Raw genomic sequence first — 48,132 nt, 5'->3', positions numbered from 1 at the left:
ACTAATATAGTATGAAAATCTCCCTTTGTCAATACAAACATTATTCTATTAAAAAATATTTCTTATATTTCACAGAATCAACTTAGTTAGATACATAGGGACAGTTCGAAACCACTGAAAAAGGCCTGTTTTTAGCTGGCACCATATAAACAATTTTGATTTTTTAACGAAACTCCAAACCGATTTACCATATAATAACATATTGTGTCAAAATAAGAGGTTAGCAGTCTTGCTATCCTCTTTAAATTTACTGCTAATGCCGTTAATTTTGCTTGCGTTAGCATACTTTTAAGACCATAGCCTCTGGCACGGTCCATTCCATGAAACCTTTTCATTTCTCCATTTTTCCATTCTTGGCTAGCCCTCTTTTTGTACTTTTCTAAAAACTCAGGAGCCTTTACCTTTTGGCTATATTCGTAAAACTCTGGAGTATTCAAGCCAAGTACCAATTTCCTTGCTATACTATTCCCATTGATGCATTCCTTACGTTTTGGACAATTTAGGCATGTCTCTTTTTCAAATTTGTATTCTAAAAACTGCCGCCCATCTTTTCGTGTAGCTTTCTTCTTATCTACTGTATAGTTTCCGCATTCGCAAAACCATTGGTCTGAATCTTTGTTATAGTTATATCTGCTTTCATCCACACGATACACTGTCTCACTTACAGGAATAATTGCTTCCACGTTATCACTTTCTAATATATCAAGTATCGGTTTTCTGAAATACGCTTTGTCTCCATATGCTTCTTTTATTTCTATACCGCATTCTTTAGTATTAATGTATAATCTTTCATAATCATTACCATCCACGTAAGCTCCATCGTGAACACCTACTGCTGTAATTATCCTTTCTTCCGGTATCATTGCAAATTCTACTTTATATCCGAAAAAGCTTTCTGTTTTTGACTTGTAGCCTACTCTGGCATCTTCATCCACCAACGAACGTATTCCTTTTTGTTGAATGAATTTATTATCTTGCAATATTTCTTCAGCTTTTTCTATTGCGCTTTTTGTTTTTGTTAATGTTGATATATCGGCCTCACTTTTTACTTCTGCTATAAGCTTTTCCAGGTAATTTTTCATGGTTTCTTTTGCTTGCGTATGATCTTCTATTTCCTTGTAGTTTGGAATATTTTCGTCTACCTGTTCTGGAATAATCCCATTTTCTTCGTTAAGGTTTTTGAGAATTTTCTTAGCAAGATGCTTCATAATCCTCTCAGGAACTTTCTTTATGGTATTTGCTTCTGTATGAGTACAATCAACACTTATCCCAGTTCCTTTTATTGTTCCTTTTTCAACACACTGTTTTACAACTTCCTTGATTATCTCGTCCAGTGTTGTTTCTTTTAGTCTTTGGGTTCTGAACTTTGCTAACAGGCTTGGGTCTGGAAGCTCTTCTTCAGGGTTTATACCAATAAACCACATGTATGCCAGATTTACCATTGTTTCTTCTATGACTTGGACATCTGAGAGAGTATACAAATACTGTAGAATCAGCAATTTAGCCATCATTTCAGGTTCTTTTGCAGGTCTCCCATAGTATTTGCAGTATGAGTTTTCTAAAAGTTCATTTATGAAATTGAAGTCAACTGCATTATTTATTGATTTGAGTATATGATTTTTTGGAATTTTATCGTATAATATTGAATACAAGCTTAATTGCTTTTGCTCTTTTTTGAGCACGTAAAATCCCCTCCTTTGGTGTGTTTTGTCGCAACTTAATTATACCATTTGGGAGGGGATTTTTATATAACTTTATGCATATTATTGTATAATTTGTTATATTTTATAATGACTTTTTCAGTGGTTTCGAACCGTCCCTGAGTTTCAGAAGGATTTTCCGGGCTATAGTGAATCCCGTAGATTTTAATTGTTTTATCGTCGGTATGTGGTAAAATGGAGATGCACTACTTTGTTAAAAGCATATAGGAGATAGATATGAAAATAGTAATAGTTCATGGAAGTCCGCGAAAAGGTAATACATATCGAGCTACTCAATCATTTAAAGAAGAAATGCAAAAACAGGGAGAAATAGAGTTTGTAGAATATTATTTGCCAAAGGATATGCCGGAATTCTGTTGTGGTTGTATGGCATGCTTTTTAAAAGGGGAGGAGAAATGTCCACATGCAAATTATACTCTACCGATTTTAGAGCAAATGGTTTCAGCCGATGCACTGATTTTTACAACTCCAGTGTTTGCGCTTCAAACCAGTGGGTGCATGAAGTCGTTTCTTGATCACTTCGCTTTTATTTTTCTTGTCCATAGAGCAAAAACAGAAATGTTTTCAAAAAAGGCTTTTATAATTTCTTCAACAGTTGGTGCTGGAGCAAAGGATGCGATAAAAACAATAAGTACCAGTTTGAAGTACTGGGGAATAAATAGAATATATTCATTTAGCTTTGCTACATTTGGGGATGAATGGATGAATATGAAGGCAGAAAAAAAGGAGAAAATAGAATTTCAGATTAAGAAGAAAGCTATCAGATTTTATAAAGAAGTAGCGGAAGGGAAAAAACATTATCCATATTTCATTATCAGAATGATGTTTTATGTTCGAAAAATGCTTATGAAAAAGTATGATAATGATTCTTCGCTTGATAAGAAATATTGGGTGGAGAAAGGTTGGTTCTCAGGGTTAAACAGTCCGTTTAAAGGTTAAGAATTGGGGCAGTAAAGAGAATAAATATATAGTATAAACCGTTGTCAATTGGGGCAGCGGTTTTTTTGATGCCTGGAAAAGGAGGTGTACGCAATGAATAACATAGCATACCAGTAACTCCTGCAATTACCATTTATTGCACATGCAGGCACAATGACTATAAAATCTTATATACAACTACTAAGAAATATTATATTGTTTATTATTTGATTTTGATATTATTTCATCGTAAACTATAAATTAAACGGAGGGATTAAATAATGAAAGCAAAAAAATTTCTTGCATTAGGGCTTGCATTACTGTTATCCGTAAGTGCGGCCGGTTGTGGTGCTTCCACTGACGAATCAACAACATCAAGTGAAGAAACTAAATCCGAGCAGGCAGTCAAAAGTCAGAAAGTGACAATAGAATTCTTCCAGCCAAAACGGGAAGCTGTTGATACTTTTAATGCAATAATTAAGAAATTCAATGAAAAGTACCCTGATATCCAAGTAAAACAGAATACAGCTGCAAACGACGTTCAGGTCATGCAGGCAAGGGTAGCAAGCAACGATTTCCCCGATATTTACCTCAGATGGCCAACCAGTGAAGAGTATAAGAGCTATGTAAAGAATGGATTTATCATGGATGTTACAAACGAAGAGTTTGTAAAAAACTCAATTCCGGAAATACAGAAACTATTTGAATTTGACGGCAAAATGTATGGAGTTCCTATTTCAATGAATGCTGCCGGTGTAATATACAATAAAAAGATTTTTGCAGATGCCGGTGTTCAGGTACCTACAACATGGGATGAATTTATTAATGTCTGTGAAACACTTAAGTCAAAGAATATCATACCAATAGAGCTTACATTAAAAGATGCATGGACAATTACTACATTCAACCAGGAATTGATGGGACAGATGGTTTCAAAGGATTATTTTGATAAGGTAATAAAGGGCGAAGCTACTTTAGCAGATAGTAAGGAATGGAAAGAGCTTTCCGAAAAGACTTTGAAGCTTTGTGAATATGCACAGCCCGATGCAAAAGGTGCAGGCTATGATCAGGGTGTTCAGGAGTTTGCAAACGGAAAAGCTGCTATGATGCTTCAGGGCTTGTGGGTTGTACCATCTGTAAAGAAGGCAAAAGCAGATATTGACCTGGGATCATTTGCACTTCCTGCAACAAACAATCCGGATGATGTCAAGGTAGTATCAGGTATAGACGTAGGATTAAACATCGCAGCAAAGACAAAGAATCCTGAAGCATGTAAGACATTTGTAGCTTTTGTAGCTTCTCAGGAAATCGCTCAAATGTATACTGATATGGATAAGAACCTGTCGGCAATCCAGGGTGTAAAACTTAATGATCCTGCTTCCGAAGGTTTGCAGTCAATGTTCGAAAAAGGAAAAGTATTTAACTGGCCTAACCACTTCTGGCCTGCAGGAGCAAATGACGAGTATTCAAAACTAATTCAGATGTACATAGCAAAGAAAGATGTAGATTCTTTCTCAAAACAGATGGATAAAATGTTTAAGGATATCCAGAAGTAAGGCAGGTCTTCAAAACTTAAATTGTACTGTCAAAATTGATACAAAGGAGATGTGCAAAAAGCATCTCCTTTGTGTTACAGGAGGAATCAGAATGAAAGTAAAGCCGGTTAATAAAAGAGTTAAATCAAAATATACACTGAAGAAGTTAGTGGCAGAGGATGGTATACCATTACTGGTTATTGTTCCTTTTGCAGTATTATTTTTTATGTTTTTCCACGTTCCGGTTATTAAGGGCTTTATATATAGTTTAACAAATTGGAATGGTATTGATATTAACTATAAATTTATAGGTCTGGACAATTATAAAAATGCTCTTACAGATGAACGTTTCTGGAATTCAATCATTTTTACCCTGAAATATTCGGTGATTGTATCGTTACTTGTAAATATCATTGGATTCTTTATAGCTTTACTGCTAAATCAGAAAATAAAATTCAGGAATACTTTCCGCGGGATTTTCTTTTTTCCTGCCGTATTAAGTCTGTTAACAATAGGTTATATATTTAATAACCTTTATTACTATTTTTTCCCTTCTATCGGAAAGGCACTGAATATTACAGCTCTTCAAACAAATATTCTTGGAGATGAAAAACTGGCCATGTGGGGGATAATAATTGTAAACGTGTGGCAGGGAATTGCCATGACGATAGTTGTCTATCTTGCAGGCTTGCAGACTGTTCCCATATCCATCTATGAGTGTGCAAGGGTGGAGGGTGCCAATACCCGTAAGATACTGACAAATATCACATTACCGTTGATTATTCCATCTATAACAATTAACCTTATACTGAATATCAGAGGAGGCCTGTCGGTTTTCGACTATATTGTTGCACTTACAGGCGGAGGACCAGGAGTAGCGACTGAATCTATCGTACTGTTCATTTTCAGTAAAGGGTACTCATCTACAAAAATCGGCTTTGGATCTGCATCCAGTGTAATACTGTTTATTATGTTTGTTTTGATAGCAGTGACGCAGATTGTTTATCTGAGGAAAAGAGAGGTGGAATACTAATGGTATCAAGATTTAACCCAGCTAAGATAATAACATACTTCATCCTTACATGTGTAAGCTTTGTTATTCTGTTCCCAATGTATCTTACACTAGTAACACCTTTTAAGACAATGGAGGAGTCTTCGGCATCCTTTGTTGCTTTGCCTAAAACACTAAACTTTGACAATTTCAAAAAAGTAATTGAGATGGGTAATTATCTGCCGGCTATTAAAAATTCATTTATTATAACTGTAATAGCAACAGTTATTGCAATACTTTTTAATGCGATGGTAGCTTATTTCATTGTAAGGAATGAACGTAAGCGTTTTTATAAATTTATATACTTCTATTTTATTATCGCTATGTTCATTCCGTTCCAGGTATTAATGCTTCCTTTGATTAAAACAGTGTCAAACTACAATATGATGAGTATACCCGGATTGATATTTCTATATATTCTGTTTAGTTTTCCAAATAACATATTTTTATACGGTGGTTTCATTAAAAACATACCTCTGGAATTGGAAGAAGCAGCAATTATTGATGGTTGTACGCGTTTCGGAGTATTTTTCAGGGTAGTACTTCCTTTGCTGAAAACCATAACAGCAACTGTGGCAGTTCTGACTGTTTTGTGGATATGGAATGACTTTTTATTGCCACTGCTTATTTTGAGCAAGGATATAGATAATTATACACTACCTCTGTTTCAGTTCAACTTTACAACAAAGTATACTACCGATTATAACCTTGCGTTTGCTTCATATTTGACTGCACTGATTCCACCAATCATTTTGTATCTGTTCTGCCAGAAGTATATAATAAACGGAATATCTGAAGGTGCTATCAAAGGCTGATTGTTAAAAGATTCAAATTATTGTATTCTAGATATAGAAGCTGTTTTTTGAGGGAGAGTAACTATGCTGAAAAAAGGTCCTTCTCTTAAATTGCAATATGAATTGATCCTGGCATTTTGTACTATAATAATCATCCCATTGATTTTTGTTGTTTTCATCCACAGTAAACAGATATCAAAAACAACAGAGGCTCAATTCGTGCAGTTCATGCAGCAGGTAACCGATCAGATGAATAAAAATATAGAAAAATCTATTCGCGATATAGACAGGATGCAGTTCTTCTATATATATGATACAGATCTGCTAAAAATTATCAAACGCAAGAAACCTTCAAAAGAAGCATACGACAAGGAGTACTATGATAATAATTTCAAAATAACAAATTACATGAATACTGCTATGGCTATAAATGAGAACATAATGTCGGTATTTGTACATACTGCGGAAGGTTATGAATACGGTGTGCCTGATTTTGCGCCTGAAACCAATCCTTTCATTGAGCAAAAAGCCAAACTTGAAGCCCATGCTCATAATGCCCCCAGGGATTTATTCATGATGCTTATAGGACATTATAATTATGTAAGCTCGGTAAAAGATGTAATAACTATCGGAAGAGCGTGTCATGATCCTTATACGCACAAGTATCTAGGGTATATCGCTACAAATATCAGCTACAGAATTTTTGAAAAGCTCTTTGAAAATATAAATTCAGATAACCGTATGAGTGTTTTTGTCCATAACGGTAGTAAGATTCTTTACCATTCAGAAAAAAATAATGTTAAGGAAGAAGATCTTAAGGAAGTTATTAATCTGACCTTTGAAAAGAATTCTGTTTTCAAATCTGAAATAACAGGCAGTAAGTATCTGCTGGTATCAAGTTATTCTGATTATGCGGGGCTTACTGTTGTAGAATATGTTCCGATGACACTTATCAATCAAAGTGCTGCAAAAAATTCAGGGGATTATTGGAAAGTTACACTACTGATAGTTGCTTTAGCAATAGTTTTGAGCGCAAATATTGCCTACCGTATATCAAAACCGGTATCCAAGCTGGAAAAAGCAATGGCAGCTTTTAAAAAGAGCAAGGAATTCAATACCATAATCAATAAAGCCAATACAAGAGAATTATGGTCTCTCACGGAATCATACAATGCAACGGTCAAAGCTGCAAAGGAATGGCTTGAGAAAGAACAGCAGTACCTGAAAAACAAAAGGAAGCTTGAGCTATTGACGCTGGAACTTCAGATAAATCCTCATTTTCTTTATAATACCCTTGGACTTATAAGCTCAAAAGCATATACAAATGAACAGCCGGAAATAGTAGAAGTTACAAAGAATCTTAGTGAACTGCTGAGGTTTAATCTGAAGGAAAAGCAGATGATTACTCTTGAGGAGGAGTTAGAGCAGGTAAAAAGATATATACAGATACAAAAGCTGGGACTATCTCAGGAGTTTATAGTTGTTTTTGACGTAGATAGCAGGTTCAACAGTCAAAAGATTTTGAAGGCTACCATACAACCTCTGATTGAAAACATTATCGTTCATGGGTTCGGCAAAAATCATAAATACGGTTTATTGAAAATCAGTGCTGTCGAAGAAGACGGTGATTTGATTATTGCTGTTACAGATAACGGAACAGGCATGGATGAAATACAAGTAAAAGAGATAAACTCTCAGCTGCGGCAGCCTATCGACTCTTATCTGCTGTCGGAAGAAAAAAAGCATATAGGGTTAAAGAATGTTCACTATAGAATCTGGCAGCAATTTGGAGAAAAATATGGACTCAGTATTGAAAGTATAAAAAATATCGGTACAACTGCTTATATCAGGATTCCTTTAGAGGTGGAGGAGTGTGAAGCTTAAATGATAAACGTACTGATTATTGATGATATGCAATGGATAAGGGATGCTATCAAGGGTATGCTATCAGATTATCCTGGAGAAATTAATATCATCGGTTCTGTATCAGATGGAGAAGAAGCATTGGAAATAATAAATACAGATAAACCTCACCTTGTAATAACAGATATAAATATGCCCAGAATGGATGGCCTGGAATTTGCGAGGAGATTAAAGGAGATACATTCACAAATCAAGGTTATCCTAGTCAGCGGATATAACGAGTTTGAGTATGCAAAAAAAGCAATACAACTGAGAGTTGATGACTATATATTAAAGCCTATAGATAAAAGTGTACTGCATAAAGCTATATCAAAAGCTGTATCGGAAATAGAACAGGAAAAAAAACAGCAGCTCGAAACAAAAGATTTAGTCTATAAACTAAAAACAGCTGATCAATTCTTAAAAGAAAATGAGATTTATAAAGTTATCGAGAGTGATCAGGAAATATCCAATAAGTTCATAGAGAAATATTTTGAGTCAGCACGGCAGAATTATATTGTACTGGACATAAAGATTCATGGCTTTTATAGTGTTGTAGATCAAAGATACTCAGGAGATATAAATGCTGCCAAATTCTCTATAAAAAATATCGTAGAGAATCTGGAACAGCAATTCTATTACTTCTTTTTCAGTTTTCAGAAAGAAGATGAGTGCATATTAATCAGGTTTGGAAACAAGGTCATGGATATAAAACAGGAAATGGTTTACGCCAATAAACTTAAAATTATCCTGGAACAGTATACCTGTATGAAGATGAGTATAGGATTGAGCAGTATCGGTACAGATATAAAAGAACTCAAAGTTCAATACGATGAAGCTTCATATGCATTAAGACACCGTTTGCTGGGAGGAGAGAGTACATGTTATTGCTATTCAGATTTGATTAACAGAGTTAGTATGAAAGAACTCTTAAGCAAGGATGATGAGAAGCTAATATATTTCTATACAAAAAACAACGAGAATTTAAAAACTAAAGAAGTAATAGAAAAGATATTTGAAAAAATCCGAAAAAACCCCAATATGTCATTTTACAGCCTTCAAAACCTATATACAGCACTTATTCTGCTGTTTAACAGGATTGTAGCAGACAGCAGTACGGATTATGCTGACTATGGAGGCTTAAGGCTGATAAATGCGCATAGCTTGGATGAGTTTGATAATCTGTCGGATATCAAAGAAGAAGTTGGAAGAGCTTTTGAAACATTAGCTATAGGAATTACTCAAAAAAAATCGGACAGTAAAGTCAATATTGTTGAAATGATAAAGGATTATTTGAATAAGTATTATTCTGAAGATATCTTATTAGAAGAAATTTCGCGCATATATTTTATGAATCCATGTTATCTGAGCCAGCTTTTTAAAAACGAAACTGGTCAGACGTTTTCGCAGTATCTGACCAGATTGAGAATGGAAAAAGCAAGAAATATTTTAGTAAAGGGAAATGCAAAGATATGTGATGTATCCGCTCAGGTGGGATATAATTCAGTGTCGCATTTTATTCAAAGCTTCAAGAAAATATACGGAATAACTCCTGAACAATTAAGGAAATCAGAGTATAACTAAAGCTGTTTGAAATATATAGTGGGAAACAAACCTTGAAAAACAGGAAGCAAAAGTATGAAAGTATAAATAAAGTATTCAGCACCATGAGAATTAAACTATCATGGTGCTATTAATTTTTGCTATATCCCGAAAAAAACACATCTGAAAAAATACCTACAAGCGTTTAGATATCAATTTTCTGTGTCATAATAAATAATAAATAAACCCACTTATGGGAATATGATACAAAAATATTTGGAAATATTATAGACAATTGTATATTAATGTTATATAATGAAAATACTTAATCGTTTAAGTGAAAAAAATACGATTTACATCATAAATAGAAAATTCAAATATTAATTTTATTAATTAAATTCTTTATAAATGAAACAAATTTATATTTATATTTTTTTGAGATAAATAACCTTTTATATTATGGATAGTTAGTTAATAACGAAAAATATGTTATTTACTAAACAGTTAGATAAAATTAATTATTCAATAATTGAAAATATTCCAAATCTGACATTAAGCTCCTATGCATTACATAATTGAAAATCTAAAGAATAATTTCTTACTCTATATCTGTAACGGCATAAAAACCGACTTTCAAGAGAATAGAACAGATACTAAGAAATTTATTGCTTACATGTTTTTGTTTGATGAAATATAGTATTAACGGTGCTGCATAGAAAAGATAATTAGGTATTGGACAGGCCATAATCAGACAGAAGAATTCATACTGTCGGATTTTAAAAATACAAGTATCCAAATTTTATTAGAACAAATAAGGCCTGAATAGAGGAGGTGAGAGTAAATACGAAATATTACCTACATTGCTTAAACGTTTAAGCAATCAAACATCAGGAAAGCCATTAGGGGCTACAAAAAAATAATAGGAGGTAAATGTATGAACGAGACTAGTAAAAAAGCGATGAGGATTTTTACCCCGGTACTTGTGGTTCTTATACTTGTATTATCAAGTATGTATGTTCTTGCAGGATCGGACGGTGCAGTCGGAAACACTGCAAGTTGTTCAACAGATGTTATTTATCAGATAATAACAGACCGTTTTCTCGATGGTAACACCGCAAACAACCCTACAGGAGCTTTGTTTGATAGGACAAACCTGAGAAAATACCATGGTGGTGACTGGCAGGGTATAATCAATAAGATTAATGACAACTATTTTACAAATATGGGCGTAACTGCTCTGTGGATTTCACCTCCGGTGGAGAATATTACCACTATCGATCCTTCCAATAATTCAGCATCATATCATGGCTACTGGGGAAGAGATTTCTTCAAAACAAATGCTTACTTCGGTTCAAGCTCTGACTTCGCAAATCTTGTAAGTGCTGCTCATGCTAAGAACCTAAAAGTTATAATTGACTTTGTTCCAAACCATACTTCCACATGTGAATATGGATCAATGGTATTCCCTGAAGACGGAAGACTATACAGGAATGGAACTCTTATCAGCGGATTCAAGACTGATACAACTAATGTATTCAATCATGAAAGCTGGACTGACTTCAGCACTTTGGAAAACGGAATATACCACAGCATGTATGGTTTAGGCGATTTGAACCACTTAAACAGTACTGTAGACACATATATGAAGGATGCAATAAACCAATGGCTTAACTGGGGCGTTGACGGTATTCGTGTTGATGCTGTTAAGCATATGCCCAAAGGCTGGCAGAAGAGCTGGCTAAACAGCATATATACAAACAAACCAGTATTTGTTTTCGGTGAGTGGTATCATGGTGGCACAACAAATGATGCTACAATGACTGATTTTGCAAATACCAGCGGTATGAGCCTTCTTGATTTCAGATTTGCAAATACTGTACGTAATGTAATAGGTAGCGGAACAGGTACCATGTATGATCTTAATACCTTATTTACATCAACCAATACAGATTTTGACGAAGTTAATAATCAGGTAACATTTATCGATAATCACGATGTATCACGTTTCTACACACTTGCATCATCAAATCAGCGTAAAGTTGCACAGGCATATGCAATTATGCTGACTTCACGCGGAGTACCTACGATTTACTATGGTACAGAACAATATCTTACAGGTTCAACAGATCCTGACAACCGTAAAGATATGCCTTCATTCAGCACAACTACCAATGCATATCAGGTTATAGGCAAGATAGCTCCTCTCCGTAAGACAAATCCTGCTCTTGCATATGGTACTACTACTGAAAAATGGATAAATAATGATGTAATCGTATATGAACGCAAATTTGGCAACAGTGTAGTACTTACAGCAGTAAACAGAAGCCAGACTGCAAGCTATAATATTTCGGGCTTGTTAACTTCACTTCCGGCCGGAACTTATACAGACGTACTCACAGGTATTCTGAACGGAAACAGTATAACAGTTTCCAGTACAGGTTCTGTAACAGCATTTGATTTAGGTGCTGGAGAAGTTGGAGTATGGCAGTATACTAACGGATCTACTACACCGATAATTGGTAGTGCTGCTCCTACTATGGGCAAACCAACCAATGTTATAACAATCGATGGTAGAGGTTTTGGTACAACTGCGGGTCAGGTTAAGTTCGGTACTACAAACGGTACAATCGTATCATGGAATAATGAGCAGATCAAGGTTAGAGTTCCTACATTGGCAGCAGGCTTGTACAATGTTACTGTTGTAAATTCAAGCGGAACTACAAGCAATATCTTTGATAAATTTGAAGTTCTCAGCGGAACCCAGGTAACTGTACGCTTCAAGGTAAATAATGCTACTACTTCATTGGGAACAAACGTATATCTCGTAGGTAGCGTATCAGAGCTTGGTAATTGGGCTCCTGCATCTGCTATAGGACCTTTATTCAACAATACAAGTACTATAGGTGTGTACCCGACATGGTTCTATGATGTAAACGTTCCTGCAGGTACTACTATAAGCTTTAAGTTTATTAAGAAGGATTCAGCAGGGAATGCAACATGGGAAGGCGGATCAAACCATACTTATACTACTCCTTCCAGCGGAACTGGAACTGTAGTCGTAGATTGGCAGAATTAATAAATACAAAATAGTATACTTAACTGTAAAATTTATAGCTGTATGTGATATATAGTAACAAAAGGATTAGCAGCAATTGTTTGATGCAGTAACAAATATTAGCCTATAGTCTTATCCGGGTTTTCCAGATAAGACTATAGGTATATTTTTAGTTTAACATTTACTTATTGGGAAATATTTCCCGCAAACTGAAATTTTAATGCTGCATTGAAACCTTTATTAGGAGGGACTTATAGCAGAAATTAATCTTTGAAATTTGTGTAACAAATTGTAAAATATTATAATTTATGGTTGATTATCGAAAAAATGAGTCTTATAATAATTTTTATTGTATTTGAATAATTGTCAAATTGAGGTAAATGTCCATGAAAAAAGTAGAAATATGGCATTTCTGAAGAGTTATCTCAAAAACAAAGATTCTGAATGAAAACTCCGGACATAGTCCGTTTATATATTTTTTGTATATCTGTTGTATGCCCATAGATTACAAGTTATAACAAATTACGCTATTTTTTGCATACTATTTGCAGGTCCAATAAAAACAGGGGGTACAAATTTATGAAAAATTCAAATAATCTGGAGCAAATATATAACTTTCTTGACAAACGGGAAAAAAATTCGGATTTACTGTTCTGGATACCATCCATATGGAACAGTATACATTTTGAAAACATTAAAGGTAAAAATGCTGGAGAAATACTTGTAAATCCATATGAGTATATCTCATCAACTATCAGGAATATTCTTAATAATTCAGAAAATAGCCAAAAAACAAAAAACACAACTATGGATGATAGCGTAATTTATAATTCATTAGTCAGATATACAACAGCGTGGGATTACAACCATGATAATGAGATCGAATCAGGTACTTTTCTGCGCTTAATTGCCCTGCTGCCTTTTTTGAAAGAGCTTGGTGTGAATATTCTCTATTTGCTGCCTGTAACAAAATACAGTACATTAAAGCAAAAAGGAGATATTGGCTCACCATATGCAATAAAAAGCTTTTTTGAACTGGACCCCAATCTGCACGATCCATTATTGGACGGTATGGAAGATTTTTCACTTGACCAGGAATTCATCTCTCTGGTGGAAGCATGCCATCTGTCTGGGATAAAAGTAGTACATGACTTCATTCCTCGCGTAACTGCTGTAAACAGCGATTTGATCAGTGAACATCCCGACTGGGTCTATTGGATAAAACTAGACGCACTCAAGGGTTTTTGTCCGCCAAAAATTCCCGGTCTGGACTTTTTCCAGGAGTGTACTCCTGAGAATCTGGACATTGTTTATACTTCCGCCGAGACACCTTTACATCTAAAAAAATTCACTCATTCGCCTGATATTATAAATCCTGTACTATGGAATGAACTAAAAGAGCGAAGTGACAATACCGGAGAAGAATTACTGGAACTTGTTGAAAGAGAAATGAAAATCACTACTGCTCCGGCACATTCGGATTGGATAAACGATGTACAGCCTATATGGACGGATATTACGTTTCTAAGACTTTATATGGATGTAACTCCAAGTGTGAAAAAATATATACAGCCGGATCAACCTCCTTATGTCATGTTTGACACCATTAAGTGCAATATGTTTCCAGCAGAACAGCCGAATTACGGATTGTGGAATATGATGGAGCAGGCAATACGTCATGGTATGGAGGTATACGGTCTCGACGGATTCAGGGTGGATATAGGACATACTGTTCCAACTCCACTTTTAAGCCATCTATTTGAAGTGATAAGGGAAATAAAGCCGGATGCAGTACTGATAAGCGAAGATCTGATAAATGAAAATCATATTAAGGCATCAAAAAGCGGATACAATATAATGCTGGGGAATAACTGGAATCTTATGTCCAGGATAAACAAGGAAAATCTGACACAATACCTTAAAAGCCTGCCATCACTTCAAATCCATATTTTTGCTTGTGCAGAAACTGCAGATACACCTCGTATTACCAGCAGGGAGGGAGGCGTGCTTTTGGCAAAAAATATGGCTATGTTTAACTATTTTATGCCAAAAGGTGTCCCTTATATTACTACAGGCTTCGAAGTAAATGAAATCCAGCCTTTAAATTGCGGGCTTGCAGATAATACAAACGGCGCAGAAATACCAAAAGCATTTTTTAACAAAATGGTTATTGAGTGGAATAAAGAAAATGCAGAAATTATGGTTTTCTTGCTTAAGCGCTTAAGTGCTTTGAGGAAGGAATACAAGGAATATATAAAGCCAGAAAACCTTATCATTCCTGATTCACCTGAAGATATACTTATCTACGGCTATAAGCAAGGTAGAAATACTATCCTTTGCTGTCTTAACCTGGATATGGAAAATGACAGATTAATTGATTTGGGGAATTTAATGCCTGAATACTGCTTTTATGAGGTTCTGGCTGATACTCATACTGCAGGTGATACTGCTGCAATAATAAGAAGTACGGTTATGAAAGCCGGACAGGCACTCGTTCTTAAAAATTTTAGTTAATACAATTAATTGGAGGTATTATGCAAACAAATAAAAAGGTAAACGAACTGGTTCTATGGCATGAATTTGACGGTCCGGGGGACATTTCAATAAATGTTCTGGAAAAAATCTGTAAAATGTATTCAGAAAGAAACTATATAAAAATCAATCCTGTCGCTAAAAACATATATGAAATCACTGCGTATTTCAGAGGTGATAAAAGGGGCAATGAAGCTCCGGATATGGCGTTTCTTCCATCTGATTTTGTTATTTTCGCAAATACAGGCAGATTTTCTGAAATACCGGATAATATTTTTAAAGACTTGATTTCTGAAAACTCATTAAAAACAATGAATTTTAGCGGTAAACAGTATGGTCTTCCTGTGATAGGAGGGAATCATCTTGTTTTATATTATAACAAAGATATATTTCCTTCAGGCTTACTTGAGTGGAAAGAACTTAAACAAAAAGTTGATGAATTGCAAAAGAAAAAAATAATTCCCGTTTCACTTGATATATGCCAGCTTTATTGGATATTGCCAATCTTATCTGCATTTGACGCCTGGCCGGTTAAGGGGTGTGATCCGGGAAATATCAACTATTTAGCTTTGAAGGATGCTTTCCGATTTATTGATACTATGATGAAACAAGGCATAGTTGGAACCTTTGACGCATCAACAGAAATGTTGGAGAAATTCTTTGACGGTAAAATAGGAGCAATTATTGCAGGTGAGTGGTCATACGGCTATATTATGAGAAATCTGGGAGAAAAAGCAGGTGTTTGTGCAATACCGGCTATAAACGGCAGGAAATGTACTTCAACCACATCTACTCTGGGGTTGGTTTATGTGGAACAATCTCTTCAATCGGAGTACAGAGATGAACTTTTAGGCTTCGGAAAATTCCTTTTGAGTGAGGAGTGCCAGATGATGTGGCTAAATGAAGTTGACAGGATTCCTCTGAATGTGAATATCAGCCAGAAAATAAAAAATAGTGCATCCCAGAATAAAAGGATTGTACTGGAAGAAATGTATGCCAGTCATCCTCTTCTTATAACTGAAACAAGTAAAAATCTTTGGCCTGTTATGGAACTCGGCAAGGAGCTTTTCTGGCAGAGATGCCTAGGTATTGATGAAACGATAGAAAAAATGAAGGAAAAGGTTCAATTACTAAATGCCGGCTGAATAATCCGGTACTAAAATATATTTTGGAAGTCAATCATCACAACGCTTTATTTTAAGAAAGGAGAATAAATTATGAAGACAGTAATTTTCAGTCAGATTTCTATAGACGGTAAGCTTACTTTAGGGGCCGGTCACTCAAGCAAGGATCTTTTTAGCCTTTTCTCTGTTGAGGATATGGAGTATATTCACAAGTTCAGAGGAAGCATGGATGGAATTATGGTAGGAAGAAAAACAATTGAAATCGATAATCCGTTTCTAACAAACCGTTTTGAAGAGGATAAGAATCCTATAAGGATTATTCCTACTACTACCTTGAATATACCTATTGATTCAAATATTTTCAATGATGAAAAAAAGACTATTATAGTCACTACAGAAAATTGTGCAAATAATGAAAAAATGGATGCTATAAGGAAAATGGAAAAGGATTGCATTATTTGCGGGAAAGATACCGTGGATTTCAAAGAGTTGTTCAAGCAGCTGGAAAACAGGTATTCAGTAGAAAGTATCATGGTAGAAGGCGGCGGACAGCTAAATTGGAATCTGATAAAGGACGGGCTGGTCGATGAAATAATTCTGATGCAGCTGCCGTTAATAATAGGAGGAGCTTCAAATATTACACTTGTTGACGGCGAAGGTTATACAGAACTTCAGGGAACCAGAAAATTCGAACTTCAGGAAATACACCCAAGGCAGAATTATGCTTTGATGAGATATTCAAAAGTCTAGCCAGATGAAGCATCATATTATCACAATTTATACCGGAGGAATAATTAATGTTGTTTTTATCAAATATTATGTCGAATATTAAGAATTCATTGGATTCAAATAGAGAATTCATATCTAAAGTTTCAAAGATAGCTATCCCCATAGCGCTTCAAAGTGTTATTATGAGTCTGCTGAATATGGCGGACCAGGTAATGGTAGGGCAGCTTGGCGAGAAATCTATTGCTGCAGTAGGAATGAGCAACAGGATGATAACTATTTTGATGTTTGTACTAAATGCAATAGCAGCAGGAGTATCCGTCTATACCGCACAGTTCTGGGGGAAGAAGGAAACTGGAAAAATTGGACAACTGATGGGAATAGGTTTATTTTCAGGTGGTATAGTTACAGCAATATTTGTTTGCCTGTCTGTATTTGCTCCTGAATTTTGTATTGGGATCTTTTCAAATGACAAGGAAGTAATGTCCCAGGGGGCAGTTTTTCTCAAAATAGTAGGATACAGTTATATTCCTTCTATGCTAACGGTTATGTTCTCGGCAGTTCTCAGATCTACTACACACGTGAAGCTTCCCGTTATTGCTAGTATTACAGGGGTTGTGCTGGACGTTATTCTTAATTATGTACTTATATTCGGAAGATTTGGATTCCCTGAAATGGGCTTGGAGGGAGCAGCAGTATCAACTGTAATAGCACGAATTGTCGAGCTTCTGATTATTCTCGCAGTTACATATAAATTAAAGCTTCCGGCAGCGTTTTCTTTTAAGCAGATGAGAGGGGTATCAAAACCACTTTTAGTCAGCTACTTTAATATAACATACCCGTTTATTCTTAATGAATTTCTATGGGTGCTCGGAGAAACGGTATACAGCATCATTTATGGCAGAATAGGAACTTTGGAATATACTGCTGTAGCAATAACTGCTCCAATACAAGGAATTACCATAGGTGCTTTGTCAGGATTGGCAAGTGCTACTGCTGTTATCCTTGGAAATGCAATAGGAGCAAATAAGGAAGATAATGTACTCTCATATGCAAAGAAATTTGTAAAACTCAGTATTGTTTTTTCTGCCTGTCTCGGTGTATTAATTATACTTATGTCAAAGTTCTATATAGGGATTTATAATGTTTCCGAAGAGACTGGAAGGTACGCAGGGTATCTTATGCTGGCATTTGCATTTTTCCTATGGGTCAAAGTTTCAAATATGATAATAGGCTCAGGAATTTTATCAAGCGGAGGAGACAGTAAATTCATACTTGTAATGGAATCCTCTACAACATGGCTGTTTGGTGTCCCGTCAGGCTTTATTGCAGCATTTGCACTGGGTTTGCCTGTATACTGGGTATATATCATTCTCTCATGCGAAGAAATTATACGGTTTGTAATCGGTTTACGCAGAGTTTACTCACGTAAATGGATAAAAAACCTTGTCAGTAATCTATAAACTCAAAGAAAAGAGGTCGGATGTATGGATAATATAAAAATACTTTTTGCAGCTGTAGAAGTATACCCTTTCGCCAAAACAGGAGGGCTTGCGGATGTTGCATGCTTTCTTCCTAAAGCAATAAGAAATAAGGGATATGATATACGTATCATAATGCCAAAATACAAAAACATTAGAGAGCAATACTCAAACCTGCTTCAGCCGGTATGTGAGCTGGATGTGGAAATTTCAGACAAAAAATTCCGGTGTAAAGTTGAATTTACGGAGTATAACGGTAATATAGTATATTTTATCGATAACCCTTATTATTTTGACAGGGAAAGAATATATGACTACGATGATGAAATGGAAAGGTTTGTATTCTATTGCAAAGCAGTTCTGGAAGCCATTCCTCTCTTGGGGTTCAAGCCTCAGATCATTCAGTGCAATGATTGGGAGACAGGTTTTATTCCTTACTATATGAGAACTCATTATGGCTCTATCGATTATTACAAAGATATAAAGACATTGCTTACAATACATACGGTTTTATATCAGGGTGTATTTAGCAAACAGAATGCATGGGATGTGTTAAAGACAGATTGGAGTTATTTTACTGAAAATAGCCTTGATTTCTATAATCAGATAAACTTTATGAAGATAGGGATAATGCTTGCAGATGTAATAAATACCGTTAGTCCAAGCTATGCAGATCAAATCAGTACAGGTCTGCCGTTTGATGTAGAACCTATAGTACCGGTATTAAACAAGCGGAAAAAGGATTTATATGGAATTCTAAACGGCATAGATGCAGATGAAAATAATCCTGGAACCGATAAGAGGCTGTATGCTAATTTCACCTATGAAAGTTTGGAAGGAAAAGCAATAAATAAGGAAATGCTACAGCGTGAACTTGACCTACCTGTACGAAATGATGTTCCGATAGTTGCCATTATTTCTAGACTTGAAATAACCAAGGGGCTATATCTTATAGAAAAATCCTTCCATGAAATGCTAAAGGATGATTTGCAGTTTATAGTGGTGGGGGACGGTATTCCTTACTATAGATACCTTTTTTCAGAAATGATGAAGGCTTATCCGGATAAGATGCGCTACTTACCTTATAATGAAAGCATTGCATACAAGACTTATGCGGCTTCCGATATTTTTCTTATGCCTTCCTATACTGAGGCATGCGGAATAAGCCAGCTGATAGGGATGAGATATGGTGCAGTCCCTCTAGTAAGAGAGACGGGAGGACTAAAAGATACTGTTAAGTGCTACAATGAAAAAACCGGTGAAGGAAACGGATTTTCTTTCTGGTATGCAAATCAATGGGTTATGCTTGATGCTGTACGTAATGCTATCAGTTACTATCATAAAAAGGATATATGGATGGAATTGGTGCATAGATGCATGACTCAGCCTTTAGGATGGGACAAATCATCAAGTGAGTATATAAAGCTGTATAAATGCATAATTGATGGTACGCAGTATATATCCGGTTGATCGGATTATATAGTATGACAGGGAGGCTGGTATGGAAAATCTGTTAATAGTGCTTGAAAAGATAAAAAGCAGGAAAAATGGATTCTCAGGAAACTATTATATTCCTGAAGTGTGGAATTTCTGCAGATATGAAAAATATACACGGGATAAAGGCAGAAGTGGAGAAATAAACATAAACCCATATGAGTTTATGGAATTTTGCTTAGAGAAATATATTGCCGGTAGCGGCGATAAATCCCGGAATTATTTGATGCCTCTTAAGAATCATAAAAACAATAGAAAAAATATTTGCAATAGCAATATATACAGCATGCTGCCAAGAATGTATACTGCATGGAGTCACTATAATGACGGACGTATATGCGGAGGTACCTTTTTAAAGGCAATATGTCTGCTGCCTTATCTAAAAAAACTCGGTATCGATGTTATATATCTGCTTCCGATATTCGAATACAGCAGCAGGTATAAAAAGGGAGGATTGGGTAGTCCTTATGCAATAAAAAACGTATACAGAATAGACAGAAATCTTCATGATGAATTACTTGGAGAAGCTAACCAGGCTATTCTAGAAATAGAATTCAAAGCTTTTGTTGAAGCCTGTCATATTCTAGGTATAAGGGTGCTGGCTGATTTTGTATTCAGAACCGCAGCAAGAGACAGCGATCTAATCATAGAGCATCCTGACTGGTTTTACTGGATTGATTTAGAATGCAGTAACAGCTTCAAAACTCCTTCGGTAGAAAATGTTGAATTATGTACAGGCTTAAGTGACAGTACACTTAAGAACTTGTACGAATCTACCAACCTGAAAAGCTATATTTCGATGTTTTCCCTGTCGCCAGATAAGGTATGCCCGGAAAAATGGGAAAAGGTTAAGATACAAAACGAAAGTGACGGGGGCAATATACTTGAATTAATAGAAAGGGAATTCGGTCTGACTACTGTTCCGGCCTTTCCCGGTGTACTAAATGATCCTCAGCCGCCATGGACAGACATTACATTCCTCAGGTTTTATTATGATTTAAGTGAAAAGGGACGGATGTTTGCAGGTCAATCAGATGTTCCGTATATCATGCAAGATGGGGTTTGTCTGAATCTCTATCCCGGAAGTGACGTAAATCTGGATTTGTGGGAATATGTTTCAGGTGCCATTCCTTATTTTCAGGATAACTTCGGAATAGATGGCGCCAGAATAGATATGGGACATGTACTTCCCTTGGAACTAAACAGAGAGATAATAAAAAAGGCAAGGGAAAAAAATCCGGAGTTTATATTGTGGTCAGAAGAATTCAGTGTTCTGAACTCCGGTATGGCAAAGAAAGATAATTTTGACTTCATCAGCGGTTATGTATGGTATTTTTACAAGTATCTTGAAGAAACCAGTTTTAACAAGCAACTTTTCCTTGATACATTAAAAAAATCACAAATACCGGTTGCAGCGGCGATTGAGACTCCAGACACACCAAGGGCTGTTTTTCTGCACAAAGACAAAAAAAAGCTTGAGCAGATAATTCTAATAAATATTTTTTTACCAAATGCAATACCGTTTATAAACAGTGGATTTGAAGTTATGGAAATACAACCCATGAATCTAGGTCTTGATAATACGGAAGAAGGAAGATTTGTACTTGCTCCTGGAGATCCAATGTATGGAAGGTTGGCTTTTTTTGATGAATACTGCCTGCACTGGTTGAGCGATGACCGTCTTTGGGCAGAACAGATATTATCAAAAGCTTATGCATTGAGATCATTTTTTAAAGCAGTAGTCACGAAAAAAGAGAATTTCTTATGGCATCACGGGTTACGGAAAAAGAGTAAGACTACCTGTATTTGCTACTGCGATATGGAAAGCGGTAAAAATATGTTTCTTATTGCTAATAGAAGCTTTTCATACAGAAGGAGAATAAAACCTGAAGATTTAATCCCTGAAAAGCTTTTTCAAGACTTTAAATCAGCAACACTCTTTTTTTCTTCCGGCGATATCTGTAATATCAGATGGGAGTTGGGAATGGATTATTTCTTAAAACCCGGTGAAGTTATTATAGGGTGCTTTGAATAAAAGTACTAAAATTTGGACTAACCAGTAAATAAATATGAGGTGTATTTAAATGGATAAAAATATTGAATGTGTGCCGGATTATGAAAACTCTAAAAAAAAAATCCGGTATTATGATCTTACAAATGCACAGATTGGGATTTGGGATAGCGAAAAAATATATCAAGGAATAGGGCTGTATAATTTCTCTGCATCGGTAGCCTTTAAGGAGGATATGGACTGTCATTTGCTTGAAAAGGCAATAAATCTTTTCCTTGAAAAGAATGACGGACTTAGACTGCGTATGTTTGAAGCCGAAGGTCGTCCGAAGCAATATATTTCACCCTATACATTTAAGGAAATAAGTGTAGTGGATTTTAGTGGCAGTAGTAGTGATGAAATACAAAAATGGATGGAATCTGAAACAAGAATACCTTTTAATCTTCTTGATTCTGATTTATTTAAATTTGTTTTGATTAATACAGGCAGAAACAGGCTAATCCTGTATATCAAGGTACATCATATTATTATGGATGGGTGGTCTTTATATAATATATTTATTAATAAACTTATCAGGTACTATTTATGCATAAAAAATGGTACGGATATTTCAGAAGACACACCTTCTTATCTTGATTACATCGAAAGTTATTGTAAAAGTGAGGAAGAATACTTAAGTTCAGAAATGTATAATACCAATCGGGAATTCTGGCAAAAAGAGTTTGAAACAGTTCCTTCTTGTAGCGGGCTAAAGCCTGCAAAGCCGGGTTTGATAAATACTGCTTCAAAACTCAATTTGTTTGAGCTGCCTGCTGAATTATCAGGAAAAATAAACAGCTTCTGTAATTACAGCGGATTCAGCCCTTATATTGTATTTTTTTCAGCCTTATCTATCTATATAAACAAAGTAACTTCTGAAAAGGATGTTGTACTTGGCTCTGTAGCTTTAAATAGGGCTACCGATAAGGAAAAAGAAATCTTCGGAATGTTTGCATGTACGTTTCCAGTAAGACTATTTATTGATGAAGATGTAGACTTTCTTACATATCTGGGAGGAGTCAAAAATAAATGGAAGCAAGTACTGACAAATCAGAAATATGCTTTAAACCATATAGTCAAAGATTACAGGGAGAAGCATAATACTTCTGAAAAAATATACAACATAATAATGTCTTATCAGCAAATGAAACTAAATAAAAAAGACATGGATTATGAGGCGGAAGTTGTATACAACATGCAGCAGGCTGATTCTCTCCGTGTACATATAAGCAATAGGGATGGAAACGGAAGATACAAGATGGAGATAGAAAATCTTGTAGAAATGTTTTCGGATGAAGAAATCAAAAGGTTTTGCAGCCATTACTCAAATCTTTTGAACGATGCTGTTATGAATCCCGAAAAAAAAATCAGTCAGCTTGGTATTATTTCTCAGGAAGAACGTTATAAGATATTATTCAGGTTTAATAATACAAAAACCGAATATCCATCAAGTGAAACTGTAATCCGTTTATTTGAGAAACAAGTCGAGAAAACACCGGACAATACAGCTCTGGTATACGGGACAAAACAGTTGACATATAGAGAACTCAATGAAAAATCAAACCGTCTTGCACATCTGTTGAGACAGATGGGAGTGGAGCGGAATAGTATAGTTGCATTGCTGGCAGAGCGTTCCATAGAAATGATAATAGCTATGCTTTCCGTAATAAAAGCAGGAGGTGCTTATCTCCCGCTGGAACCTAAATATCCTGAAGGTAGAATAAGCAGTATACTTAAGGACAGCGGTACAGATATTCTTTTAGTTCAGAAGGATTTGTCTAAAGACTTTGAGTTTGAAGGCAATATCCTTGATATTGAGTACGGGTATTCTAAAGGTAATGATGTAAATCCTGAAACTATAAATTCTCCAACAGATCTTATATATATCATGTACACCTCAGGGTCTACAGGCAAGCCAAAAGGTGTAATGGTAGAACACAGAAATGTAATAAGGCTGGTAAAAAACACAAACTACATCAACCTCGATGAGAATGAAAGAATACTTCAAACAGGAGCGGTTGCTTTTGATGCTTCTACCTTTGAGGTGTGGGGCGCTCTTCTCAATGGAGGCTGTCTTTATCTTACCGGAGAAGATGTATTGCTGGATGCGGGGAAATTGGGAGAGGCTATAAAAAAATACGGTATAACGACTTTATGGCTTACATCGCCTTTGTTTAACATGCTGGCACAACAAAATGAAGATATGTTTGCTGAGTTGAAAAATCTCCTTGTAGGAGGGGATGTACTCTCACCCAGACACATTAACGCAGTCAGAAGCAAGTGTAGGCAGTTGAATATAATAAATGGTTATGGCCCTACTGAAAACACAACATTCTCTACCTGCTTTCATATTGAGAAGGAATATAGTGAAAACATACCAATAGGCAGGCCTATCAGCAATTCAACAGTATATATAGTAGATAAGCATAATAATCTTATGCCTGTAGGTGTAGCTGGTGAGCTATGCGTCGGTGGAGACGGACTGGCAAGGGGGTATCTGAACAAACCCGAACTTACGGCAGAAAAATTTGTGCCTGATCCTTTTGCAAAGGAAATTTTCCAAAATCATTCATTACATCCGGGAAGTTTGATTACAACAGGGCGTATGTACAAAACCGGAGATTATGCCAGATGGTTGCCTGACGGGAATATAGAATTTTTAGGCAGAATCGACAACCAGGTAAAAATAAGAGGTTTCCGCATAGAGCCTGGTGAAATAGAAAACCGGCTTGCTGCTCACGAGTCTGTTAAGAATGCTGTCGTTACTGTGAAGGAAAGTAACGACGGGGATAAATTTCTCTGTGCATATATAGTAAGCTATAAGAAAAAATCTGTTGAAGAGCTTAAGGAATACCTTTCATCAGTACTGCCGTATTACATGGTACCATCTTATTTTATATTTCTTGAAGAATTACCACTTAATCAGAATGGTAAAGTTGATATTCGGGCATTGCCTGAACCCGCTAATAATAATGATTATAAGCATATGGAGCCGGCAAGCGGCCTTGAAAAGTTTTTGATTAAAGTCTGGAAAAAGGTAATAGGCGACAGGCAGATTGGAATACATGATAACTTTTTTGAAGCAGGCGGACACTCACTGCATGCTATGAAGCTTTCCTCAGAATTGAACAAGCTCGGTATATCCCTGAAAGTATCTGATATATACGAATTCAAGACTATCGCACGGATTTCGGAATCCATCAAGGAGAATAACGCGGAGCTTCCACTGTGTGTACATGAAATATTGGATGAGAATAATCGTGAAACAGAACATAAAAGGAATAAAATTCTTCCAAGCGTTGTAGAAAACATAGACAACTATTCATGGCATGAATTAAACTGCTTCTTCAGACCTATGGCAATTATGTATGAATCATATAAGTCAGGGTATTTTGAGGTTTTCCTGTTCTTAACAAGTTATTACTGCACACATATGGTTGACGGCTGGTTTGTCAACGCATTGGAATCAGGTATTTTCTATGAATTTTTTGAATTTCATGAAAGCATAATGGCTCCAAAGACAGGTCTGAGTTTTAAAACCAATAACTATGAAGATGAAGCAGATATGCACCGCAAAATCAGGGAACAACTGGACAGTAATTGTCCTGTCATGGTCCCCGGAGACTTGTCAGCACTTCATTATGACAAGATGTATAGAAGAAGCAGCCATAAACATTTTTTCATTATTAAAGGGTATGATGAAGAGAGGAAAATCTACCACATACTTGACAATTCACATATAGATGGCGGTTCAAGTACAATATACAAAGATTTTACCATACCTTTCGGAGAGATGTATGAAATGAATATGCTTTATTTCAAAAACATGTATCCTGATTTTAAAAAAGGACATTTTTGGTCACTTATGCAAAATAGAGATTTAAAATGCGATTCGTGTTCACAAATAAAGCTGCTCAAGGAACACTTGCTGCATTTGTGCACTGTGCGGGGTAATTCCAGCATAATCAATTACCCTGAGTATGAGTTATTTAAGAGGATGGGTAACCGTTTGACAATGGAAGAGTCCGAAAACATGCTTCTAGTTTTGAATTTTAAACCTGTTTACCATGATTTGCTCTACAGATTTCTCAAGTCTGCAGGTGTGGAGCATAGCACTATAGATATTTTAAAGGATTTTGCAGGTAAGGCTTCTGAATGCTGGGGGGATATCCGGCTTGGACTATACGATGCTGCTTCAGGCAGCACAGTTGATTTAAATACTTTAGAAGTCAGCATTGAAAAGAGTATTGATTTAGAAAAAGCATTTTTTAAAGAGCTGGAAAAAGTACTTTTTATGATTGATCTTGAAAGTTTGATTAATAAAGAGGAAGATGAAAGGAAAAGCAGTCTTTTTTTTGAAAAGAATTATAAAAAAGCAAATATCATTAAAGAAAAAGATAAAATCAGGTTTGAACACTCCAAACATACGACTTATGCCACCTGGGACATAGAGGATAATGCTCCGCAACTGCTCATCAATCCCGCAACAGATAACGATTTCATACTGTCAGCAAGAGTTTCTATAGAGGGGAAGGTAGGAGATCCCTATCTAAGTGGGTTGATAGTATTTCTCGGAAATGGTACAAAGTTTATGTATTGTCTAAATACAGGGAGGAGTCTGGCTTTGTTCTGTCCTGAAAAAGGTGAGAGCTGCAATCTATATGAAAAGGCTTTTCCGGGAACAGATATATATTTGAAAATTGAAAAAGATGGGAATAAAATTTACTTTTACAGCAGAAAGGATAAACTTAGTGGCTGGGAATGTAATTACGAAATTTCGGAGTATGGGGGAGTATCGAGCTGCGGTCTGTTCTCCATAACTTATGAGAAAATCGTATACGCTTCGCAATTTACTGAAATAGAATATTCAATAAAATAAAAAATCAGAATATATATCATAATCTACCAGAATAGAGCTTAAAAACAGCTCTATTTTTTTTACCGTATCTCAGTCAAATTAACTAAAAAGAATGTGCAAGGTATATCTGAGCCAATTTAGTTTATTCTTCATAAAATCTTCACATTTTGATGTTATCATATATAATAATTGAAAGTACTTGTTAATCGTAAAGCTATATTATGATAGGAGGAAAACAATGGAACAGAATCTGGTAAGAAAGATTCTACAGATAGAGGGAATGACCTGTACAAGTTGTGAAATAAGGATAGAGAATACACTGCAAAAGCTTGATGGCATTATAGAATCTAATGCTATTTTCAGCAGTTCAAATGTATATATAGCATATGATCAAAATCTGGTCAATCTTAATCAAATAATTGAGGCTATAGAAAAACTCGACTATAAGGTAAAAAACAAACCTTTTGAAAATGCAGTTAATACAGAAAGAGATAAAAATCAGAATAGTAATAAAATGCCTATAAATCAATTATTGGGTATAGGAATAATAATTTTTGCACTCTATGTAATCATTAAAAACACAATTGGCTTTAACTTTATACCGCAGGTAAATCAGTCAATGGGATATGGAATACTATTCGTAGTGGGACTGCTGACATCCTTGCACTGTATAGCCATGTGCGGCGGTATCAATCTGTCTCAGTGTGTATCTTACAAATATGATAATAATGCATCGGGAAGGCTTTCAAAACTTAAGCCGAGTTTTATGTATAATTCAGGCAGGGTGATATCTTATACAATGATAGGTGGGATAGTGGGCGCTCTTGGCTCTGCAATAAGCTTTTCAGGAGCCGCAAAAGGTATAGTCGCTATTTTATCCGGTTTATTCATGGTTATAATGGGTATAAATATGATGAATATCTTTCCTTGGATGAGGAAAATAAATCCTAGGATGCCAAAAATATTCGGACAAAAGATCTATAGTAATGACTCAAAACACGGCCCGTTTTATATTGGCTTACTAAATGGACTTATGCCTTGTGGTCCTTTGCAAGCTATGCAGATATATGCTTTAGGAACCGGAAGCTTTATTGCGGGTGCAACATCAATGTTCCTGTTCAGTCTTGGTACAGTACCCTTGATGTTTGGGTTTGGAGCTATAAGTTCTTTCTTAAGCAGCAAATTTACTCATAAAATGATGAAAGTAAGCGCTGTATTAGTATTGATACTGGGTATAGTAATGGTTGACAGGGGGTTGAATCTGTCTGGTATAAATCTTAAAGCCTATGCTTCTTCAAGTGGTACGGGGAATACTTCACAGATTCAGGATAATATACAGGTAGTTACTACAAAGCTTGAGTCAGGCAGGTATAGCCCTATAATTGTTCAAAAAGGGATACCTGTAAAATGGACGATTAAAGCAGAAAAAAGTGATCTGAACGGATGCAATAATCCTCTAACTATTCCAAAGTATGGAATTAGCAAGAGATTGGAGGCCGGTGATAATATTATTGAATTTACACCTGATGAAGAGGGTAATATAAATTATACATGCTGGATGGGTATGATCAGCAGTAATATTAAAGTAGTATCGGACATAACAAAAATATCAGAAGATGATCTCAGCCAAAACCCGGATGAAAGTCAGTCAGGAGCGGCGGCGACAGGCGGTTGTTGTGCAGCAGGGTCAAAAGCGACAAAGTTTTATGGCGGCAATATACCTACAGATGATATTCAAATAGCAAAGATAGAAAACAACCAGCAGGAGGTTATTATCAAAGTTAATGATGAAGGTTTTTCTCCTGCAGTAGTTATTCTTAAAAAAGGTGTACAGGCAAAAATTAAGTTTAATCCTGAAAGGCTCAACTCTTGCAATAACGCTGTAATTTTCCCTGAGTACAAGGGTCAGTTGGATTTGCAGGGTGGACAAACTGAAACACCTCTTTTGACACCTGAAGAGGATTTCACCTTCAAATGCTGGATGGGGATGCTAAACGGTTATGTAAAAGTAGTTGATGATTTAGATAATATTGATATAGAGGCGATAAAAAGCGAAATAGAGACCTATAATCCACCACAGGGAAGTAGCGGTAGCGGAGGATGTTGCGGTTGAAATCAGTGAACAGAAAAAATAAGGAAGTGATGGATAGTGGAACGTAAAGAAATTATAAAAATTTCTGGAATGTCTTGTGCAGCATGTGCTGCAAGGATTGAAAAGGGTCTAAATAAGCTCGGCGGCGTAAAGAATGCAACCGTTAATTTTGCCATAGAGAAGGCAACTATAGAATTTGATGATGCCCAGGTGAATACTGAGATGCTAGAGGAGACTGTAAGAAAACTGGGATATGAAACTATAAAGGAAAATGATATCTCCCACGCATCAGTTATACTGAGTATCTCAGGAATGACTTGCGCAGCCTGTGCTGCAAGGATAGAAAAGAAACTCTCAAAACTTGACGGAGTATCAAGGGCAGCAGTAAATCTTGCAGCAGAAAAGGCTTCAGTGGAATATGACAGTAAGAAAATTAAGATTGCTGACATCATAAAAGCTATCGAATCTTTAGGCTATAAAGCTGAACGTGCAGAGGAAATCAGTCAGGACAAGGAGAAAGAACAAAGGGAGAAAGAGATAAAAAGACTGCGTTCTGAGCTTATAGTATCAGCTGTCTTAAGTGCTCCTCTGATAATGGCAATGCTTCTTACGCTTTTGAATATCGATATTGCTTTTTTACACAATGAATACTTTCAGCTTATTGTAGCGACACCAGTCCAATTCATAATAGGTGCAAGATTTTACAGGAATGCTTACCATGCACTAAAAGCAAAAAGTGCTAATATGGATGTATTAATTGCTATGGGAACATCTGCTGCTTATTTCTTCAGCATATATAATGCATTTTTCCAGCCGATGAAGGAAGGAATGATGATGAAGGAGTTGTACTTTGAGGCAGCTGCAGTAATAATCACACTGATACTCTTAGGCAAATATCTGGAAGCTGTGGCAAAAGGCAAAACATCCGAAGCTATTAAAAAACTAATGGGACTACAAGCGAAGACTGCAAGAGTGATAAGAAACGGAACAGAGGCAGATATACCCATAGAGGATGTTGAAGTAGGGGATGTTATTATAGTCAGGCCTGGTGAGAAGATACCAGTAGACGGAAAGATTATTGACGGTAACTCCTCAATTGATGAATCAATGCTTACAGGAGAAAGCCTCCCGGTAGAAAAAAAGACAGGGGATATGGTAATCGGTGCAACCATAAACAAATTTGGCGCCTTCACATTTGAGGCTACCAAAATAGGGAAGGATACTGCTTTATCACAGATAATCAAGATGGTTGAGGATGCACAGGGTTCAAAAGCACCCATACAAAAAATTGCCGATCAGGTTTCAGGAATATTTGTACCTGTTGTAGTAGGTATATCTCTCATAACTTTTCTTATTTGGTATCTGGGCGCCGGGAATCTTACATCCGGTATCGTAAGTGCCGTAGCTGTGTTGGTAATTGCTTGCCCATGTGCTTTAGGACTGGCGACACCAACTGCCATTATGGTTGGTACAGGCAAAGGGGCGGAAAACGGTATTCTTATCAAAGGTGGAGAACACCTTGAAACTGCATATAAATTGAATGTTGTAGTGCTTGATAAAACGGGAACTATAACAAAAGGTCAGCCCGAAGTTACTGATGTATTAACATTGAGACAGATGGATGGTACTGAAGCTCTTAAACTTGCTGCAATAACTGAAAAGAAATCAGAGCATCCTCTTGGAGTGGCTATATATGAAAAAGGCAGGAGGGATTTTGGCAATCTGAAAGATCCAGAACAATTTGAAGCCATCCCGGGTAGAGGTGTAAAATCTGTTATTGAAGGAAAAGTTATATATATAGGTACAAGAAAGCTTATGAAAGAGAAAAATATAGATCTGGGTGATGTAGAAACAACAATAGCAAATCTCGAGGATGAAGGAAAAACAGCAATGCTTATGGCTGTAAACAATATACTCGAAGCAGTTATAGCAGTTGCCGACACACTGAAGGAAAATTCAAAGGAAGCTATAGATGAACTTTTAAAAATGGGTATAGACGTATACATGATAACAGGTGATAATAAAAGGACAGCAAGTGCAATAGCAAAACAGGTAGGTATAAGTAATGTATTAGCAGAAGTTCTTCCAGAAAACAAGGCAGAAGAAGTCGAAAAGCTGAAAAAGCAGGGGAAGGTAGTTGCCATGGTTGGCGACGGCATAAATGATGCTCCGGCCCTTGCAACTTCAGATATAGGTATGGCTATAGGTACAGGAACCGATGTCGCTATCGAGGCGGCGGATATTACACTTATGAGAGGTGACTTAAGAACTATCCCTGCCGCGATCAGATTATCGAGAAAGACTATGAATAAGATCAAGCAAAATTTATTTTGGGCATTCTTTTACAATATCATCGGAATTCCATTTGCCGCCTTTGGCTTGCTTAACCCTATGATTGCAGGTGGTGCGATGGCTTTCAGCTCTGTATCGGTTGTATCCAATTCGCTAAGCTTGAAGAGTTTTAATCCTATTCCAAAAGCAGAGGATATTGATCTGGAAGCATGGAAAAATGCCGAATGGAAGTATAAAAATCCTAAAAAGGATAATAAATAAACATAATCAACGAGGTGATAGTTATGTCAAAAGAGATTTCAACTTTGATTGTTGAAGGTATGTCATGCAGTCATTGTGAGAATAGTGTCAAAAAGGCAGTTAGCGCTTTAAACGGTGTAGATAATGTAGCCGTTGACTTGAAAAGTAAAAAGGTAACGATCGAATACGATACAGAAAGAGTAAGCCTGGATACTATCAAAAACACTATTGAAGACCAGGGCTATGACGTAGAAAAGTAAAGTTATAGCTAATAAAAATAGCAGATATATGTCTGCTATTTTTATTAGCTATTTTCGCTATAAATATCTTTATATATAAAATTAGTAGATATCCTTAGTTCTCCTATTTTATATATAGTAAAGTAAAAAGGGAAAATAATTGGGAGTGAAATTTTAATAATGTTTATGACTGTGCCTGATAGATTACCGTAACCTGTGTTGCTGAACCGGCATTTGCAGACTTTAGGGTTACGCGTGCATGGTTTGCAAATTTGTTTGTGCTGTATGCTTTTGCTTCAGAAGCTGCAATTGTAAATTCACTGCTATCGTCTATCCATAGAGTGTTGTCAGGACTTATCTGAACTTTCACATTTGCAGGGTTTGATCCTGTGTTGTTGACAAAGAAAGTCAGGGAGCTTTGAAGTGAAATGTCCCTTGCCGTAGCACCTGTATAAGTGTCAGTTGTTGTAACATTTTCAGTCTGGTTTGTGAAGGTTTTTGATGTCCTGGTTTGTAAATATCCGCTTGAATCAGTTAACAAAACCCTATTCTGAGAACCGTCATTTCCATAAACCACAATGTTGTCCTGAGTATTTGACAGGTTACGGATATCAAGATCCGTAGCACTTACTTCCACAGTTTGTCCTGCATCATTTGTAACAACTACACGTCCTGAAGTATCTGTTTTCACTACTTTATTTGCTGTACCGTCATTACCATAGACCAGAATATTATCCTGAGTGTTTGAAAGATTTCTAATATCCAGATCAGTTGCTTCAACATTAAGCGCATCTCCAGTATCTGTTGTAACTAATTGACGGCCAACAGTGTCAAGTCTTAGTACCTTTGCCGATGTCCCGTCATAACCGTATTGTAGTGCCTTTAGATTATCTGGGGTGTCCTGATATACTGACAAACCTGACATAATATCAACTCCTTATTTTATGGTATACAATATTCTATTATTGTAAACTAAATATTGTTACCATAAAACATTTATTGTTTTATACCTGTGCTTGAAACCATATTTTCAATCCTGTTGCACGTCTAAAAAAATAAGATTTGAAGGCTAATCTGCAAAAGTAGCTGAAATGCATAGGGTTTATTGATTTTGTGGAGCCTGGTTCTACCAGAATAATTGCTTCTTCATCGAGAATAGCGTTTTTATCCGGACTTACTTGAACATGAACAGTAGCAGTTTCTGACCCTGTATTATGCACAAAGTAGGTACATGTTGAGTACATAGAAACATTTACCCAAGTTGTATACATAAAAATTTCAGTTGTAGTATGCTCTTCAAAAAGGCTTATTGAATTTCTTGAGTTTAGCGAAAACGGATTCTTAAACTTATATCTGATTTCCAGTACAGGACTCTGTCTGCTGTAATAATAGTTCCTTTGAGAATAAAACATTTTTATATCGTTTGAATTATGTTCATCGGTTTTCAGTAAGATTCCATAATTGAAGTGTTTATAGTCTATCCAGGATTTTATAATTTCGGTAATATTCCATTTGTACCATCCATCTTTTGATACAATGACTGAATTCCCTTTTACACTGCTTTCAAATGATGGCTGATGATCCCAATCAAGCATATCTTCATTCCATGAGGAAGTAACCATGTATGGGGTTACAGGGGTTTTTACATTTTCCTCAAAGGCTTTTGCATACATTCGCAGAACGGCAGAATCCAATTCAATATCGCTGTATAGTATATTCGTATCAAAGTAGCATATAGCTCTATATATTATATTACCATCGACACCTATATATATTACACCACCGTCAGATTTTTTTCTACTATTAACATTGGAAAAATGCTTTGTAATTGCCGGGGTAAACACAATATTTGCCATGTTGCATCAGTCCTCTCCAAATTGCCCCATTTACTATATTTATTTTTTAGAATTGCAAATTATTATAGTATTGATATGAAAAATATAAAAAAGCCCGCTATGAAGCGAGCTAAAAAAGTTATGATTGTGCCTGAAATGTTATGGAGAGATTTGTCGTACTGTTTGAATTGTTTGATCTGTATGCAATCCGGGTGTAATGCGCGAATCTGTTTGCATTTGCAGCTTTGGCGGTCGAGGGATCAACAGAGAATTCACCGCCATCATCTATCCACAGGATTCCGTCTGGACTTATCTGGATTTTAAATATTGCAGGATTGCTTCCAATATTATTTATAAAAAAAGTATGTACAGTATGTAGGGAGGTGTCTCTACCAATTGTCCCGGTGTATAAATCTGAAGTTGTAACGTTTTCAGTCGCGTTCATAAATGATTTAGAGAATACAACCTGTAATGCACCTGAGTTATCGGTTTTTATCGGAACATTACTTGTTCCGTCATTTCCGTAAACAACGACATTATCCTGGGTATTTGAAAGGTTTCGTATATCAAGGTCAGTAGAAGTAACTTCAATTGATGATCCGGATTCTGTTGTAACAACCTGACGTCCGTAAGCGTCAAGCCTTAAAATCTTAGGGGTGTTGCCATCATATCCATATTGCAGGGATTTAAGGCATTCAGGAGAATCTTGGTATACTGCCACACCAGCCATGGAATCTACTCCTTTTACTAAGTTTACTATCATATATATTAATAAACCTTCAATAAAGTTACTTTTTAGAACTTTATGTTTATTGTTATCTTAACATTAGTAATTATAGTAATAAATCATTAATAATTATATTACTCAGGATATACATATATATAGTACGGAGTGACATGATGGTGCCTAAATGATGCTCTGTTTATTTACTAATTTTATGGAGGATTATCTAGTGAAAAGAAAATCAGTATCATGTATTTTAGTTCTATGTCTTATGCTTAGCTGCTTTATACAAGCTTCTGCAAAGAAAAAAGATCCAACCCCGGATATAGTTATTCAAGACAGCGCCATTGAGAGGATAGGTAAGCTAAGTGGAGGGGAATTGAAAGTTAATATACACGAGAATAACGGAACACATGTTAACCTTTCAGGAAAACTTTCTAAAAGGATGGATATCAGTGAAGGTGCTGTTCTTTCTTATCTTGAAGAAAACAAAAGTATATTCGGACTCTCAGGCAAGGATCAAAACTTCAAGGTTTTATCTTTAGAAAAAGATGAACTGGGTTACACAAAAGTAAAGATTAATCAATTAATTAACCAATGCACAGTGATGGGAAGAGAATTTATTCTGCACTTAGATTCAGATGGAATAATAACAGATATAAGCGGATCTGTCATGAATGATATAAAAGAAGTATCAAAACTTGACAATGACTATCTTACTCCCGAGGAGGCTGCTAAAATAGCGGAAAACGAATTTAGTTCTACTGGCTTAAAGAAGGTTTCAAAGGCTGAAAAGGTGATTATCGTTTTGGATAATACAGCATATGAAGTTTATAAGGTCAATATCTATTATACAGAGCCGGAGATAGCTAATTGGGATGTATTTGTTGAAACCAGTTCCGGAAAGATAATTGAAAAGCAAAGCAATCTTAGGTATGATGGTGCCGTTACGGGGAGTGGAAAAGCGGTAGACGGAACAACAAAGTCTCTAAATTTATATCAATATAGTACTTCGTATCAAATGATAGATACTACAAAACCAATGACCGGACAGGTAAAAACTTATACCGCAAATAATAGACAGACCCAACCAGGAACAATAGTATCAAACACATCAACAACTTTCACTACAGAAAATTTTAAGGCTTCTGTCAGTGCCCATTATTATTCAGGACTGGTTTATGATTTTTACAAGTTATTATTCAATAGAAACAGTATCAATAATAACGGTATGAGTGTTGTATCAACAACTCATTACGGCAGCAGCTACAATAATGCATTCTGGGATGGAACACAAATGGTTTACGGGGATGGAGACGGAACACAGTTTACATACTTAAGTGGCGATCTGGATGTTGTTGCTCATGAATTAACCCATGGCATTACCCAATATACTGCAAACTTGGTCTACAGTAATCAGTCAGGCGCATTAAATGAGTCTATGTCTGATGTTTTTGGTGTTTTAATCGACACATATGATAAGTATAACGTAAAAAATGGGGGAGCATGGACCTTCAATGCTGCAGATTGGGTTGTTGGGGATAAGATATATACCCCACAGAAAGCCGGAGATGCAATGAGAAGTCTGTCAAATCCAAAACTTTACGGTCAACCTGACAACATGAGTGGATATGTAATAACTTCATCCGATAATGGGGGTGTTCATACTAATAGCGGTATTCCAAACAAGGCAGCTTTCCTTGTAGCTCAAAGTATAGGATGTGAAAAGACAGCACGTATATACTATAGAGCTCTCAATAGCTATATGACAGCAAATACGGATTTTCTTGCGGCAAGAAACGCACTTGTTTCAGCTGCTACAGATTTATACGGATCAGCAAGTGCAGAAGTTATAGCTGTAAATAATGCGTTCAACTCTGTAGGGGTTGTAGCCGTCAATGATCCTTATGAGCCTAACAATACCTCAACACAGGCATATCCTATAATATCAGGTACTACTTACAGTTCATATATAGCGTCATCTGCCGATGTTGATTTTTATAAATTAACAGCATCCAGCGGAAAATCAATATCCGTAAATCTGACCAATCTCCCTAAGGACTATGATTTATACCTTTATAACAGCAGTGGAACAGTAGTGGCAAGATCAGAATATGGCAGTACTACTTCAGAAAGCATAAGCTATACTGCCAGTTATACAGGGACTTATTTTATATTGGTTAAAGGGTATAATGGAGTCTATAGCACTACTACAAAATACAATTTAAAAGCTACATTCCAGTGATAATTTTATAAAAAAGTGTTTTTCAAAGAAGCCTCAATCCATAAGATTGGGGCTTCTAAAGTAGAATATTTCCTAAAATATACTCTGGTTCCTATCTTTCCATTTAACAATTCTGCATATTTAAACTATATGTTTAATTAATCTTAAATACCATAAAATATAATGCTTGGAAATTATTTCTGATATTGTTATTTTTGAGTATAATAATAATAAATAAATATTTTTAGTCTGTTGTTTTGTTGTTTAGTTAAGGTATATAGTTAATTGAAAGGGGAAAAAAGATGTTAAAAGAACGAAAAGATATATATAGGAATTTCAGGTTTTCTATTGAACATAATGGTGTGAAAATCGGCGAATTTTCAGAAGTTATGGGATTTGAAATACAGCTTAATTCTTTCCACAACCGCATTGGTAATGAAGAGATGCCTATTACGAGGAAATTTCCCAGTTTATCAAAGTATGGAAACATAACTTTAAAAAGGGGTTTAATAACCGACAGGGACATGTTAAGTTGGGCTATCAGTCACGCAACTCAAGAAAACCCAGTAAGATATGACTTAGCCATTAAGTTATATGGTGAAGCAGGTAATGAAGAAGTTGCTTTTTGGCAGGTAAGGGAAACATGGCCGGTCAAGTATAGCCTTTCAGAGTTTACACCATGTGAAAACTGTACATTAATAGAGATGCTGGAGTTGAATCATGAAGGGATAACAAGGATAAAATAAAAATTTTTAATAATATTTAAAAGCTAATTCGGCGACTGTTTTTCTGCTTTCATTAATCTCTATTTAAGTATCTGCGGCTGCAATATTTTCACCTTTGAGGTTACATTAAATTGGATTTTAGGGTATATTTCTGTTAGCCAATCCTTTCCGAAGTTATATTCTGGATGTTTAGCCCAATACTTTACTTGAAGAGCCAGAGGATCTAAAGCATTTGATTGTAAATCCTTCATAAGCCTCAATGTATTTTCAGTGAATACATCTTCGAAATTTTTTTCAAGAATTTCACTTTTATAATTTGTATCTGAGGTTTCTTCTAATAATGCTGCAACTTTGATACTGATATTGCAAATGAAGCTGTCCTCAGATTTTTCTTTAAGGGATATTTTCCCTACAGCTTTTTGGATTCTTATGCCAACGGGCTTATTATTGTCAACTTTGGTGGTAACATACCCTACACTAAGTCCATTTTCCAAGATGTTTAGGATTCTTGTTTGATCCATATCTAATATCTTTTCAGGTTTTCCTTCTTGAAAAAGTGCTGTTCTTTCAGCGACAAAGTTTTCATTTCTCACTTCAATAATGGGACACGAAATACTTACTCCCGGCATATTGAGATTTTCAAAGACTTCATGAGTCTCGGTGATATTCACAAATTGCGGTTGTACCCCTTGGCCAAACTTCATGAAGAGGTAGTTACCTGCGATATTTTCTCCTCTTGGCATCACTGATATCACTTCTCTGGCAGAAGGTTCTCCTACCATGAGCCATGCGATATGTTGAATTTCGCTCCTTCGTATAAAATAATCCATAATCAGCATTGGTTTCTAAAAGTTCTTTCAGTTTATTTTCTATGTTTTTTGTATTACGTTGCATAATTATTATTACCTCAATAACATGGCTTATATTAATGTCTACGATTTCAAATATAATGTTATCTTTTGCCCAGTGGATTATTCATACAATAGTTTTTCTGCCGAAATGCCGAATCTTCATAAAATCTTCACACTGTTTTATTAGGATTGTTCTATAAAGAAAGTTATTAAGGTATTTGAGAAAGGGTGATACATAATGAGTAAAAAAACAATAATTATTCTTGCTGTAATAGCTGTAGTAGTGGTATTGGGTGTAGCAGGAGTAGCAGTCCACCATATGATGAGATAGTATGAAAGCACCAAAGAAGATTCGGACCAATAACTGGCAAGAATTGTCGACAAAAGGGTAAGATGCAGCATAGAAATGGGGGAGAGATCATGTGGGAAACAATAAAAACCGATCCGATACTAAAGCTACTTGACTCGATAAAGAAAGACACTTTTCTCAAATGGACTACAGTTGTATTTGCATTAATCCTTGTAGCAGGACTTATATATATACTCATTGGAGGCATGCTTGGATTTGGTAACACTTATGGGATGGAGGTAAGTGCAGGATATGGTATAGGATTATCAGAACTGATTACATTACTACTCAAGTTTTTACTCTTCATATTCATACTAGGTACCGTTATTGGTTCAGTTATGTACATCAAGCAGAATTATTCAAAAGAATCAATTAATGCAGTATCTACCTTCAAGGTAGAAGCTAAGTACATGATAAGATGCAAAAAATGCAATACAGAAACAACAGGTGAATTCAAGTTCTGTCCTTTTTGTGGTGAGAAACTTAAGGAAGAATGCAGATTCTGTTGTAAAGAACTAAACACTGAGTGGAAATGTTGCCCGAACTGTGGTACTGAAAAAGGAGCTGAAGCATAATGAACATCCGCTTTGATTTTGTTATGCACTGGCTTTGGGCAATTGTATGGTCACTACTTGCACTTAGCGGGTTCAGTATGGTGGGAGCAAAATATGGATGGCTTCTGAACTTCGATTATGCAACCGCAGATTATATTCATCGCATTGCAGCAGCAATTTTCGTAATCCTGACTTTTATATCTAATGCTTATGAAGTATACAGAAATATAAAGAAAGACACAAATCCCCTTGCATGGTTCATATTCGGAAGAAGCGGTTATCAGCTGTTTACCTTTATAACAACTCACATACTAATTATTACTGGCGCCATCATATGGATCTGTGAAGAGTTCAATATGGTGTATGCTGGATTCGCACTAATCATGCATGAGTACATTTCATACATTGCATTGGCAAGTGTGATATGGCATATATACAAGAAATGTCACGCACTGATTTGGCCGAAGAAGACAGAAATCAAGAGGTGAAAACATAGGATATGGTAGTTAGAAAAGCAGGAGATATTCCTGCTTTTCTATTTTAAATCTATATGGTTAATGATTCTAATTTTTAGCCGCAAGCAGCATGATGTTTTATAGAGTCTGTTTCTAAAGACAAAATTTCATTAAGTCTTAGTTAATAGGATTCACAAGTACATGCTTTTTTGAATATTATGTTAACAAGAATGGTTGTAGAAGGTGATTAAAGCATTCGTACTTTAATCCATACAATCATGTGATTGATACAGCAGATACAACCAGAGTATTAGGGGTAAATCTCATTGAATTTAATACGTATTTTACCAAAAACACTGCGGATAGAAATAATATATCTAATGAAGATGATCCGAAGTTGAAATGGGTTTTGGATGAGGCAAGAAAAATACTTATTGAAGATATTAAACCATTAGCTGATTATGGGTATTTTAAGCTGAGAAAATTAGAAGAGGCAGATAGCGTAGAATCTAGATGGTTGACAACCCACATCTCCTAACCCATGAAATAGGGAGCGACGGCTGCCTGTTCCGCCCTCTGAGACTCTAGAAATTTTGACGCTCCTGTACAAGTCAATTAAAGATGAAATATTTCTCAAAATGAGATTTATCAGATAAATCTGCATTGGATGAAGGAAAATTAAAAATATTGTCGAATAATCCAATAGAAGTGAAAACAGAAATCAGATAAATACACTTCCGATGTGTTTGGATGATATGATTGCCCTTGATAATGAAGTAAGAGCAATTGATGCAATAGTTGATAGAATGGATATTCAATCAATGGGTTTCTCTACTCAGAAATAAAGAAACCGGCAGAAAGCCATACAATCCTGTAGATGTGTTCAAATTATATAGCGCTATAAGTAACACCAATGACGGAGGTGAATTATGTTAACTGAGATAATCACAGCAAACTATGACCTGGAAATCAAAAATATAAAACGCATTGACGAGCATTTCGGCACAGAAATATATCTTATTGAAACAAGCCGTGGCCAATACCTTTTGAAAACTTTTCCCCTTGACAATGAAAACACTGAAAACGAAGGCCGAATAACGGAATATCTTCATCAGAATGGCATTCCTGTTGCAAAATTTCTAAAGACAATTCACGAAACTTATATGACAAAGACAACGGAAATGCAGTTTCACATACAAGAATTTATTGAAGGGGAAACTTTGGCTGTCAACACTGCTCCCGACTGGTTTTTAGAAAAATCAGCTCAAATGCTAGGAAAAATACAAAGAGTTCTAAAAAACTATCCTAAATTGCCCACAGGCTTCGATGGAGGTTTTTTCCATAAATCCATTGCTTTGGATGCGAAACAATTTTATATCGGCAAACTGGAAAGCGCAGTGGAAACAAAGGACAAACAATTACAACAAGAAATCGAAGAAAAACTGAAACACATTGAAAGGGTATCCACCTTTTCTTTTAATGTAAGCAAATTAACCTACGTAAACTCGCATGGTGATTATTACATAGGGCAAATCATTGTCAACAATAGAGAACTGGTTGTCATTGATTGGACTTCTGCTTCTTTTCTCCCTGCTTGTTTCGAGGTGTTCATGTCTTACACCTACGCCGACCCTCTTTGCCGCCACGGGGAAATTTGCGCGCAAAAATTCAAAAAGTATTGGAATGAATATCTCAATCATTCCTCTTTCATTCTGAATGATTACGACATAAAAATGATGCCTTACTTCCTTTATTATTACTTGTGTTTTTGCAGCTTTACACCTCCATACAGCGAAGTACCCATTACTTACAAAGCCATCAACACATTGTCCAACAATCTTATGAATTGGCTGTATGAAAACGTAGACAGAATTTCTGCAGAGTTATTTGTTGGGTAACATGATTTTTGGAAACAGCAGCGGCGAGCCAGAAGGTTGGCAAAGTACAGAAAATTGATTTATATCAACCATAAATGGCACATAATATGCACAAAGTATTTGTATAAGTCTTAATACAAAAAATTATTTATTGGTGAAACTATTGAAGAGAAGAGAAGATAAGCTAAACAAATAATCTCAACTCCAGTGAAACAAAAATACCTCGATAAAAAACTTTATATTAAATACAACTAATTCTTTAAGTGGTAACTTTACTTCATTATTTTTTGAAGTAAAGTTACCACTTATAAATGTGTGTGAAGCAAAATTACTCACATAATGCAACACCAAACTATTTTATATAGAAATAAGTATGATTTAAATTTTTCTATATTTTCCAAACATATTTCATCCACTAGTTACTGTTGAATAAGCAAAATCATGTAAGAAAGTACTTCAGTGACTGAAAAATCATTTTTTAAAATATCTATCTCGCTAGAATCAAATAACCCTATACTTACTGTATAAGCAATTATCTTTGATTTAAAATCCCCTTCATTGAAATCTTTAGTTACTTTTCTTCTGTAAAAATACTCCTCAATAAATCCGTAGATAAAACGCTCATAATATATCATATTAGGATTTATTTTTTCCTTTGGCATATCTTTTGCTAATGAAACGAAGAACTTTAACCAAAAATCAAGAAAGTTAAGAACATTTTCTTCATTATCTAGTTCAGGGATTAAAAAATGCTTATTTGTTTTTAGTATTTCTTCTAATTTTTCATGTTCACTTTGATGAATTAATGATTTATATCTATCCTTAAGAAAAAACAAGTCATTATTATAATTAATGAACCATTCCTTATACTCATGATTTAATAAGTACACTTTTTCTATTTGACTACTGTCTATTGGGAAATAATCAATTTTACCTTTTGATAAATTGTTCAAATGAAAAGAATTAACGCCTTTATGAGATAAATCTAGGCGTAAGCTATACTGATCACCGTTATAATATTCATATAATATTTGCAATCTAGTTGTATCATCATCTGCATCTCGCATAAACCATTCTTTATCAGTACAAAAATATCTATCATTTTTTAAAATTCCAATTACACGTGCTCCTTTAAGCAACTTCATTATTGTACGAATTATTTTTTCACTAATACTAATTTGAGAAGTAGAAGCGAAGGGACTAACTTTTATAACTTGCAAACTTAAAATAATAAAAATCATATCAATATGAATTTTTATATAATTGTTATAAGCATGATAAAGATTTTCTAACATGTCCTTATCTTCATCATACGAGAACTCCTGGATTATATACAAAACCTCGTAAATAGCTGAAATGTTTCCTATTGACTCGTCTTGTGGAGTAAATCTTCTGTCAAAATATCCTTTTTCCATACTCTCTCTCGTAGAAACATTAACATTAAGCATTGTTACACAATGTGCAATATCTCTATATAATTGTGTATTGAATTGTAGGCTGGCTAGTGATGCATCCATCTTTAATTCGCTTAAATTTTGTAAGATTAGTTGATACTTAAACATATCATCAATAATATTTGTTCTTTTCAATTGTAGATGCAAATCAATTATTGAATCATCAAATACTAAGAACCTAAAATCCAAATCAGAATCACTAGTTATCAACTTTTCTATTGGACTAATATCAATTCTATAATATGAACAAAATGATTCCCACTGTTCATATGTATATGAAAATATCGGATCTTCTAAATATTTAATAATATAGAAAAGGATAGTTCTTTCGTATGGATCCTTAAATCCTGATAATACTTCATAATAACCTATACTATTTACAACATTTAAAATATATGAAGTATTCAATTCAAAATTAGGTATACCTTCCTTTAAGATTCTATATATTGATTCATCTATTAGTAACTTTTTTGTAAGAAATTCAGAAATTAACATAAGTCTAACCTCTTATTGAATGATAATTTAACCCATCAACATCATTTGGTTATATTTACAACCTCTTGTTATAATTCATATCCTTAGGATACCATATTATCACTTGTTTTGATAGAACCAACACTAGAGTTCTACTCAAATAAAAGAACTAACTCTAGTGCGGATAATTATATTTTCATCTATCAAAATCCATTACAGTACATAGCAATGTGGAGAATTATGTATTATAATGTAAATGTATTCCATATGGCATATTTAATCGAACCCCCAATAAGGTAGTACACATAGAAACAAAAAAAGTAAAGGGTGATATCATGTATATTTCTGAATTGACTATTAAGAATTATCGGAATTTTAGTGAAAATGAATTTGTTATTCCTTTAAAGCCATTTACAGCGATTATTGGTGAAAACAATATTGGAAAATCAAATTTATTAGATTCAATAGGCTTAATTATTAGTCAAGATATTACAATGCTTAAAAAGAGAATGTTAGATATTGAGGATATTAACTATAAAACTAAAGAAAAATTCAAAAAGCAGATTGCTGATAATATTAATAAGGCTATTGATGATATTGCTACAAAAATTGTTTTCCCTGAAGTTAAAGTTCAGATAATACTTGATGATATGAATGATGATCAATTAGCTGTTGTTGGTGATTGGTTCTATGAGAATACACTTACTAAAGCAAAACTGACATATTTATTTAGACCTAGAAATGGATTTAAGAAAACTGAATGGTTAAAGCAGCAGATTGAAATACTTAAAGGTTTGGTTGGTATTCCTAAGGAAAAGTTATTTGAATATGTAGAGTTTCCAATTGAGCAATATGAATATTTAATTTATGGTGGGGATTCTGTAACAAATAAATGCGAGCCTTACTTTCTTAAGTTGCTTAAGTTAGAAATTCTTGACGCACTTAGAGACGCTAAAAAAGAATTGGTTGCTAATGGTGAGTATAAGATTCTTTACCGAATCATTAATAGAGATTATGGAAGTGATTTTGCAGACATTCAAGCTTTATTGGAAGAGTTAAATACACATATTAAAGAAAATAAAAAATTAAGAAGTATTAGACAAGAGTTGGTTAGATTTTTAAATAAATTTTCTTTATCTTATAGTGGAGTAGATAATGAAATAGATTTCAATTTTTCTTCTCCTGAAGTAAGTGAAATAATAAAAAAACTATGTCTCATATATGGACAAGAGCCTATATCAATTGATAGAAATGGCCTTGGAAAAAACAACTTACTTTTTATTTCTCTTATATTATCCCAATTGGCTTCTCATACAGATAATAAATTAAAGTTAGCGTTTCGAGTTATAGGTATTGAAGAGCCAGAAGCACATCTTCACCCACATCTTCAGAAGCACTTGGCAAGTAATCTAAGCAAAATAGAAGAATTATATTCTGATAACGAGAGTTTGAATAATAAACAAAAAGACACACAGATTCTAATAACTTCACATTCAACTCACGTAACTACTTCACTTGATTTTGATAATTTAGTTGTGTTATTTAGAGATGGTGAAAAATTAAAATACCATTATTTAAATACAGGTTTTAAAAATGGAAATATAGGAGAAGAACATATTAAATATTTAAAGAAATATTTAGATGCGACCAATTCATGTATGTTTTTTGCCAGAAGAATTATACTTGTAGAAGGCATTTCCGAGCAAATATTAATTCCTACATTTTTTAAAATCCTTTATCATAAGACTTTAGAAAGTGTAGGATGTAATGTTATAAATGTAAATGGAGTTGCTTTTAAGCATTTTCTTGAGGTCGTAAAGAATGGATACTTTATAAAATGTGGAGTTTTAACGGATAAAGATAAGGACACAAAATCAGAAAATAGAGCAGAAAGTCTAAAAAAGGAATATGACTGTAACATTATTAGAATTGAGTATAATGAGAAAACTTTTGAAAAAGAAATCTTAAAATATAACCAAAAAAGTGCTGGTAAAGATTTGCTAATTAAAGTATTTGGGAAACTACACTCTCAATTACATAAAACTCTCTCAGTATCATGGAGAACTCAAATCGATGTAGATGAGTACTTTGAAAGGATTAAGAATGATAAATCAGATTTCGCTTTTTACCTTGAAGAGGAATTAACCAAAAATAGCGAAGGGTTTATTGTCCCTGATTATATAAAAAACATTTTTTCATTTGTTATGGAGGACTAAAATAGTGAAGCAGAAAAATGGAAATTTGATTATAGCTGCCGCAGGGTCAGGAAAAACAACAGAAATTATTAAACGAGTCAAAGAGGCGATTGGTGAACTCTATCCTAATAAAATTCTTGCAGTTATTACATATACAAATACTGCAGCAAATGATATTAGAGAACGTTTAGAAATGGAAGTTAGTATAACTGAAAATATCTTTATTGGTACAATTCATAGCTTTTTAATTAATTATTTAATTAAACCGTATGGAGGTGTAATAGGGCTAATACCAAGTGAAATAATTATTTCTGATTACGAATTAGAACTTAACACCAAAGCAAATGATTATTACATAAGAAAAAACGCAATTATTAAACGTTTGCGTGAAAAGGGAATTATAAATTATGACCAAATTATATCGTTAGCAGTAAAAATTTTAGAAAACGAAGTTGTGAAAGAGAGATTTTGCAAAAGAATTTCACATTTGTTCGTCGATGAATTTCAGGATACAAATAATATGCAATTTAACATTTTCGATGTTTTAAGGAAATGCAATAATACACATGTTGTTTTCGTTGGTGACCCTGAACAAAATATTATGTCCTTTCAAAGAAAAGAATCTAAGGCATCCAAAGAAAAGGAACAAATAATAGTCTCGTTACAAAAAAAGAAAGTATATTTAGTTGAAAGTCTTAATTGTAATTATAGATCAAGCGAGACAATTGTTAATTTCATTAATAATTTTCATACTTGTGTCACCCAAATTCATTCTAACGAGAAAATTACATCAAAAAATAGAGTATGTTTTATAACAAGTACATCAGTTGACAAAATTATTAGTGACTTTAATGAACTATGTATGAATAAAAATTTCTGTGAAAACAAACCAGTAGAAAGATTTTTTTTAGCTTACAAAAATAATGCATTTATTGGATATAAGAAAAGTGAAAGCTACAAACTTGAACAAAAAACTAGTGTTATTAGTATTACTGAAGAATATATTTCTTCTCTTTACAGTGTAAATAAATTGGATTTATGTGAATATTTCAAATATGAACGATTAGAATTAAGAAAAAAATGTTTAAGGATTATTTACTTAATTAAAACCGATAAGACAATAACAGAAGCTAAAGTTATTAGTTATATAGAAAAAGAATTTGGTTTAGCAAATAATACAATCTCCGGAGAAAAGGTTACTAAACTAAGGATATCAGATATTACAAGCACCTATATTAAAAAAATAAAAAATGTAATAGCTATGGAGGACAAGCAGATTACATATCAATGCGATGATTATAAAGATTCATTTCTTACAATTCATAAATCAAAAGGTTTGCAAGCAGATGCTGTATTGGTTGTTGCTTCAAATACGAAGGAATTAATGAAATGGCTAGAAACAAATATTAAAAATCGCATGAAAGAGTCTACGGATACTTGCAGACTTGGATATGTAGCTTTTAGTAGAGCAAAGGAATTCCTTTGCATTGCCTGCAAGGAAGAAATAAATGAGCAGGTAGTTAATAGATTAAACGATTTAGATGTTTTTATGTATAAGTGCAAGAAAAAAGAAACAGTTACTTCAGGACAAACAAATATAAATAAAGATGTTATTTGAGCAAATATTCATATACTGCCATTATTTACTCGTATACAGAAACCCCATAATTGCTAAAATTATTATAGAATAATTTTGCAAAGTGGGGTTTTTATGTATACACCTTTACCGATGAAAAGAGGAAGTCATTATGGAAGTAACTATTGGGAAGTATATAGCCCTAAATTAAAAAGAAATGTCCGGCTGTTTAGTGATCTTGAGTATGATCGTAAGCGCATAATAAGATGGTGCCTATGACCTGCTCCCCTAAAAGTATACCATTCACAAAGTTAGTCCGGATGATATAATTAATATTATCCGGGAGGAAAGAACGATGAAAAAAAGGTTTACAGAGGAGCAGATCATAGCAATTCTTAAGCAGCAAGAGAAGGGGGCCAAGGTTGCGGATTTAGTTAGGCAACATACAATCTCAGAACAAACCTTCTACCGCTGGAAATCAAAATATGGCGGAATGGAAGCAAGTGATGCCAAAAAGCTTAAGCAGTTGGAGGACGAGAACCGTAGACTTAAGCAGCTTGTAGCTGAACTTACCTTGGACAAGCAGATGCTCCAACATGTCATTGAAAAAAACTTGTAGAGCCTGCACGCAAAAGAGCAGCAGCAGAAAGTCTTCAGAATACTTTTGACGTTAGTGAACGTCATGTGTGCAGGCTGTTAAGATTGAATAGGAAAAGCAAAAGATATAAGTCTACCAAGGAGTCACAAGATGGTTTGCTGAAGCAAAGGCTCGGAGAGCTTGCAACCCGATGGAAGCGTTTTGGTTACAGGCGGTTACATATATTGCTCTTGCGGGAAGGAATGCATATTAATCACAAAAAAGTATTCCGGCTTTACAAGGAGGAAGGGCTTTCTATCCGCAAACGCAAGAAGAAATGTCCCTCTGAAAAAAGAGGAAAGCCAGAAGCTGCATTTATAGCTCCAAACACAAGGTGGTCATTAGATTTTGTATCGGATGCTACAGCTACTTCAAATCGTTTCCGTGTGTTGACGGTAATTGATGAAGTCACACGTGTGTCACTGGCATAATTAAAGTATCCACTTTTGACGGAGAAAAGTATCCAGCATAATTTGGAAACAATGTTTGCTGTAAACTCCTTTGAAAGGGGAAATTTTAATTATGTTGGAGGTAGACATGCAAACAACAATCAAAT

The 48,132-nt window shown here is 34.9% G+C and carries 30 protein-coding genes and 2 pseudogenes; 26 read left to right on the top strand and 6 right to left on the bottom strand.

What is annotated here, in order from left to right; translation table 11 throughout:
* Positions 1 to 215: 215 nt before the first annotated feature.
* A pseudogene (locus tag N3I35_01080) lies at positions 216 to 1,682 on the bottom strand (IS1182 family transposase).
* Between the two features lie 255 nt (positions 1,683 to 1,937).
* Between N3I35_01080 and N3I35_01075 the strand changes: the two are divergent.
* The 17 genes from N3I35_01075 to copZ all read left to right on the top strand — a co-directional run bounded on the left by N3I35_01075 (position 1,938) and on the right by copZ (position 31,667).
* Positions 1,938 to 2,660, top strand: coding sequence for a flavodoxin family protein (locus N3I35_01075; protein MCX8128678.1), 723 nt, complete (start codon positions 1,938 to 1,940; stop codon positions 2,658 to 2,660).
* A gap of 260 nt (positions 2,661 to 2,920) precedes the next feature.
* A complete protein-coding gene (locus N3I35_01070; GenBank protein MCX8128677.1) occupies positions 2,921 to 4,195 on the top strand; it encodes an extracellular solute-binding protein in 1,275 nt (424 codons plus the stop codon).
* Between the two features lie 91 nt (positions 4,196 to 4,286).
* Positions 4,287 to 5,207, top strand: a complete 921-nt coding sequence (locus tag N3I35_01065) for a sugar ABC transporter permease (GenBank protein ID MCX8128676.1) — start codon at positions 4,287 to 4,289, stop codon at positions 5,205 to 5,207.
* Positions 5,207 to 6,040, top strand: a complete 834-nt coding sequence (locus N3I35_01060) for a carbohydrate ABC transporter permease (GenBank protein ID MCX8128675.1) — start codon at positions 5,207 to 5,209, stop codon at positions 6,038 to 6,040. Before N3I35_01065 ends, N3I35_01060 begins: the two co-directional genes overlap by 1 nt.
* Before the next feature lie 63 nt (positions 6,041 to 6,103).
* Complete coding sequence (locus tag N3I35_01055; protein ID MCX8128674.1) at positions 6,104 to 7,903, top strand: histidine kinase; 1,800 nt, start codon at positions 6,104 to 6,106, stop codon at positions 7,901 to 7,903.
* Entirely contained in the window at positions 7,904 to 9,505 is a 1,602-nt protein-coding gene (locus tag N3I35_01050) for a response regulator (protein MCX8128673.1), read from the top strand.
* An 892-nt stretch (positions 9,506 to 10,397) separates the two neighbouring features.
* Positions 10,398 to 12,539, top strand: coding sequence for an alpha-amylase family glycosyl hydrolase (locus N3I35_01045; protein ID MCX8128672.1), 2,142 nt, complete (start codon positions 10,398 to 10,400; stop codon positions 12,537 to 12,539).
* A gap of 558 nt (positions 12,540 to 13,097) precedes the next feature.
* Positions 13,098 to 15,032, top strand: a complete 1,935-nt coding sequence (locus N3I35_01040) for an alpha-amylase (protein MCX8128671.1) — start codon at positions 13,098 to 13,100, stop codon at positions 15,030 to 15,032.
* A gap of 20 nt (positions 15,033 to 15,052) precedes the next feature.
* Entirely contained in the window at positions 15,053 to 16,195 is a 1,143-nt protein-coding gene (locus N3I35_01035; protein ID MCX8128670.1) for an extracellular solute-binding protein, read from the top strand.
* Positions 16,196 to 16,267: 72 nt separating this feature from the next.
* Positions 16,268 to 16,924 (top strand): dihydrofolate reductase family protein, encoded by a 657-nt coding sequence (locus N3I35_01030; GenBank protein ID MCX8128669.1) that lies wholly within the window; start codon positions 16,268 to 16,270, stop codon positions 16,922 to 16,924.
* A 47-nt stretch (positions 16,925 to 16,971) separates the two neighbouring features.
* Positions 16,972 to 18,363, top strand: a complete 1,392-nt coding sequence (locus N3I35_01025) for an MATE family efflux transporter (protein ID MCX8128668.1) — start codon at positions 16,972 to 16,974, stop codon at positions 18,361 to 18,363.
* Between the two features lie 24 nt (positions 18,364 to 18,387).
* Entirely contained in the window at positions 18,388 to 19,851 is a 1,464-nt protein-coding gene (locus N3I35_01020) for a glycogen synthase (GenBank protein ID MCX8128667.1), read from the top strand.
* A 31-nt stretch (positions 19,852 to 19,882) separates the two neighbouring features.
* Positions 19,883 to 21,910: an alpha-amylase family glycosyl hydrolase gene (locus N3I35_01015; protein ID MCX8128666.1), complete on the top strand. Its 2,028-nt coding sequence runs from the start codon at positions 19,883 to 19,885 to the stop codon at positions 21,908 to 21,910.
* 49 nt (positions 21,911 to 21,959) lie between these two features.
* Complete coding sequence (locus N3I35_01010) at positions 21,960 to 26,804, top strand: amino acid adenylation domain-containing protein (GenBank protein ID MCX8128665.1); 4,845 nt, start codon at positions 21,960 to 21,962, stop codon at positions 26,802 to 26,804.
* A 217-nt stretch (positions 26,805 to 27,021) separates the two neighbouring features.
* Complete coding sequence (locus tag N3I35_01005) at positions 27,022 to 28,896, top strand: sulfite exporter TauE/SafE family protein (GenBank protein ID MCX8128664.1); 1,875 nt, start codon at positions 27,022 to 27,024, stop codon at positions 28,894 to 28,896.
* Positions 28,897 to 28,929: 33 nt separating this feature from the next.
* A complete protein-coding gene (locus N3I35_01000; GenBank protein ID MCX8128663.1) occupies positions 28,930 to 31,428 on the top strand; it encodes a heavy metal translocating P-type ATPase in 2,499 nt (832 codons plus the stop codon).
* Positions 31,429 to 31,451: 23 nt separating this feature from the next.
* Complete coding sequence (copZ, locus tag N3I35_00995) at positions 31,452 to 31,667, top strand: copper chaperone CopZ (protein ID MCX8128662.1); 216 nt, start codon at positions 31,452 to 31,454, stop codon at positions 31,665 to 31,667.
* A gap of 163 nt (positions 31,668 to 31,830) precedes the next feature.
* Here the strand turns inward: copZ and N3I35_00990 are convergent, their stop codons facing one another.
* The 3 genes from N3I35_00990 to N3I35_00980 form a co-directional block, all read right to left on the bottom strand.
* The gene (locus tag N3I35_00990; GenBank protein MCX8128661.1) at positions 31,831 to 32,571 is read right to left on the bottom strand and encodes a DUF6385 domain-containing protein; all 741 of its coding nucleotides are present in this window, start codon (positions 32,569 to 32,571) and stop codon (positions 31,831 to 31,833) included.
* A gap of 79 nt (positions 32,572 to 32,650) precedes the next feature.
* The gene (locus N3I35_00985) at positions 32,651 to 33,502 is read right to left on the bottom strand and encodes a DNRLRE domain-containing protein (protein MCX8128660.1); all 852 of its coding nucleotides are present in this window, start codon (positions 33,500 to 33,502) and stop codon (positions 32,651 to 32,653) included.
* Between the two features lie 118 nt (positions 33,503 to 33,620).
* Entirely contained in the window at positions 33,621 to 34,244 is a 624-nt protein-coding gene (locus N3I35_00980) for a DUF6385 domain-containing protein (protein ID MCX8128659.1), read from the bottom strand.
* Between the two features lie 190 nt (positions 34,245 to 34,434).
* Between N3I35_00980 and N3I35_00975 the strand changes: the two genes are divergently transcribed.
* A complete protein-coding gene (locus N3I35_00975; GenBank protein MCX8128658.1) occupies positions 34,435 to 36,450 on the top strand; it encodes a M4 family metallopeptidase in 2,016 nt (671 codons plus the stop codon).
* Between the two features lie 281 nt (positions 36,451 to 36,731).
* A complete protein-coding gene (locus N3I35_00970; protein ID MCX8128657.1) occupies positions 36,732 to 37,175 on the top strand; it encodes a phage tail protein in 444 nt (147 codons plus the stop codon).
* A gap of 59 nt (positions 37,176 to 37,234) precedes the next feature.
* On the opposite strand, the gene N3I35_00965 is transcribed toward N3I35_00970, so the two are convergent.
* Positions 37,235 to 37,897, bottom strand: coding sequence for a hypothetical protein (locus tag N3I35_00965; GenBank protein MCX8128656.1), 663 nt, complete (start codon positions 37,895 to 37,897; stop codon positions 37,235 to 37,237).
* A gap of 528 nt (positions 37,898 to 38,425) precedes the next feature.
* Between N3I35_00965 and N3I35_00960 the strand changes: the two genes are divergently transcribed.
* The 4 genes from N3I35_00960 to N3I35_00945 all read left to right on the top strand — a co-directional run bounded on the left by N3I35_00960 (position 38,426) and on the right by N3I35_00945 (position 41,261).
* Positions 38,426 to 38,929, top strand: coding sequence for a hypothetical protein (locus N3I35_00960; protein ID MCX8128655.1), 504 nt, complete (start codon positions 38,426 to 38,428; stop codon positions 38,927 to 38,929).
* Positions 38,929 to 39,396 carry a cytochrome b/b6 domain-containing protein gene (locus N3I35_00955; protein ID MCX8128654.1) on the top strand — a complete coding sequence of 156 codons (468 nt, stop codon included), beginning with the start codon at positions 38,929 to 38,931 and terminating at the stop codon, positions 39,394 to 39,396. The genes N3I35_00960 and N3I35_00955 overlap by 1 nt, the downstream gene beginning before the upstream one ends.
* A 247-nt stretch (positions 39,397 to 39,643) precedes the next feature.
* Complete coding sequence (locus N3I35_00950; GenBank protein MCX8128653.1) at positions 39,644 to 39,901, top strand: hypothetical protein; 258 nt, start codon at positions 39,644 to 39,646, stop codon at positions 39,899 to 39,901.
* Positions 39,902 to 40,292: 391 nt separating this feature from the next.
* Positions 40,293 to 41,261, top strand: coding sequence for an aminoglycoside phosphotransferase family protein (locus tag N3I35_00945; protein ID MCX8128652.1), 969 nt, complete (start codon positions 40,293 to 40,295; stop codon positions 41,259 to 41,261).
* Between the two features lie 398 nt (positions 41,262 to 41,659).
* Here the strand turns inward: N3I35_00945 and N3I35_00940 are convergent, their stop codons facing one another.
* On the bottom strand, positions 41,660 to 43,189 hold the full coding sequence (locus N3I35_00940; GenBank protein MCX8128651.1) for a hypothetical protein: 1,530 nt from the start codon (positions 43,187 to 43,189) through the stop codon (positions 41,660 to 41,662).
* Positions 43,190 to 43,503: 314 nt separating this feature from the next.
* Between N3I35_00940 and N3I35_00935 the strand changes: the two genes are divergently transcribed.
* The 3 genes and pseudogenes from N3I35_00935 to N3I35_00925 all read left to right on the top strand — a co-directional run bounded on the left by N3I35_00935 (position 43,504) and on the right by N3I35_00925 (position 48,004).
* Positions 43,504 to 45,384: an AAA family ATPase gene (locus N3I35_00935; GenBank protein MCX8128650.1), complete on the top strand. Its 1,881-nt coding sequence runs from the start codon at positions 43,504 to 43,506 to the stop codon at positions 45,382 to 45,384.
* 4 nt (positions 45,385 to 45,388) lie between these two features.
* Positions 45,389 to 46,981 (top strand): UvrD-helicase domain-containing protein, encoded by a 1,593-nt coding sequence (locus N3I35_00930; protein ID MCX8128649.1) that lies wholly within the window; start codon positions 45,389 to 45,391, stop codon positions 46,979 to 46,981.
* A 313-nt stretch (positions 46,982 to 47,294) separates the two neighbouring features.
* Positions 47,295 to 48,004: pseudogene (locus N3I35_00925) on the top strand (transposase).
* Positions 48,005 to 48,132: the final 128 nt, after the last annotated feature.

This window comes from Clostridia bacterium (genome assembly GCA_026414765.1).
Classification (GTDB): domain Bacteria; phylum Bacillota; class Clostridia; order Acetivibrionales; family DSM-27016; genus SKW86.
The sequence above is the reverse complement of the archived record's forward strand: the minus strand, read 5'-3'. Positions and strand labels throughout refer to the sequence as shown.

What these genes read in the sequence shown, in the direction of transcription:
- N3I35_00970 (MCX8128657.1), top strand. Translation starts at nt 36,732, where the DNA reads ATGTTAAAAGAACGAAAAGATATATATAGGAATTTCAGGTTTTCTATT.
- N3I35_01020 (MCX8128667.1), top strand. Translation starts at nt 18,388, where the DNA reads ATGGATAATATAAAAATACTTTTTGCAGCTGTAGAAGTATACCCTTTC.
- N3I35_01070 (MCX8128677.1), top strand. Translation starts at nt 2,921, where the DNA reads ATGAAAGCAAAAAAATTTCTTGCATTAGGGCTTGCATTACTGTTATCC.
- N3I35_01060 (MCX8128675.1), top strand. Translation starts at nt 5,207, where the DNA reads ATGGTATCAAGATTTAACCCAGCTAAGATAATAACATACTTCATCCTT.
- N3I35_01075 (MCX8128678.1), top strand. Translation starts at nt 1,938, where the DNA reads ATGAAAATAGTAATAGTTCATGGAAGTCCGCGAAAAGGTAATACATAT.
- N3I35_00955 (MCX8128654.1), top strand. Translation starts at nt 38,929, where the DNA reads ATGAACATCCGCTTTGATTTTGTTATGCACTGGCTTTGGGCAATTGTA.
- N3I35_01045 (MCX8128672.1), top strand. Translation starts at nt 10,398, where the DNA reads ATGAACGAGACTAGTAAAAAAGCGATGAGGATTTTTACCCCGGTACTT.
- N3I35_00945 (MCX8128652.1), top strand. Translation starts at nt 40,293, where the DNA reads ATGTTAACTGAGATAATCACAGCAAACTATGACCTGGAAATCAAAAAT.
- N3I35_01025 (MCX8128668.1), top strand. Translation starts at nt 16,972, where the DNA reads ATGTTGTTTTTATCAAATATTATGTCGAATATTAAGAATTCATTGGAT.
- N3I35_00980 (MCX8128659.1), bottom strand. Translation starts at nt 34,244, where the DNA reads ATGATAGTAAACTTAGTAAAAGGAGTAGATTCCATGGCTGGTGTGGCA.
- N3I35_00940 (MCX8128651.1), bottom strand. Translation starts at nt 43,189, where the DNA reads ATGTTAATTTCTGAATTTCTTACAAAAAAGTTACTAATAGATGAATCA.
- N3I35_01050 (MCX8128673.1), top strand. Translation starts at nt 7,904, where the DNA reads ATGATAAACGTACTGATTATTGATGATATGCAATGGATAAGGGATGCT.
- N3I35_00990 (MCX8128661.1), bottom strand. Translation starts at nt 32,571, where the DNA reads ATGTCAGGTTTGTCAGTATATCAGGACACCCCAGATAATCTAAAGGCA.
- N3I35_00965 (MCX8128656.1), bottom strand. Translation starts at nt 37,897, where the DNA reads ATGCCAAGAGGAGAAAATATCGCAGGTAACTACCTCTTCATGAAGTTT.
- N3I35_01055 (MCX8128674.1), top strand. Translation starts at nt 6,104, where the DNA reads ATGCTGAAAAAAGGTCCTTCTCTTAAATTGCAATATGAATTGATCCTG.
- N3I35_01065 (MCX8128676.1), top strand. Translation starts at nt 4,287, where the DNA reads ATGAAAGTAAAGCCGGTTAATAAAAGAGTTAAATCAAAATATACACTG.
- N3I35_00935 (MCX8128650.1), top strand. Translation starts at nt 43,504, where the DNA reads ATGTATATTTCTGAATTGACTATTAAGAATTATCGGAATTTTAGTGAA.
- N3I35_01030 (MCX8128669.1), top strand. Translation starts at nt 16,268, where the DNA reads ATGAAGACAGTAATTTTCAGTCAGATTTCTATAGACGGTAAGCTTACT.
- N3I35_01010 (MCX8128665.1), top strand. Translation starts at nt 21,960, where the DNA reads ATGGATAAAAATATTGAATGTGTGCCGGATTATGAAAACTCTAAAAAA.
- N3I35_01040 (MCX8128671.1), top strand. Translation starts at nt 13,098, where the DNA reads ATGAAAAATTCAAATAATCTGGAGCAAATATATAACTTTCTTGACAAA.
- N3I35_01035 (MCX8128670.1), top strand. Translation starts at nt 15,053, where the DNA reads ATGCAAACAAATAAAAAGGTAAACGAACTGGTTCTATGGCATGAATTT.
- N3I35_00985 (MCX8128660.1), bottom strand. Translation starts at nt 33,502, where the DNA reads ATGGCAAATATTGTGTTTACCCCGGCAATTACAAAGCATTTTTCCAAT.
- N3I35_01015 (MCX8128666.1), top strand. Translation starts at nt 19,883, where the DNA reads ATGGAAAATCTGTTAATAGTGCTTGAAAAGATAAAAAGCAGGAAAAAT.
- N3I35_00960 (MCX8128655.1), top strand. Translation starts at nt 38,426, where the DNA reads ATGTGGGAAACAATAAAAACCGATCCGATACTAAAGCTACTTGACTCG.
- N3I35_01005 (MCX8128664.1), top strand. Translation starts at nt 27,022, where the DNA reads ATGGAACAGAATCTGGTAAGAAAGATTCTACAGATAGAGGGAATGACC.
- copZ (MCX8128662.1), top strand. Translation starts at nt 31,452, where the DNA reads ATGTCAAAAGAGATTTCAACTTTGATTGTTGAAGGTATGTCATGCAGT.